At 48.5% G+C, this 57,671-nt stretch carries 54 protein-coding genes, 1 pseudogene and 1 other annotated feature (2 of these 56 running past the window's edge); of the genes and pseudogenes, 42 read left to right on the top strand and 13 right to left on the bottom strand.

From position 1 onward, the window contains the following. Nucleotides 1–1,261: the 5' portion of a carbohydrate binding domain-containing protein gene (locus tag KVT34_RS11235; protein WP_217558706.1), read on the bottom strand. 230 nt of this gene lie to the left of the window's left edge; the window shows 1,261 of its 1,491 coding nt (coding positions 1–1,261); it begins with the start codon at nucleotides 1,259–1,261; its stop codon lies off the left edge, out of view. Nucleotides 1,262–1,748: 487 nt separating this feature from the next. Between KVT34_RS11235 and KVT34_RS11230 the strand changes: the two genes are divergently transcribed. From KVT34_RS11230 to KVT34_RS11220, 3 genes are all read left to right on the top strand, one after another. Next, nucleotides 1,749–2,402, top strand: a complete 654-nt coding sequence (locus tag KVT34_RS11230) for a M48 family metallopeptidase (RefSeq protein WP_217559278.1) — start codon at nucleotides 1,749–1,751, stop codon at nucleotides 2,400–2,402. A 245-nt stretch (nucleotides 2,403–2,647) separates the two neighbouring features. Beyond that, the gene (locus KVT34_RS11225) at nucleotides 2,648–3,130 is read left to right on the top strand and encodes a DUF2975 domain-containing protein (RefSeq protein ID WP_217558705.1); all 483 of its coding nucleotides are present in this window, start codon (nucleotides 2,648–2,650) and stop codon (nucleotides 3,128–3,130) included. Nucleotides 3,131–3,139: 9 nt separating this feature from the next. Beyond that, the gene (locus tag KVT34_RS11220; RefSeq protein WP_217558704.1) at nucleotides 3,140–3,361 is read left to right on the top strand and encodes a helix-turn-helix domain-containing protein; all 222 of its coding nucleotides are present in this window, start codon (nucleotides 3,140–3,142) and stop codon (nucleotides 3,359–3,361) included. 84 nt (nucleotides 3,362–3,445) lie between these two features. Here the strand turns inward: KVT34_RS11220 and KVT34_RS11215 are convergent, their stop codons facing one another. After that, nucleotides 3,446–4,888, bottom strand: a complete 1,443-nt coding sequence (locus KVT34_RS11215) for an aminotransferase-like domain-containing protein (protein ID WP_217558703.1) — start codon at nucleotides 4,886–4,888, stop codon at nucleotides 3,446–3,448. Between the two features lie 131 nt (nucleotides 4,889–5,019). Here KVT34_RS11215 and KVT34_RS11210 point away from each other — a divergent pair, with 131 nt between their 5' ends. The 3 genes from KVT34_RS11210 (at nucleotide 5,020) to KVT34_RS11200 (ending at nucleotide 7,088) form a co-directional block, all read left to right on the top strand. Then, nucleotides 5,020–5,883 (top strand): DMT family transporter, encoded by an 864-nt coding sequence (locus KVT34_RS11210; protein WP_217558702.1) that lies wholly within the window; start codon nucleotides 5,020–5,022, stop codon nucleotides 5,881–5,883. A gap of 138 nt (nucleotides 5,884–6,021) precedes the next feature. Continuing rightward, nucleotides 6,022–6,549, top strand: coding sequence for a GNAT family N-acetyltransferase (locus KVT34_RS11205; RefSeq protein ID WP_217558701.1), 528 nt, complete (start codon nucleotides 6,022–6,024; stop codon nucleotides 6,547–6,549). Nucleotides 6,550–6,611: 62 nt separating this feature from the next. Continuing rightward, complete coding sequence (locus KVT34_RS11200) at nucleotides 6,612–7,088, top strand: GNAT family N-acetyltransferase (RefSeq protein ID WP_217558700.1); 477 nt, start codon at nucleotides 6,612–6,614, stop codon at nucleotides 7,086–7,088. A gap of 256 nt (nucleotides 7,089–7,344) precedes the next feature. Here the strand turns inward: KVT34_RS11200 and KVT34_RS11195 are convergent, their stop codons facing one another. Continuing rightward, complete coding sequence (locus KVT34_RS11195) at nucleotides 7,345–7,791, bottom strand: chorismate pyruvate-lyase family protein (RefSeq protein WP_254634777.1); 447 nt, start codon at nucleotides 7,789–7,791, stop codon at nucleotides 7,345–7,347. A 343-nt stretch (nucleotides 7,792–8,134) separates the two neighbouring features. Here KVT34_RS11195 and KVT34_RS11190 point away from each other — a divergent pair, with 343 nt between their 5' ends. The 12 genes from KVT34_RS11190 to KVT34_RS11135 all read left to right on the top strand — a co-directional run bounded on the left by KVT34_RS11190 (nucleotide 8,135) and on the right by KVT34_RS11135 (nucleotide 19,466). After that, nucleotides 8,135–9,601, top strand: coding sequence for a glycosyltransferase family 2 protein (locus KVT34_RS11190; protein WP_217558699.1), 1,467 nt, complete (start codon nucleotides 8,135–8,137; stop codon nucleotides 9,599–9,601). Between the two features lie 12 nt (nucleotides 9,602–9,613). Next, a complete protein-coding gene (locus KVT34_RS11185) occupies nucleotides 9,614–9,877 on the top strand; it encodes an acyl carrier protein (protein ID WP_217558697.1) in 264 nt (87 codons plus the stop codon). Then, nucleotides 9,870–11,102 (top strand): beta-ketoacyl-[acyl-carrier-protein] synthase family protein, encoded by a 1,233-nt coding sequence (locus KVT34_RS11180; RefSeq protein ID WP_217558696.1) that lies wholly within the window; start codon nucleotides 9,870–9,872, stop codon nucleotides 11,100–11,102. The genes KVT34_RS11185 and KVT34_RS11180 overlap by 8 nt, the downstream gene beginning before the upstream one ends. A gap of 1 nt (nucleotide 11,103) precedes the next feature. Next, complete coding sequence (locus KVT34_RS11175) at nucleotides 11,104–11,802, top strand: beta-ketoacyl-[acyl-carrier-protein] synthase family protein (protein WP_217558695.1); 699 nt, start codon at nucleotides 11,104–11,106, stop codon at nucleotides 11,800–11,802. Beyond that, a complete protein-coding gene (locus KVT34_RS11170; RefSeq protein WP_217558694.1) occupies nucleotides 11,799–13,271 on the top strand; it encodes a class I adenylate-forming enzyme family protein in 1,473 nt (490 codons plus the stop codon). Before KVT34_RS11175 ends, KVT34_RS11170 begins: the two co-directional genes overlap by 4 nt. After that, complete coding sequence (locus tag KVT34_RS11165; RefSeq protein WP_217558693.1) at nucleotides 13,255–13,500, top strand: hypothetical protein; 246 nt, start codon at nucleotides 13,255–13,257, stop codon at nucleotides 13,498–13,500. The genes KVT34_RS11170 and KVT34_RS11165 overlap by 17 nt, the downstream gene beginning before the upstream one ends. A gap of 81 nt (nucleotides 13,501–13,581) precedes the next feature. Next, nucleotides 13,582–14,013, top strand: coding sequence for a 3-hydroxyacyl-ACP dehydratase FabZ (fabZ, locus tag KVT34_RS11160; protein ID WP_217558692.1), 432 nt, complete (start codon nucleotides 13,582–13,584; stop codon nucleotides 14,011–14,013). Continuing rightward, nucleotides 14,010–15,236, top strand: coding sequence for a glycosyltransferase (locus tag KVT34_RS11155; RefSeq protein WP_217558691.1), 1,227 nt, complete (start codon nucleotides 14,010–14,012; stop codon nucleotides 15,234–15,236). Before fabZ ends, KVT34_RS11155 begins: the two co-directional genes overlap by 4 nt. Further along, nucleotides 15,233–16,246, top strand: a complete 1,014-nt coding sequence (locus KVT34_RS11150) for a hypothetical protein (protein ID WP_217558690.1) — start codon at nucleotides 15,233–15,235, stop codon at nucleotides 16,244–16,246. The genes KVT34_RS11155 and KVT34_RS11150 overlap by 4 nt, the downstream gene beginning before the upstream one ends. Beyond that, complete coding sequence (locus KVT34_RS11145) at nucleotides 16,227–17,219, top strand: ABC transporter ATP-binding protein (RefSeq protein WP_217558689.1); 993 nt, start codon at nucleotides 16,227–16,229, stop codon at nucleotides 17,217–17,219. Before KVT34_RS11150 ends, KVT34_RS11145 begins: the two co-directional genes overlap by 20 nt. Further along, nucleotides 17,191–17,988: an ABC transporter permease gene (locus KVT34_RS11140; protein WP_217558687.1), complete on the top strand. Its 798-nt coding sequence runs from the start codon at nucleotides 17,191–17,193 to the stop codon at nucleotides 17,986–17,988. Before KVT34_RS11145 ends, KVT34_RS11140 begins: the two co-directional genes overlap by 29 nt. Before the next feature lie 14 nt (nucleotides 17,989–18,002). After that, nucleotides 18,003–19,466: a glycosyltransferase family 2 protein gene (locus tag KVT34_RS11135; RefSeq protein WP_217558686.1), complete on the top strand. Its 1,464-nt coding sequence runs from the start codon at nucleotides 18,003–18,005 to the stop codon at nucleotides 19,464–19,466. A 206-nt stretch (nucleotides 19,467–19,672) separates the two neighbouring features. On the opposite strand, the gene KVT34_RS11130 is transcribed toward KVT34_RS11135, so the two are convergent. Next, a complete protein-coding gene (locus tag KVT34_RS11130; RefSeq protein WP_217559277.1) occupies nucleotides 19,673–20,251 on the bottom strand; it encodes a TetR/AcrR family transcriptional regulator in 579 nt (192 codons plus the stop codon). A 196-nt stretch (nucleotides 20,252–20,447) separates the two neighbouring features. Between KVT34_RS11130 and lpdA the strand changes: the two genes are divergently transcribed. Together lpdA and KVT34_RS11120 are read left to right on the top strand one after the other, a co-directional pair. Beyond that, the gene (gene lpdA, locus KVT34_RS11125; RefSeq protein ID WP_217558685.1) at nucleotides 20,448–21,833 is read left to right on the top strand and encodes a dihydrolipoyl dehydrogenase; all 1,386 of its coding nucleotides are present in this window, start codon (nucleotides 20,448–20,450) and stop codon (nucleotides 21,831–21,833) included. A 413-nt stretch (nucleotides 21,834–22,246) separates the two neighbouring features. After that, entirely contained in the window at nucleotides 22,247–24,241 is a 1,995-nt protein-coding gene (locus KVT34_RS11120) for an endonuclease MutS2 (protein WP_217558684.1), read from the top strand. A gap of 283 nt (nucleotides 24,242–24,524) precedes the next feature. Here the strand turns inward: KVT34_RS11120 and KVT34_RS32725 are convergent, their stop codons facing one another. Then, nucleotides 24,525–24,671, bottom strand: coding sequence for an SMI1/KNR4 family protein (locus tag KVT34_RS32725; RefSeq protein ID WP_369016288.1), 147 nt, complete (start codon nucleotides 24,669–24,671; stop codon nucleotides 24,525–24,527). A gap of 298 nt (nucleotides 24,672–24,969) precedes the next feature. After that, nucleotides 24,970–25,223 (top strand) — a binding site (T-box leader). A 65-nt stretch (nucleotides 25,224–25,288) separates the two neighbouring features. On the opposite strand from KVT34_RS32725, the gene KVT34_RS11110 reads away from it, so the two are divergent. Then, complete coding sequence (locus KVT34_RS11110) at nucleotides 25,289–26,968, top strand: glutamine--tRNA ligase/YqeY domain fusion protein (protein ID WP_217558682.1); 1,680 nt, start codon at nucleotides 25,289–25,291, stop codon at nucleotides 26,966–26,968. An 87-nt stretch (nucleotides 26,969–27,055) separates the two neighbouring features. On the opposite strand, the gene KVT34_RS11105 is transcribed toward KVT34_RS11110, so the two are convergent. Next, nucleotides 27,056–27,469, bottom strand: coding sequence for a RidA family protein (locus KVT34_RS11105; protein WP_217558681.1), 414 nt, complete (start codon nucleotides 27,467–27,469; stop codon nucleotides 27,056–27,058). Nucleotides 27,470–27,574: 105 nt separating this feature from the next. Here KVT34_RS11105 and KVT34_RS11100 point away from each other — a divergent pair, with 105 nt between their 5' ends. The 4 genes from KVT34_RS11100 to KVT34_RS11085 all read left to right on the top strand — a co-directional run bounded on the left by KVT34_RS11100 (nucleotide 27,575) and on the right by KVT34_RS11085 (nucleotide 31,412). Next, a complete protein-coding gene (locus tag KVT34_RS11100; protein WP_217558680.1) occupies nucleotides 27,575–27,916 on the top strand; it encodes a winged helix-turn-helix transcriptional regulator in 342 nt (113 codons plus the stop codon). 154 nt (nucleotides 27,917–28,070) lie between these two features. After that, nucleotides 28,071–28,424, top strand: coding sequence for an ArsR/SmtB family transcription factor (locus KVT34_RS11095; RefSeq protein ID WP_254634818.1), 354 nt, complete (start codon nucleotides 28,071–28,073; stop codon nucleotides 28,422–28,424). Next, nucleotides 28,421–28,840 carry an SRPBCC family protein gene (locus KVT34_RS11090; RefSeq protein WP_217558677.1) on the top strand — a complete coding sequence of 140 codons (420 nt, stop codon included), beginning with the start codon at nucleotides 28,421–28,423 and terminating at the stop codon, nucleotides 28,838–28,840. Before KVT34_RS11095 ends, KVT34_RS11090 begins: the two co-directional genes overlap by 4 nt. Before the next feature lie 316 nt (nucleotides 28,841–29,156). After that, a complete protein-coding gene (locus tag KVT34_RS11085; RefSeq protein WP_217558676.1) occupies nucleotides 29,157–31,412 on the top strand; it encodes an ATP-binding cassette domain-containing protein in 2,256 nt (751 codons plus the stop codon). Between the two features lie 161 nt (nucleotides 31,413–31,573). Here KVT34_RS11085 and KVT34_RS11080 read toward each other — a convergent pair whose 3' ends face one another. Next, nucleotides 31,574–32,449, bottom strand: a complete 876-nt coding sequence (locus KVT34_RS11080; RefSeq protein ID WP_217558675.1) for a CPBP family intramembrane glutamic endopeptidase — start codon at nucleotides 32,447–32,449, stop codon at nucleotides 31,574–31,576. A 353-nt stretch (nucleotides 32,450–32,802) separates the two neighbouring features. On the opposite strand from KVT34_RS11080, the gene KVT34_RS11075 reads away from it, so the two are divergent. Together KVT34_RS11075 and KVT34_RS11070 are read left to right on the top strand one after the other, a co-directional pair. Next, on the top strand, nucleotides 32,803–34,125 hold the full coding sequence (locus tag KVT34_RS11075; RefSeq protein ID WP_217559276.1) for an erythromycin esterase family protein: 1,323 nt from the start codon (nucleotides 32,803–32,805) through the stop codon (nucleotides 34,123–34,125). Nucleotides 34,126–34,398: 273 nt separating this feature from the next. Beyond that, nucleotides 34,399–34,935 (top strand): pyridoxamine 5'-phosphate oxidase family protein, encoded by a 537-nt coding sequence (locus KVT34_RS11070; RefSeq protein ID WP_217558674.1) that lies wholly within the window; start codon nucleotides 34,399–34,401, stop codon nucleotides 34,933–34,935. An 82-nt stretch (nucleotides 34,936–35,017) separates the two neighbouring features. Here KVT34_RS11070 and pdxR read toward each other — a convergent pair whose 3' ends face one another. Then, complete coding sequence (gene pdxR / locus KVT34_RS11065) at nucleotides 35,018–36,469, bottom strand: MocR-like pyridoxine biosynthesis transcription factor PdxR (RefSeq protein ID WP_217558673.1); 1,452 nt, start codon at nucleotides 36,467–36,469, stop codon at nucleotides 35,018–35,020. Between the two features lie 284 nt (nucleotides 36,470–36,753). Between pdxR and KVT34_RS11060 the strand changes: the two genes are divergently transcribed. From KVT34_RS11060 to KVT34_RS11045, 4 genes are all read left to right on the top strand, one after another. After that, on the top strand, nucleotides 36,754–38,244 hold the full coding sequence (locus KVT34_RS11060; protein ID WP_217558672.1) for an aminotransferase-like domain-containing protein: 1,491 nt from the start codon (nucleotides 36,754–36,756) through the stop codon (nucleotides 38,242–38,244). A gap of 34 nt (nucleotides 38,245–38,278) precedes the next feature. Next, nucleotides 38,279–39,463 carry an aminotransferase class I/II-fold pyridoxal phosphate-dependent enzyme gene (locus KVT34_RS11055; RefSeq protein WP_217558671.1) on the top strand — a complete coding sequence of 395 codons (1,185 nt, stop codon included), beginning with the start codon at nucleotides 38,279–38,281 and terminating at the stop codon, nucleotides 39,461–39,463. Nucleotides 39,464–39,531: 68 nt separating this feature from the next. Further along, nucleotides 39,532–39,744, top strand: a complete 213-nt coding sequence (locus KVT34_RS32720) for an ROK family protein (protein ID WP_369016289.1) — start codon at nucleotides 39,532–39,534, stop codon at nucleotides 39,742–39,744. A gap of 284 nt (nucleotides 39,745–40,028) precedes the next feature. Then, nucleotides 40,029–40,496 (top strand): SMI1/KNR4 family protein, encoded by a 468-nt coding sequence (locus tag KVT34_RS11045; protein WP_309244084.1) that lies wholly within the window; start codon nucleotides 40,029–40,031, stop codon nucleotides 40,494–40,496. A 231-nt stretch (nucleotides 40,497–40,727) separates the two neighbouring features. Here KVT34_RS11045 and KVT34_RS11040 read toward each other — a convergent pair whose 3' ends face one another. Beyond that, on the bottom strand, nucleotides 40,728–41,222 hold the full coding sequence (locus tag KVT34_RS11040) for a MarR family winged helix-turn-helix transcriptional regulator (protein ID WP_217558669.1): 495 nt from the start codon (nucleotides 41,220–41,222) through the stop codon (nucleotides 40,728–40,730). Nucleotides 41,223–41,376: 154 nt separating this feature from the next. On the opposite strand from KVT34_RS11040, the gene KVT34_RS11035 reads away from it, so the two are divergent. After that, nucleotides 41,377–41,811 carry an SgcJ/EcaC family oxidoreductase gene (locus KVT34_RS11035; RefSeq protein ID WP_217558668.1) on the top strand — a complete coding sequence of 145 codons (435 nt, stop codon included), beginning with the start codon at nucleotides 41,377–41,379 and terminating at the stop codon, nucleotides 41,809–41,811. A 291-nt stretch (nucleotides 41,812–42,102) separates the two neighbouring features. Next, nucleotides 42,103–44,697, top strand: coding sequence for a phosphoenolpyruvate synthase (gene ppsA, locus KVT34_RS11030; protein WP_217558667.1), 2,595 nt, complete (start codon nucleotides 42,103–42,105; stop codon nucleotides 44,695–44,697). 109 nt (nucleotides 44,698–44,806) lie between these two features. Here ppsA and KVT34_RS11025 read toward each other — a convergent pair whose 3' ends face one another. Both KVT34_RS11025 and KVT34_RS11020 read right to left on the bottom strand, forming a co-directional pair. Continuing rightward, nucleotides 44,807–47,134, bottom strand: coding sequence for an ABC transporter permease (locus tag KVT34_RS11025; protein WP_217559273.1), 2,328 nt, complete (start codon nucleotides 47,132–47,134; stop codon nucleotides 44,807–44,809). Beyond that, nucleotides 47,134–47,838 (bottom strand): ABC transporter ATP-binding protein, encoded by a 705-nt coding sequence (locus KVT34_RS11020; RefSeq protein ID WP_217558666.1) that lies wholly within the window; start codon nucleotides 47,836–47,838, stop codon nucleotides 47,134–47,136. Before KVT34_RS11020 ends, KVT34_RS11025 begins: the two co-directional genes overlap by 1 nt. Nucleotides 47,839–48,093: 255 nt before the next feature. Here KVT34_RS11020 and KVT34_RS11015 point away from each other — a divergent pair, with 255 nt between their 5' ends. From KVT34_RS11015 to KVT34_RS11005, 3 genes are read left to right on the top strand one after another with little or no spacing between them, the layout of a single operon-like run. Next, nucleotides 48,094–48,462, top strand: coding sequence for a GntR family transcriptional regulator (locus tag KVT34_RS11015; RefSeq protein ID WP_254634776.1), 369 nt, complete (start codon nucleotides 48,094–48,096; stop codon nucleotides 48,460–48,462). 6 nt (nucleotides 48,463–48,468) lie between these two features. Continuing rightward, nucleotides 48,469–49,338, top strand: coding sequence for an ATP-binding cassette domain-containing protein (locus KVT34_RS11010; RefSeq protein WP_217558663.1), 870 nt, complete (start codon nucleotides 48,469–48,471; stop codon nucleotides 49,336–49,338). Nucleotide 49,339: 1 nt separating this feature from the next. Continuing rightward, a complete protein-coding gene (locus tag KVT34_RS11005) occupies nucleotides 49,340–50,023 on the top strand; it encodes a hypothetical protein (protein ID WP_217558662.1) in 684 nt (227 codons plus the stop codon). Nucleotides 50,024–50,167: 144 nt separating this feature from the next. Here the strand turns inward: KVT34_RS11005 and KVT34_RS11000 are convergent, their stop codons facing one another. Then, nucleotides 50,168–50,821 carry a glycosyltransferase gene (locus tag KVT34_RS11000; protein WP_217558661.1) on the bottom strand — a complete coding sequence of 218 codons (654 nt, stop codon included), beginning with the start codon at nucleotides 50,819–50,821 and terminating at the stop codon, nucleotides 50,168–50,170. Between the two features lie 290 nt (nucleotides 50,822–51,111). On the opposite strand from KVT34_RS11000, the gene KVT34_RS10995 reads away from it, so the two are divergent. Then, nucleotides 51,112–51,528, top strand: coding sequence for a fibronectin type III domain-containing protein (locus tag KVT34_RS10995; RefSeq protein ID WP_217558660.1), 417 nt, complete (start codon nucleotides 51,112–51,114; stop codon nucleotides 51,526–51,528). A 207-nt stretch (nucleotides 51,529–51,735) separates the two neighbouring features. After that, nucleotides 51,736–51,972, top strand: a pseudogene (locus tag KVT34_RS31780) (short-chain dehydrogenase); the annotation flags it as partial. Nucleotides 51,973–52,111: 139 nt separating this feature from the next. Here the strand turns inward: KVT34_RS31780 and KVT34_RS10990 are convergent. After that, complete coding sequence (locus KVT34_RS10990; RefSeq protein WP_217558659.1) at nucleotides 52,112–53,119, bottom strand: alpha/beta fold hydrolase; 1,008 nt, start codon at nucleotides 53,117–53,119, stop codon at nucleotides 52,112–52,114. Nucleotides 53,120–53,298: 179 nt separating this feature from the next. On the opposite strand from KVT34_RS10990, the gene KVT34_RS10985 reads away from it, so the two are divergent. From KVT34_RS10985 to KVT34_RS10970, 4 genes are all read left to right on the top strand, one after another. Beyond that, a complete protein-coding gene (locus KVT34_RS10985) occupies nucleotides 53,299–54,186 on the top strand; it encodes a LysR family transcriptional regulator (RefSeq protein WP_217558658.1) in 888 nt (295 codons plus the stop codon). A gap of 202 nt (nucleotides 54,187–54,388) precedes the next feature. Further along, complete coding sequence (locus KVT34_RS10980; protein WP_217558656.1) at nucleotides 54,389–55,288, top strand: EamA family transporter; 900 nt, start codon at nucleotides 54,389–54,391, stop codon at nucleotides 55,286–55,288. A gap of 479 nt (nucleotides 55,289–55,767) precedes the next feature. Further along, nucleotides 55,768–57,144: an MFS transporter gene (locus KVT34_RS10975; RefSeq protein ID WP_483311437.1), complete on the top strand. Its 1,377-nt coding sequence runs from the start codon at nucleotides 55,768–55,770 to the stop codon at nucleotides 57,142–57,144. 72 nt (nucleotides 57,145–57,216) lie between these two features. After that, nucleotides 57,217–57,671 carry the beginning of a macrolide family glycosyltransferase gene (locus KVT34_RS10970; RefSeq protein WP_217558654.1) on the top strand. 757 nt of this gene lie beyond the right edge of the window, so 455 of the gene's 1,212 nt are visible here — the first part of the coding sequence; the start codon lies at nucleotides 57,217–57,219; the stop codon falls past the right edge of the window.

Raw genomic sequence — 57,671 nt, 5'->3', positions numbered from 1 at the left:
CTTGTGCCGCATAGTCGATTTCGCTCTGGGCGTCCCGGACGGCTTGCCACTGACCATCGGAATACCGGTCGGTATAATCCATAAGTCCAACCCAATCCAGCCGGTCGATCAAATGTTTATAGAACCCTTTGTCGACGCTGTTGTACGTCACCGTGTATTCCGGACCGTCATACCATCTAGGAATATCTTGGGCGTATGTCATACCGGTTCCGCTCATAAGTGCCGTGGCTTTATCAATATAGGCAAGAGCTTGCTGCATCACATCGGCTTTGTTACATTCCCATTTTTCTTTATTACGATAAACTTCGATATCTTGATGGATCCCGTCAAATTTTTCGTTGGATGCCGCACCTCCGTTGAAGGTAATGACATCGGTTATTCTTTCCAGTCCTATCGAATGCTTATCTGTCAATCCCCAATCTATCTCCCCGTTTAACGCTTCCACCCTTATCCCTTTGGCATGCGCTTGAGAGATAAATTGCTTAAGCTGCGCGTTATTTGTGGTCAAATGGGTTTTGTTGATGTAAAGAAGAAGAACATTAACCCCTTTGTCCTGAGCGAATTGGAACAGGGTCGAACGTTCCGCTGAATCCTGCAGCACGGAAGTCGTTTCCTGCCAGACCCACATCGCCTTGACATCCTTATTTATCGCTTGGACCCCGCCGCTTCTGGCTTTAAGACTTAGATCGTCCAAAAAGGCGTTTGCCCCGCTGTCGGCATTTTTATATATGTATACCTGAAGTTTGGCGGTGCCGGGAACGGTCGTAAAAGCGGTCGATTTAAATTCATACAGCGTTTGATTAAATCTCAACGTATTCTTGGCGAGTACATTGTTATTTGCATCTAAACAATCGACCCCGACAATGGCCGTATCCGTACTTGCGCTTACGCTGCCGTGTCCCGACAAGACATAGGTCGTTCCCGATGGAATGCCGGAAATGATCTGCCCCGCGCCCCCTTCACCGGAAGCGATACGTGCCGCTTTGGCTCCCGCAAATGACGGAGAAGTGACGGTAGAGGTATTTCCCCAGTTGGTCCAGCTTGCCAAGTTGTCTTCGAATCCCGGGTTGGCGATCAGATTATCTCCCAAATTCAAAACAGCCGAGCCCGAATCGGTACGATCTGTCGATCCGCTAATGATCTCAGGATTCAGCAATAAATCGTTGCCCGCCGCATGTCCATTAGAAGGCAATCCCGAGAGGCCAAACAAGAGGGAAAATGCCACCCCTAGCGACAAAGGTGCGTGCATAAACTTTTTCATCAGCATGTCTCCTTTTTATCATAGAATGGTTTAAATACATATTAATGGTACCATGGCTTGATTTAATAGTATATATAAGCCGTTTTTTAGACTGTTAATAGACATAGAAAGTGAAAAATGAACACTTAAAACGATTTGTATCCTTTTTATGGTAATTCAATTGCTTTATATAGCAACCTGATGACGAACGTTTGTAACGGGACTACATGGTACATTAAGGGAATTACTTCCGAGCACTTTTACCCGATTTACTCCTAACTGAAAACGGCATGGAATCGCAAAGCGATTTTCAGCACAACAGAGTGAAGCATAGCTGCACAAAGTTAAAATCACCGTGTGATCGATCATAAAAGGGTAGCCATAAACGAAAAGCTGAGCTACCATTTGGAGAGGAGTGTCCAAAGCATGCGGATTCCGAAGCTGTCCGGGGTTAGTAAAGATTTGGTGACCGATGCTCTTAATAAAACGAACAGAAAAGATGTTGATGATGAAAATTGTACTCGGCGAACAACAAATAGAAGTTCACGTGGAATACGGTCCGCGCAAAAAACTCTCGCTCCACATCGATCCTTCGGGACTTGTCACGGTGAAGGCGCCAAATCATACGGCTGATGATGTGGTTATGAACGCCGTAAAGCTGCACGAGAGTAAAATTCTGAAGCAGCTGCAAACGATTGAGGCTGCCCGCACGCCTATGAAGATCAGGGAATACGAAGAGAAGGGGAAGTTTCTTCATCTTGGCCGATATTATCTCCTTCATGAGTTGATCGAGACAAACGGGCGTACGGAACAACAGCTTCAAGATGACCTGAAGAAGTTTTACTTCGCGAGCTGTAAGAAGGTGATCGGGGAGCGCTTAAAAATTTATCAGAAGCAGTTGAAAGTCACGCCCAAATCCTTCGTCATCGAAGAATCCCGAACGAAGTGGGGCAGCTGCAGCTCGGCTAAGCATCTTACTTTCAACTATCGTTTGGCAATGGCGCCCATTGATGTGATTGATTACGTGGTCATACACGAGCTTTGTCATCTCTTGCATATGAATCACGATCGGTCCTTCTGGCGGCGCGTCGGAAGCGTGATGAAGGATTACAAAGAGAAGGAAGCGTTCCTCGCGAAGTATGGACACGCCATGACATTGTAATGAGAAGATAGATGCTATTATGACGCTGTCATTGATTTAAAGCCCCTCTTAACGGATCCGGTCATAAATTGAATCGTGCTTAGTTATAAAGCATTTCTTAGCCAAGAGAAATGCTTTTTATTTTTTGCGCAAAATTAAGGGTGTTGTACAACAATCAAAACATATTCCTATTCAATGTAAATATATTGTTTTGCGATAAATTTTGTGTTAAATTCAATACGGACAATAACTAAGCGAGGTGCGTTATGGAACGTGGAACAACACTCTTTTTAAAAATAGCTCTTCTTATTATCGGAATTCCGGTTCTTGCTATGTGTATTTTTTTGGTACCCCGAATTGCGAATTTTGCAGCGGAATTGTATCCGGAACATACTTACTTGAAATATCTTCTATGGATCGACTTGTATGCAACGGCGTTGCCTTTTTACTTTGCCCTGTATCAGTCTTTCAAACTTTTGAGCTACATTGACAAGAATAGAGCTTTCTCGGAGTTATCCGTACAGGCATTGAAGATTATAAAAATCTGTGCCGTCATTTTCGGCGGTTTGTATGTCGCAGGCATGCCGCTCTTCTATCTTATGGCGGAGAAAGACGACGCTCCGGGTTTCATCGTTATCGGAATGGTCCTTATTTTTGCCTCCATGGTCATTGCCGTTTTTGCGGCTGTCCTTCAAAAGCTTTTAAAAGAGGCGATTGATATAAAATCAGAACATGATTTGACGGTCTGAGGTGATAACATGGCGATTATAATCAATATTGACGTGATGCTGGCTAAAAGAAAAATGAGCGTAACGGAACTTTCGGAGAGGGTTGGAATCACGATGGCTAACCTTTCCATATTGAAGAACGGGAAGGCAAAAGCAGTTCGATTGTCAACTTTAGAGGCAATTTGCAGGGCTCTGGATTGTCAGCCTGGAGATATTTTGGAATACAAAATGGACGACAACGCTCAAGAATAAAATGAATAATGGACCGTACAAATGATTAAAAACCTGTCGAAACGACAGGTTTTTTTGCGGAGAAATACCCTGTGCATGTTCTGCTCATAACCGGAAGAAAGGTTTAGGAGATCGGCTTGTAAGCGGAGCACGCTCCAATTCTTCTGAAATGATGCGAATCCCTTCTTCAATCTGCTGCTCATCGGTCCGGATAATACTAAGGCGCAGTAAGTTAGGTTTGGGGAAAGAAGGAAGGAAATGCCTGTCGCCCGACAGTACGTCCACGCCCCGATTTTCTAAACGGTTGACCATATCATCCTGATCAATGGTGTCCGGAAGTTGAATGGAAAAGAAAAGCCCTCCGCATGACGGAATGGTATATAAGCACTCTTGGGGCAATAATCGCTGTGAAACTTCCCTGAGATGTTTGATGCGGCGGTTGTACAAGGACTGCATTTGCTTCGCATGATGGGCATACATTCCGGACTTCATATAAATCTCCAGGACACCTTGAGAAAGTACGGAAGTGCTCAAATCCGCCGAATGCTTGTGCCACTGGAGGATAGGAATAAACGAATCGGGTACTGCGGCAGCGGCGATTCTTAATCCGGGCAGCATCACTTTGGAAAAACTTCTAAGATAAATGACATGACTGGCCCCGTTATAAGCGCGAATGGGGTCTGCTTTGCTGTCTGTATCCAAATCCGCAAGATAGTCATCTTCCACAATGTAAACGTCATAGATTTTGGCGAGTTCTGCCAGCCGCTGTTTGTCTTCGCCTGTATAAGAAGTGCCGAGCGGATTATGGAAACGCGGGATCGTATAAAAAAACTTGATCTGGTTGCTTTGAAAATGGCGTTCCAAAGCTGCCCAATCAATCCCGTCCGGCGTTCGTTCGATCCCGATTACGGTTTGTCTTTGTGTCTTAAGTGCGGCAAGCATTCCCCAAAACGTGGGCTGCTCGACCAGAATGTTCGTTTTTCCGTTGGGAAAAGGCATCCCGGCCAGAATATGAAGAGCTTGCTGAGTGCCTGAAAATATAAAAACCTGCTGTGCCGAAGGGAAAACTTGCTGCCGCCGGAAAAGCTTCACGATCTCATGGCGAAGAGAAAGCAAACCTTGCGGATCGGGATAAGTGAATATCGACGTCTCAAATAATTCCATCGCTTTATTCAAACATTGACGAAAATCTGTTTGCGGGATCGACGAGGGGTCGGGAGCCGCTGACGCAAAATCGATTCGTTTTGTTTGCAGCAGGGGAAGCAGGACTTCTTTGGCTACGACGAAATAACCGCTCTTCGGACGTGAATAAATAAGAAATTGATCCTCGAGTTCCCGATAAACACTAATAATGGTGTTAAGACTACAGCCGAATCTCTGGCTCTGCATACGGATAGAGGGCAGCTTCTCGCCGGGTTTAACGAGACCGTTGACTATGTCCGCACGGATAATTTGCAGAATGGTATTCTTTTTATTGGCCATAAAAATTCTCCCAACTCGAATGATTTGGTGTGAGATCTGTACCCATACAGATGAATAAACAATCAATATACAGCTCATTTTGCAACTATTATAATACAAATATTCATACAGAGTGTGTGATGTTGTTATTTTATTACTTTGTTTGTTCGACGTATCGGGTGCATTTTGGTACAGCAAACATTTAAGGAGAGATTGTCATGAACCAAACGACAAGCGGCTGGATCCATGGTTTCGCAGGCGTGCTGATCTTCAGCGGCTCTCTACCCGCAACACGGCTGGCTGTAGCGGATTTTGATCCGATATTCCTTACCGTAATCCGTGCCGCAATTGCAGGGTTGCTGGCTGGAGCCCTTCTCCTTGTTTTCCGTCAGCAGCGGCCTGTCCGAAGCGATATCGTTCCGCTAATGTTAGTGGCAGTCTGCGTGGTCGTAGGATTCCCGCTGCTGACAGCTTTGGCGCTTCAGTATGTCACATCTTCGCATGCCATTATTTACATTGGACTTTTGCCCCTGTCGACAGCGATCTTCGGCGTACTCCGGGGCGGCGAGCGTCCAAGGCCCGCCTTCTGGATCTTATCGGCTCTAGGCAGCTCCCTCGTAGCAGGATTTGCCTTGACACAAGGAGCAGCAGCTTCACCGGTCGGTGACGCGTTAATGCTGGCTTCTATCGTCGTATGCGGTTACGGTTATGCGGAAGGGGGACGGCTTTCACGGAGGCTCGGGGGCTGGCAGGTGATCTCCTGGGCGCTTGTTCTTTCGCTTCCCGTTATGTCGCTGCTCTCGTTTTTTTACATGCCCGTTTCATGGGCGGGGATAAGTACTTCCGCAATGGTAAGCCTTGCTTACGTGTCCCTGTTCAGCATGCTCATCGGTTTCGTATTCTGGTATCGGGGTCTTGCCCAGGGTGGGATAGCCGCAGTCGGGCAGCTGCAGCTTCTCCAGCCTTTCTTCGGCCTGCTGCTTTCGGCTGTCATTCTGCACGAGTCGATCGGCTGGCCGATCTTTGCCGTAAATATCGGTGTCGTACTCTGCGTGGCGATTGCACGGCGATTCGCGATTTGACAGCCCCAAGCTATTTTTAGTGAAAAGAATAGAGGTCAAAAGGAAAATACTTCAGCGAAACAACCGCTCATGGTTGCTTAGAGACCTGTTATTCACTACTATGGAGTAAAATGCAGTGCTGCACTAGGGGGAGAGAGTATGGTTTCAATCACTCAGATGAAACTCGAAGATTCGTTTAAAATACGCGATATAGATCGTTCCGAAACAATCGATCTCATCTATACGTGTAAAAATGAAGTCCTTGAGGAAATTAAAACAGGCCATGAATGCCCTAACTGGCAAGAAGACGATTATACGGCTATCATTTCGCGGTATGAGGATGAGCTCGCAAACGGCGGTACTGCTTTTGGAGCATATGACGGGGATAAGTTAGTCGGATTCGGTGTCTTGGCTAATAAGTTTCGAGGCAAAGAGAAGGACCGGCTTCAGATAGACCTGATGTATGTTACCCGGGATTACCGGAGACAAGGAATAGGCAGCCGGATCATGGAGGAGTTAAGTAAAGCGGCGATCGAAAAGGGCGCGAAGTACTTATACATCTCCTCTACAGAAACGGGATCCGCTGTAAATTTTTATACTAGCTGCGGCTCGGCCATTACGTCAGAAGTCGATGAGGAACTGTTTGAAAAAGAGCCGGACGATATTCATATGATTAAACGACTTTAATACCAACCAACCGGAGGTCTACAGATGAACAAAACAAAGAGCAAAGAAGGAAGAAGTTTTAGATGATTACTCTTAGAAAAATCACGCTGGAAAACCGACGTGCCCTATTTAACTTGGAGGTTTCAGAAGAACAACGCCGTTTCGTAGCGTCCAATCTGTCAAGCATGGCTTCCTGTTATGTCCTTGCAACCAATGGAGGACACCCGTTTCCTTTTGCTATTTATGCAGATGAGCAGCCTGTCGGTTTTGTTATGCTGACTTATGGAATCACCGGATATGAGCTACCGTCTATCGCAGACGATAGCTATTGTATCTTGCGGCTAATGATTGACAAGCAATACCAGAACCGAGGCTACGGCAGGGAAGCTATGAACAAAATCTTAGAATTTATCCGTACCTTTCCGGCCGGGCCGGCAAGCTACTGTTGGATTGCTTATAAACCAGATAACTTCACTGCCAAAAAACTTTATGAAAGCTTCGGCTTCCATGACAACGGTGAAATCTGTGAAAACGAGTCAATCACCGTATTGAAACTCTGATTTTTCATCCCATGATCGTAGTGAGATCAACCGGAGAACAGCTGCCTAAAAGTAATTCGGAATCAACTGCTTCAGACCGAACCTGCCTTTATTTCAAAAGGCGGGTTTTTCTATCTTCTGAAACCCTCCAAAGCGATTTGTGCGAATTTGGAACTATTGTCCGCCGGCGGGGATGTTGCGGGAAGCGGAACGGACAATGGCGTTCAGGTCAAAATACTCGATCAGGTAGAACCAGCACGAATCTCCCCCCATTATTTTATAATTTTTTCATAAGGTAAACGGAACTGGACAGGGAATAGGGGGCGAATACTTCCATGCTGCTTCTGTGTTCGATTCCGGTCTCCGTTATTTCCCTTCGTGTGGGATATTCGGCCAGCAGTTTGCCGAGCGGGAACTGCCGGTTATCGAGCTGCTTGGCCAAATCCGCCGGGAGTGTCGGCAGATTCGCATACACAATATTGTAAGATAACACACGGCCGGGCAATGTTAGGCTCGATAGGCGTCTGATGAACTGTCCGTTGGCCGGAAAAGCTTGCCGAACATCTTCCGGAACGGATTCGGGATCTGTACGTTCATGTTCGTAAACATGAATATTCACTTGATTACGGACGATAATCTCGATTGTTCGTGTTGTCGTTCCGTCCGTTTGCAGCAGAAGATCGGATAGGAGCTCATCGTGTTCGTTGTCCGTGAAAATTATCATCCTACCTCCTTTAATCTTTATTTCTTACTCTTGATTATATATAAAATGGTTAATATTTCAATTAATTAGCAGTAAGATAGAATTATTAGGAATAACAAGGAGGTTAGCTGTGTTTCACCCTACCATATTCGACAGGTTTGAAAACAGGATTTACAAATTTATTGACCCCCGTAAGATTATGGAAGTCGAATTATGTACTTAAAAAATATCATATTTGCTTGAAAATAACATTTTTTTCACTATACTTGTAGGTAATAAGGAAGGAGGAGGGATAAAAGAACAAACATCCGCAGGGCTGAATCAATTTCAAGGCGTTCATTTATTGCTGCGATAGGAGATGAAAATGACATATAAGGTTTCATTTGTTATTCCGACGTACAACTCGGGGAGTTTTATGGCGGAAGGGCTGCGGTATCTTGCGGCCCAGCGTAACGAGAGCCGGACCGAGTTCGAGGTCATCGTCGTAGACGACGGGTCTACGGACAATACTGCGGAACTGGTTGAAGCGGCGCGGGAAAGTCTGGATCATCTGACTTATGTGTATATCCCCCGCGATGAACATTCCAGCCGCTCCCGTGCCCGCAATCGAGGGATTGATGCGGCGACCGGCGATCTCTTATGTTTTCTGGATGCCGGAATAGTAGTACCGCCTGACTATTTGGATATGGTTATCGCCCGCTTCCGGGAGCGGCCGGATCAGGTGCTTTTGCACATGGTACTTGGGCTTAATGCGGACCCCGAGCGTGACGATACAACCGTTGTCCGCAAGCTGTCACCGTCCAATCTGCGAGAGGAAGCTTCGAAACTATCCGTGTCGCCGGTATGGCAGGACAGCCGGTATCAGGCGCTCCGGATGCTCCGTGACAATCTGGATCTGCTAGCCGCACCTTGGGAAATGGGACTGGGGGGCGCCATGAGCGTGTCTGCTTCGCGTGTTCGTGAGGCAGGAGGGTATGACGAGAATTTTAAAGGCTGGGGCTCGGAGGATATCGATTTCGCTTACCGGCTTTACAGAGCGGGATGTTCTTTCCGTTCGGAGAGGCACGCCTTTGTGCTGCATCTGCCGCATCCCATCGTCAGATCCGAAGACAGAATGGAAAACGATTTTCGCAACAAACGCTGTATTCACCGCAAACTGTGGCAGTTGGAAACGGAAGCTTATCCCCACTATCAAGGGATGTTTTACTCCGCTTTTCTTGAGAAGCTGCTGTACATCGACTTATCCCTGTTAATGAATAAATTTACGACCCCCTTTATTCAACACCTGTATAACGAGCACATTCGAGGATCGTCCGCTTCCTTATTGCTTGGAGTAAGCGAACAGAACATGGCCAGGCAGTTGAACTCCACTCATATCTACCTTTGGAATCGCCGATTGGAGAATATATTCCAATCTTCTCTCTCACAAGAAATCCGCTGCCGGCTCGGCTGTGATACCCCTTATGAAAACAGTTTTTTCGACGTAGCGCTCATAACCGATTTTATACTTTTGTTTTCGCCATATATGTTGGAACAAATGATAACGGAACTTCTGAGAACCGCCCGTAAAATCGTGTATGTGTATGATCCTGATTTCGAGAACGAATATCCCTTCCAACAGGACGGCCATATGTCGGTAAGCATGCCGGTCGTTTCGCCGCATCTTACCCCGCGCTTTCGAACGGAGCTTGCATTGAGCCCGCGTAAGTTAATGATGGAACGCATCCAGGTGAGTGCTAGGAGTGACCTGATCACGCTGCTTAACAGAGGCGAGAGGCAGATTGTGCTGGAACCTCTGTGTACACCCGGTCATCCGATTACAACCGACTAAGGAGGAAAACATATGAAAGCGATTACTGAACTGAAAGCTCTCATTGCCCGCATTTGTGAGGAGAAAATGAATATCGAGGTCAAGCCGGACGTAAATCCGAATGAGCCGATTGCCCAGGAATTCAACCTTGATTCCATTTCTCTATTCGAACTGATTGTCAATCTGGAGGAGGAATTCCAGTTCAAAGTGGCCGATGACGATATCGACAAGGTCGGGAAGATGAACCTCGAGGAGCTTCATGAATTTATCCAAAGGATGCAGTTGATTCATGGATAAACGTGTCGTTATAACCGGATACGGGGTTGTGACCCCTTTCGGGTTAGGGGAGGCTCCCATTCTCGACCAAGTATTTGAGGGCAAGCATTGTTTCCGGCCACTACAGAGTATCGATACTTCCAGAAGCTATACGAAAGTAGGCGGAGAGGCGCCTGTCGAAGAACGTTCCTACAAATTTTTCACAGAGTACTGCACAGAGCGGGCTATAGCGATGGCCGGGCTCAACCCGGACAATCACCGGAACAGTCTGGAGAAAGCCGCAGTGGCTGTCGGAAATCTGGGAGACGGCACTCATCTTCTGAACTATTACGAGCAGTTCTCGCCTGACTGGGAGGCAGAGAAATTCGCAAGCAGAACATCCGAATTCATGCGATCGGAGGGCGACCGGCCGGTATCCATTCATGATTCCAATCCATACGAGCAGGCGGCGGCGGTTGCCGGCATAATCGGTTCCACCGGCGAACGACTTGCTTTTACTAATGCGTGTGTGGCCTCGGCCAATGCGATCGGTTATGGCTTCGATCAGGTTCGCAAAGGTAGAACTCCGGTCGCAGTGGCAGGCGGGATCAATGTTCTCTACCCGATCGTTTTTTATAATTTCGATTCGAGTCGGGCTATGGCGGAAGAAGTCGTACGTCCGTTCAGCAAGCATCGCAGCGGTCTTCTTATCGGCGACGGAGCGGCTATCCTCGTTTTGGAGGAACTTGAGCATGCCCTTGCAAGAGGAGCCGAGCCTTTGGCGGAAATGATCGGCTGGGGTTTAAGCTCGGACGGTTTCCATATCACGCAGCCCGATCCGGAAGGAGACGGATTGGCGAGATCGATGAAGACCGCTCTGCGCCAAGCGAACTGCAAACCGGAAGAAGTGGACTATATCAATGCGCACGGAACCGGGACACCGCTGAATGACAGCAGCGAGACGATTGCGCTCAAGCAAGTTTTCGGAGAGTACGCCCGCAATATTCCCGTCAGTTCCACGAAATCGACAACGGGTCATATGCTGGAAGCTACCGGTGCTGTAGAAGCGGTTATCTCCGTTCTTTCTTTGACTCATGGGAGGATTCCTCCGACCGCGAATTTTGTTGAACCCGACGAAGGGCTCGATTTGGACTATGTGACGGAGGGCTCACGGCAGAAGAGTCTGAACGTGGTGATGTCCAACTCAAGGGCATTCGGCGGGAATAACTGCACACTTCTTTTCCGCAGATGGAATGGAGGGGAGTAAGATGAAGGAAATCACAGAGCAGTTGCACGGACTGAATACACGGAAGCTACAGGTTGTAGTCACCGGTTACCACGAACAGAGCGAGAACGATCCCATTCCGCCTCTACGGGGATTTGTCCGATCCTCGTATAATCCGCTGATTTACCATGCGGCGATGAAAGCGGCAGAACAAACGAGATCAGTGGATATCGAGCCGGCTCGCAAGGCGCTCCTGCTAGGAAGCTTGTTCACAGACATGATGACGCTCCAGGAGACGAGCAAAGATTTGCTGCAGGGCAGAAAAGTCAGCCCGATCATGTTCCCTCCCTCTGTGCCGAGTTCCGTCATGGGATACATCGCCAAAGAACTCGCTGTGCACGGGCCGCTAAGCTGTATCAGCGTTACGACGGCAGGTGCGTGCGCACTGATCCGGCAGGCGGTGGACTATATCGAGGACGGCGAAGCGGATCTCGTGCTGCTCACCCTGTGCGATACCCGGTCCCTCCGGTCTTCGCACTGGATTTCGGATCACGCGGGAGAGGGAGGAGACCCCAACGCATCAGGGGGTGTTATTTCGCTTGCCGTCGAATCGGCGGAACAGGCCAAGAACCGAGACTTGCAGCCCGTCATCGCTCTGGAGCCGTGGCTCGAAAAGTATGAGCGGAATGCGGCTCGGGGTTACGGTCTTTATGTGCCTACCGAAGGGGTGGAGCGATTATGATCTCTTTCATGCCTCTTCCTAAAACAGCCCTCTTGTCGTCAGAGCTAAGCCTGTCCTACGACGAACTAAACGGCAGAATCGGGGACAAAAAGAAGTGGCTGGACGACCGGGGCTGGAAGAACTGCCGGGTAGCCATTGACCTGCCGGATTCGTATACGCTGCTTGAATGGACAGCGGCGAACTGGCAGCACCGCAATCACGTTCTTCTGCTGGATCAGCGGATGAAAGACGACGAAAAGCAGGCTCGTCTTCGTCTGTTTTCACCAGATCTGATCCTAAGTGCCGGGCCCGGAAAGTCGCGGCCGGTCGTGTCGTTTTTTCAAGCGGAAGTTCCTTTCTTCCTGTCGGCGGGAGACGGGGAAGATATTAACCGCGTCGCAATCGATAGCAAAAATACGGGGGATGAGCAGCCGCCTTCGAACTGTTGGCAAGCGCTTACATTATTCAGTTCAGGTTCGACTGGGACACCGAAGTCCATTACTCGTACCTATCAGTCGTTACTGGATGAATGGTCCGCCTATGCGGGCGAAGAGGGAAGCCCCTCTGAAAACAGCCGGGTGCTGTGTCTGGTTCCGTTAAGTCACGCGCTGGGTCTGATGTCCGCTGCCATGCACACGCTCCTGCAAGGAGGAACCGTCGTATTCCCCGACTTCATAAACGGAGAGGAAATCGTTTCGTCCATCGAGCGTTACGAAGCATCGCATGTGTACGGCGTGGCTTTTCATTACAAGCTGATGGAAGCCCGGATGGAGGAGTTTGTCATTCAATCAGGTTATGTCGGGAGCGGCAAGACCCTGTTTCTGATCTCTTCCGGCGGGCCGCTTCCGGCGGATTTGGCCGGCAGATATCGTGAACGGATCGGCCTGCCGATCGGACAGCAGTACGGAATGAGCGAGATCGGCTATATCTCGGTCGACTTTACCGACAGCCATCCGCCTTCCCTCGGTAAAATCGCGCAGCATATCCGCTACGAATGGAGCGAAGAGCAGCCTCAATTGGCGATCCGTCTGGATACCAGTCCTTATACAGGAGAGCAGGACAATTGGATACCCGATCCCGATGGAGACGGGACCGGCGGGATTCTATATACGCAGGATCTTGTTCACATCGATGAGCACGGTTATCTTACGGTGACCGGCCGCAGCAACGACCAAATCAGTATCGGAGGCCTCAAAGTCACGCTCCAAGAAATCGAAGCGGCTTTGAGAGAACATCCCTTGATCAGAGAGGCCGCAGTCGTGCACTACGAGCATCCGGTTCTCGAGCGCGTCATCGAAGCCTTCATCGTGTGGGATAAGCCTGCGGTGACCGAGCCGCTTGACGGCATCTTGCATTGGCTTCGGAACTATCTTTCGGATTATAAAATGCCTAAGAAGCTTCACGTAATCGAACAGCTTCCCTTGTCGGCAGCCGGTAAATTGCTGCGGGGAGAATTGTTAAAGGAGCTTTCTCATGATACCCATCGCTGAAATCAAATCCGTTGTCATTGAATCGGGTCTTTTTCAAACCCTGGACGAACAAGTGGAATCGGATATGCCCCTGCAGCTTGATTCCTTCTCGCTGATATGGCTCATCGAACAGTTGGAACGCCGGTACCGGATCAGCATTGATTACCGGACACTCGATTTAGAACACTTCAGTACGATCCGTAAGATTCATCAGCTTGTTCTGGATAAACTGGGGGCCGGACAGCCATGAAAACGGAGAAAACCTCCGGCATCCTTCCTAATTTTTCGTCGCAGCAGCTATTTATCCAACCGCCAGTCAGGAGGTCGTCTGATGGAAATTCCGGTTACTTCCGTATTGCCGCACCGTTATCCGTTTCTGCTGATTGACAGAGTAACGGAAGTGGAGCCCAGGGTATGGGCGAGGGGGTACAAAAATGTGTCGATCAACGAATGGTTTTTCCAGGGCCATTTCCCGGATGAACCGATCATGCCCGGCGTCCTGATTACAGAAGCGATGGGGCAGCTTGGGGCATTTGCGATTCATAAGCCAGGCCAGGCGCCTTTTGTCGGAATGATCGCCTCCATGAAAGAAATCAAATTCAATAAGCCTGTACTACCCGGCGACAGACTCGATCTTTTCTATGAAGTCATAAATCATAAAGGTCCGTTTGTAAAAGGAAACGCTCAGGCTACCGTCAATGGGGAAACAGTTGCGAAAGTAGCCGAAATGATCGTTTTCTTGAAGGGAGCCGAAGTCAAATGAAGGTGCTGCTGGTAACAAGCAACTGGGCGGAAACATACGGACACGCGGTGAGAAGCATGGCGGCGGCCGAACAGTTAACGGCGGCGGGACACGAGGTTGCTGTGTTGGCTCCGGCATCCTTTCGTCATTTGTTTCCGGACGGGGTCCGTTTCTACGAGTCTGTGCCCAAACCCGCATACATTGAGAACAAGCTTCCGTTCTTCGGTTATCACACCTATGAAGATTTAATTTTCGTCTCCGGTCATGCGGATGACTTTCATCTGATCGACACGATTGAGCGGGAACGGGCAACGATCCGGGACTTTCAGGCGGATCTGGTCTTTGCCGACATGCAGTTCACGATCGCCGTCTCGGCTTATACCGAAGGCGTCCGGCTCGCTTCAATCGTCAATTGGCCCCTTCATCCGGCCCACAATATTGAGTTGGAAGATCTTCATCCCGGGCGCAAGCTTATTCTCAGAAGAGTCCGCAACATCTGGAACCGCGTGCTCCAAAAATATGGCATGCCGCCCGTGGAGCATGTCTGCCGCACGTTATTCGATCACTGTCAGCTTCTGCTTGTGCCCAGCTGCAAAGAACTGGAGCCCGAGCTGCTTCGGTACGAGCCGGAAGCCGAATTTGTCGGACAGTTGGTTCCAAGCGTATTCAAAGAGGAACCGGCGTGGTTTAAACAATGGGAGCAAACCTGCAAAGAACCGCTTGTATTTGTGTACCTCTCGTCGCTCCCGTTCGGTATCAATTCGCGCAGCACGTTCGAAATGATGTACGGCGTGTTTGAGAAGAATCCGGTTCGCGCCGTATTTGCCATCGGCAAGTACAATTCCGCTTTCCTGGACCATCCTCTGAAGTCTCGGGAAGAGCGGATTCGCTTCGAGCCTTTCGTACCGTCCGAAACCATCATGGCGCATTCCAGCCTCTGCATTACGCCCGGTTCCAATTCCATGATGGTATCGGCGATGAGGCATCATGTTCCGGGACTGCTTTATCCCGATACGTATGAACGCAATTTCAACGCCTTCTGCATGGAGCGCGCCGGTCTCGGAATCGTATGCGGAGAGGATGATCTCGGGCGCGAACGCTTCGAATCCCTGCTGCACGAAGGATTAGCGGGGAAAAGTACGGAAATCTCCTTGCGGATTCAGAATCAACTGACCGATCTGGAGAAGACGCCGAGGCTTGTCAGGCTGCTCGAATCAGCCGCCAGAGGCGGTGTGACGTCTTGACGCTTCAACCCGCCTTCAATTGTTTGCTGGGCTGTTTTTACAACGAGCTGACGATCCGGCACGGGCTCCGGTTTCCGCTGGAGAAATGGCTGCTCCGACCGGATTATTTCCAGGTTATTCACTGTGTGGTTCACGGATATTCCAAGCTTTCGGGGCCTCATCCCGGAGACCTGATCGAACAATTTCTGCACGAATTCCCGGTGATCCGCACAGTCGTTCCCGAATTCCGGGATGTAAATCAGGCCGTGAGTTATGCCAGGGATTTTATAGGAAAGCATGGATTTATTGCGGCCGCACACAACCTGAAACACGCCCCTTTCGAAACGACTACTTATGACAGCGATTCCTGGAACTATCTGCTGCTGACGGAATTTACGGAGAAGGGCGAATGCCGCGTCTATAGTCCTTACAATAACGAATATGCAGAGGTTTCAGCAGGACAGCTTGAATTTATGCTGGATACGGCCTTTAATTACCGGCATGCGGGAAAATTTACGCCATACATGTACTGGGAATGCGAGGATACACAAAGCATCCAGAACGCGATGGATCGCTTGGACGAATTGGAACTGTACCGGCGTGCCGTACAAAATTATCCTTTGGAGTTTAACCTGCACGAAGGCCGCATTTATACCGATTCCTTAAAAGTGATGCGTGAGCACATTCCTCCGGAGCAAATAAGGATGCAAGTGAACGAAATCCATGCCTTTCACCGTATTCTTCTCAGAAGCCGTCAGGATTTGTCCGGTTTCCTGCGTAGGTTAGGTATAGAAGCGGGCAAGGAAATTGATGATCTCGTAATTAAGTGGACGAGATTTAATCATCTTGTGGCTCTGGCTATTCTGAGAAATAGGGGCGAGGAGTATGAGCGCCTCTATCCTCAATTTGAAGAGTTGATTCGCGAAGAAGAACGCTTGCTGAAAAGGTTGCCGGATCCATTTGCGGCTGCATCGCCACAGAGCAATTTCGGCAAAAGCGGGGGAGATAACGATGTCCATCATAGAAGTTGAGCATGTGACCAAGGTATATGACAAGGGAAACGTCAGAGCGGTAAACGATGTTACATTCGACGTTAACGAAGGTGAAGTTTTTGGACTGCTTGGTCCTAACGGTGCCGGTAAGAGCACGACGTTCAAAATGCTCACCACCCTAATACGGCCCACGGACGGGGTGATCCGCATGTTCGGTGAATCGATTGCAATGCAGCCGCGCGAAATCAGGAGCAGGATCGGCTATGTTTCCCAGCAGGGCGGGTTGGATGAAAGCTTAACCGCGTATGAAAACCTGAGATGGGTCGGCAAGCTTTATCATATAAGCTCGTCCGGTATGGAGCGCGCAATCTCGGATGCGCTGGAGACGGTGGATTTGCTCGCGGTCAAGGACCGGCTGCTCTACACCTATTCGGGAGGCATGAAACGCAGATTGTTCATCGCCTCGGCTCTGCTGCACCGTCCCAAGATCCTGTTCCTCGACGAGCCGACAGTCGGGCTTGATCTGGAGCACCGGCAGCAGTTGTGGGAGGCGCTTAAAGTTCTTCATGACCGGGGAACAACCGTATTCATCACCACGCACTATCTGGAAGAAGCGGATAAGCTGTGCGACCGTATCATGATTATGGATTCCGGTCACAGCGTCTGCATCGGAGAGCCGCAGGTTCTCAAAGACCAAGTGGGTGGGGACCAGATTTTCCTGTCGTTCTCATCTTCGATTACCACGGTCGACGAATCGCTGCTTCAGCGGCAAATTCAAGAAGCGCTCCCGCTTATGAGTTTGCAGCAAATCTCCGTCGGTCAGAACGGGGAAGAGCTTCGACTCTGGGTCGATTATGCTCATAAGCATATCAGCCAGTTGATTGACTGGTTCGCATCGAGAAATTTACACGTGACTTCCGTACGCATATCGCAGCCGACTCTGGACGATGTCATGATTCAGTATACGAAAAGGAGCTTGGCTGATGATAAAAATGCAGCAGTTTTGGTATGACTTCAGCTCCATGTTTTACCGCAATTATATTTATGCGGTCAAAAAGCCGCTGTATATCTTGTTTAATTTGTCCACTCCGCTGATCTGGCTGCTGCTGTTCGGGCAAATTCTGGCACCGATTTCAAGCATCCCGGACTTCGGACAGAGCGAGGCCGACTATTTGCTGTTTTTTGCGCCGGGCGTTGTCGTCATGACAACCTTGTATGCGTCGGGATGGTCCGGCATGGCCCTGCTTGAAGATATCCAGTCCGGCGTCATCGAAAAAATCATTTCGACCCCGTCCAGCCGTTCCGCTGTTATCCTGGGGAATTTGTCCTACTCGGCCGCGATGAGCGTCGTTCAGGCGCTTGTGATTGTGCTGATCTCCGTTGTGATCGGCGCAAGCGGCAATTTGACAGCCGTATCCGTTCTTGCGATTATCCTGTTCGGTTATCTGATTTCGGTCGCTATTTCTTCGTTCTCGTACATTCTGGCCCTTCTTACCCGCAAAACGGTTTCTTTCGTCACTGTACTGAATTTGACTCTGCTGCCGTTAATTATGCTGTCGAGCGCTATGATGCCGATCCGGCTTTTGCCGAAATGGATTCAGTTTATCGCTGCGGTCAATCCTATGGAATGGTACGTCCGGGTCGTACGCCAGGTATGGCTGACGGGCTCGGGAATAGCTGAGCTGTACGTGCCGATGGGGCTGATTGCGCTGCTGGCTGTCGGCGGCGTCTTACTTTGCGCGTATATGTTCAACCGGACACTGAACAACGATTGGCGTTAGGAGGCGGGTAGAGGTTGAAACTCTCGATCGTAATACCGGCATACAACTGCGGTCCTCTCCTGCATAAGGGATTGCAGTATTTAGCCCGTCAGGATGCGGAATGGTTTCAAACGGAACAAGCGGAGCTGATCGTCGTAGATGACGGTTCCAGTGACGATACTTCTCTCTATATCGAGCGGATTCGTTCTGTTTTACCCAAGCTCCGGTATATGTATCGTCCACGCGATGAAAATTCCGGACGATCCTGCGCCAGAAACACGGGACTCCGGGAGGCGGCCGGGGAATATGTTTGTTTTCTGGATGCGGGGATGCTGGTACCTCCAAATTTCGTGAGCCGGATCTTCACGCTATACGAGAAATCTCCGGCATTCGTTACCCTTCACAGTATGTACGGGATTGATCTGGACCCGGCAGTAACGGACACCTCTGTAGTGGAGGGGATTACGCCGGACAATATCGAAGAAATCGCTGTGAAGCTCAACAAGCTTCCGATATGGAAAGACCGCAGAGAGTCGTTCTTCCTTTATATGCGGGACGACATTCAGCAGCTTGCGCTTCCGTGGGAATTGGGTTATTCGGGAGCCATTACCGTGCCCGCCCGAACGGCTCTGGACATAGGAGGATTCGACGAATCCTACAAGGGCTGGGGGGTGGAGGATATCGACTTCGCTTACCGTTTGCACCGGGAGGGAGTGAACTTTCGCTCGGACCGCCAAGCATACGCGATCCATTATCCGCACGAGTCCGCATCTTCCGGCGACCGTCAGGCCTTTTCGGACTATCAAAACCGTATACAGATGCACATAAAGTTCAAGGAACTCGAAACAGAGCTGTTTCCCGAGTATCAAGGGCATTTCTACGGTGCATTCATTGAAAAAATGAATACGCTGCAGCTCCCCAAGCTTGCGGACTATACAACCGAAGAGCTCGATAAGGTTTCCGCCTGCGCAGCCCTATCATCCCGTACGCTGTTGATCGGTACCGATGATCCGGAACTGGTGAGACACCTGAATGTCACGCATCTCTATGTGCATAACCGGCCTACGCTTGAACTTTTCCGCGCAGAGTTTCCTTCCCGGGTAGTCGAATGCTCGCTGGGTCTGCGCACTTTCCTGCCGGAAAATTCGTTCGGGCTATGTGTCGTGACGGATATAATCCGTGTGCTTCATCCCAGGATCCGGGTCAAGCTGCTGAGAGAACTAACCAGAATATCCAGGGAAGTTATTCTTCTTTTGACAGCGGGAACATGGGCGCCGGAAACGGCTCTTTTGGCCCCGAATGAGACAGGCCAGCCCGCGAAAGAGGAGGAAACTGCTCACGAGCAGACTCAAACTGCGCCTGCGTTTCTGCAATTCGATTTAATTAGAAGCCCCAGGATCCGGCATGTTATGGAGCCGCTTTTCTGGTGCGAGGAGGATGATTTGCACGATTTGCTGGGCCGGATCAAACGGGACAAAGTGAGCGATCCAACATCGTAAGAATTTACCGGAGTTTTAACTTATCCATCCCCAAATCTGAGAGCCTGCATGCAGCTTGCGGGCTTTTTAACTTGGAAAAATACTAGCCCATGCTATTGTCACGAAAACTAGCTATTGGATACCAAGGTTCGTTAAAGCCGAATGAGGAGATCATAACGGAGCTGTTTGGAGATTATTTATAGAATGGACAATAGGTGCAGCGGTTCCTAGCAAGTATATGAAGCCCTGACCAGTTCTTTGGCATACTGCTTGCCCGCCGAGAGAAGGTTGTCGCTCAGTTCAGGGTCATTCACAGTTCGTGCAAGAACAAGAGAGCCCACCAGGGTACTGAACAGTGCGCTGCCTTTGGACGTGTCAATTTCCGCTAGATTGGAGATAAACGAAATCATCCGCTCCACTTCGTGGGTGAATATTTGCCGGACGTCTTCTGAAGAACGGGAGACTTCGGCAGAAAGGGCGGGAATGATGCAGCCCATCTCGGCTTTGTCGCGGTGATACGAACTTAAATAATAATCAATGACCGTATTGATTTTGGGGTTCTGCTTTTCCTGATCGGCGGCTTTCTGCAGAAGTGCGATGGTATCGCTGATGGCATACCGGCAGGCTTCGCCAATTAGCTGTTCTTTGTTGTCAAAGTGTGCGTAAAACCCTCCATGGGTCAATCCGGCCCCCTTCATAATGAACGGAACACTTACATCGTGGATCCCATGGGTGCGAAAAGCCTGGGCAGCACTTTCAACGATTTTATTCCGGACTTTTATCTTATGGCCTTTGGGATACGGTATGGTAATCACTCCACAACTTCATAATTTCACTTCTAAAATATTATAAGCGTCATAATAAAGCCTGTCAATTTAGAGGTTGGGGAACTGCCCGTTCATGAAAGGCTAATGACGGTAGTTGACGGTTTTAAAATATGATGACTATAATATATTATGATCATCATAATATGAATCGACTTCAACTTGGAGGTATCGGGATATGAGTAAACTTGAATCCGTAGAAACGTTAGTCATTGGATCAGGTCCGGGAGGATATGTGGCGGCGCTGCGATCTTCCCAGCTTGGTATGAAGACGGCGATTGTCGAACGCAGTCAGCTTGGCGGAGTCTGCACGAACGTGGGCTGCATTCCATCCAAAGCATTAATTGCAGATTCGCATCGCTATGATAGGCTCCGCTCGTTCAATCTTGCAGATGCGGCTTCGTCATTTAAGAATGCTCAGGATTTCAAGCAAGGGATTGTGAGTAAGCAGGCCGGTGGAGTCCGTTATTTATTAAATCATGCAGGTGTGAGCATTCTGGAAGGAGAGGCTAGATTCGTCGATGAACATACAGCAGTTATCGAACAAGCCGGACAGGAGCAAACCATTTCGTTTAAGTACGCCATACTGGCAACAGGATCTCGTCCGATTGAGCTGCAAGCGTTCCCGGTTGGAGGGCGTGTTTTGTCTTCAACGGAAGCTCTGTCGCTCCCTGAGCTCCCGGCTAGCCTGGTCGTTATAGGCGGTGGGTATATCGGTGTCGAACTGGGACAAATGGTTGCCAAGTTTGGAACAAAGGTAACGATTCTGGAGGGAGGAGAACAAGTGCTGCCCGGATTCGAGGCGGACCTTGTGGTCCCCGTTGTCCGTCAGTTGAAAGCCGATGGTATTAACCTGATTACCGGGGCGACTGCTGAGAACGTAGTACAGGAGGAGGATTCAATCACCCTGCATTATTCAAAAAATCGGGAGCATCACCATGTTACAGCGGACTATGTGTTAGTCACTATCGGCAGAAAACCAAATACGGACGGCAAGTTAGGACTGGAACGCATAGGTCTGCCCGTGACGGGCAGGGGATTGATCGAGACGGACGAACAGTGCAGAACGGCTATCCCGCATATTTTTGCAATTGGAGATATTACGGCTGGCCCGGCTCTCGCTCACAAGGCGTCTTATGAAGCCAAGGTAGCGGCAGAAGTTATTGCAGGCCTTCCGTCCGCGGTTGATTACAGAGCCATGCCGCTCGTAGTCTTTTCTGATCCGGAGCTGTCCAGCGTTGGTTTAAGTGAAACGGAAGCAAAAGCAAACGCCATCCCGGCTGTGATCGGCAAAGCATCTTTCGGGATTAACGGAAGAGCACTGGCATTGCGTGAATCCGAAGGATTTGTCAAGATTGTGGCGGACCCGGCTTCCGGAATCGTGATGGGTGCACAAATCGTTGGCGTGGAGGCATCGACACTCATATCGGAGCTTGCGCTGGCTATCGAGATGGGGGCAACCGTGGAAGACTTGGCTATGACGATTCATCCCCATCCTACACTGGGTGAAGTGATTATGGAGGCTGGCGAAAACGCGGTCAAAAAAATGGGACTGAATAGGTAAAAAGCACAAATGTGACGAGATGAATCGTAAGATTTTACAGGACTTGACATCCGTCGGGGGAGTAGGGTATTGTTAAAATAATTATTGCCTAAGGGAGAGATCTTGATGTCGGTGAACGTTCTTAACTAATCAAATTCCATATGGAGTGTTCTGGAGATTCATGGGTAAATTTTGCTGTTAAGCAAGGTTTATTTAGCCATGGGTTTACGGACGACTCGGAATTAGTTAAGAACAACGGATATCATACAATGCCATAGGTATATGCCTATCATTGCGCCTATCGTCCGTGCTGAGTTCAGCACGGATTTTCTGTTTTATCAGGCGCTCTTATTTAGGCATAACATTAAAAGGCAGAGAATGACGCACGTTCATTCTCTGCCTTTTTTTTATTTTCGTACAAGGAGAGATCACTCATGAATGAAAAAGCATTGCAGCGTTTGGAATTCGGCAAAATCAAGGAAGCTCTGGCGGAATATGCCGTATCGTATCTAGGAAAGCGGCAGATTACCGAGCTGCTTCCTTTAACGGCGATGTCCGTCGTGCGGGCGAGGCTGGACGAGACGGCGGAAGCGAAGTCCCTGCTTGAGCATGGCGCCAGCGTCCCGATTCCTTCGCTTGAAGGAATGGAAAATATGTTGGACCTGCTGGGAACGGGCTACGTGTTCAGTGAAAAGGATTTTATGCACATTCACCAATTTCTGACCAGCTGCGCGCAGCTCATGAGGTATATGGCCTCGAAAAGCGGAGCAGCGCCTCAGATTAGCTCTTATGCGGCTTCCATGTATACGATGGACGCGCTGAAATCGGAGATCGAACGGTGCATCCGTCACGGGCAAGTGGTCGACACCGCGAGCAAGGAACTCATGAAAGTCCGCAAGCGGCTGGCCGTATTCGAGGAACGTCTGAAGAGTAAGCTAGACTCCTTGATGAGCCGCCACCGCTCTATTTTGCAGGAGCATGTCCTCAGCTCGCGCGGCGGACGCTATGTGCTGCCGGTCAAGAAAGAGCACCGCAAGCTGGTGAAGGGGACAGTGCTCGACGAGTCGGCAAGCGGCCAAACGGTATATATCGAACCGGCCGAGGTCATGACAATTCAATTCGAGCTGTCGGGGCTGAGAGCGGAGGAAGCCCGGGAGGAGCTGAAAGTACTCAGCGATTTGACCGCGCTGGCGGAAAGCTGCGATCAACAGTTTCTGACGAACATCGAAACGGTAGGCACTTACGATTTCATATTTGCCAAGGCCAAATATGCGCTGGCCATCGGCGGCTCTAATGTGGAGCTGAACGATCAAGGGATCATCGACCTGCGCGAGGCGAAGCATCCGCTGTTGAACCGGCCGATGGTTCCCTTGAACTTCGTCATCGGACGAAGATATAAGTCGCTAATTGTTACGGGACCGAATACCGGAGGTAAAACCCTTTCGCTGAAAACGATCGGACTGCTGACTGTCATGGCGCAGTCGGGCTTATTGATTCCGGTACGGGAAGGAAGCCTGCTCTCCGTATTCAACCATCTCGCCGTTGATATCGGGGACGGCCAAAGTATCGAGCATGCGCTCAGCACCTTCTCCGCGCATATCCGGAATGTCAATGAAATGCTGCAGTTTGCCGATCGTTCGACGCTCATTCTGATCGATGAGATGGCCTCCGGAACCGATCCGGGGGAAGGTGTCGGCTTATCGGTGGCCATTCTGGAAGAGCTGCACCGGAGGGGAGCGACCGTCGTGGCGACGACTCATTTTACGGAAATCAAAAACTTCGCCGACGTGACGCCGGGGTTCGAAAATGCCCGTATGGAGTTTGATACGGACACGCTGCGGCCGCTGTACCGGCTGAGGATTGGAGAAGCGGGGCAGAGCTACGCGTTTCTGATCGCGCTGAAGCTGGGTCTGCCTGCCGGTCTTATTGAGCGGTCCCGCGAAATTACCGTGCGCGGCCTACCGGAAAGCTTGCCGCAAGGGACACAGACCGCCGGAACTGAGGCGGAGCCGGAAGAAGCCTCCGCGGCGGCGGATACGGACGGTCCGCAGGAAGAAATGCCCGTGACGAATGTGACTCTGCCTCCATCGGAGGAGGAGAGGGAACCGGAAGACGGCACCGGTAAGACGGTTCCGGTAGCTCCCGGAAGCTTCCAGCTCGGCGATTGCGTGTATATCGCTTATTTGGGCCGCACCGGTATTGTGTTTGAAACCGAGGATGCCCGGGGCAACGTCGGGGTGATGATCCAGAAACAGAAGTTCAAAATCAACCGGAAGCGGCTGAAGCTGCACATCGAGGGCAAGGAGCTGTACCCGGACGATTACGATCTGGACATCGTGTTCGAGACGAAAGCAAACCGCAAAAAACGCAAGCTGATGGGCCGCAAGCACGCACCGGGCGTTACCATTGAGACCAAACCGGAGGAATGAGATGGTTTTCAAAGTAATGGGCTAACGATCGTGCAGAGCGAGCAAGCTAGGCACGTGAAGCTTCTGAAATGAAAAATGGAAGAGCCGACGTCTTTTAGGGACGGTCGGCTCTTTTGCGCGGCTGCATATGTATGCCAGAAGACAAGATCATGAGGCCTTTAAACAACGTACAGATCATCAAACGCAATGACATCGTCAACAAACGAATATTGGTTGGCTTGCAATTGCTTTAACATTTCATTGGAAAACTCTTCAAAAGAATTCGCAATCACGTCTTCGTAACTCATATCGGGCGTATATTTAAAGATTTGTCCGGAATCTCATCGTGCTGCCCGTTCATGATAGACAAATAATCACGAAAAGCGGTCGGCAAGGTGACTTGCAACATACGTTCCAAGCGCTGAATTTCTTCCTCGGCTGCCGGCTGCAAAAATCGGGTCTGAAATCGTTTGAACCTGATTTAAAATGGTTGTCCATACGTCCTTTGTCATTCCAATTCCACCGCCATGTTTAAGTCGTCATTTGAAGCAAGATGCGAAACCTGTATCCTGAGGACCTTTTAGGTGAAGTCTACCACACCCATTGCAAAAACAAGAGCGAATTACAAGCACAGGCGGCAGCTGTTAGCCGAAGGATGGGGTCGGTTAAACATTCGGGTGAAGCGAGCTCGGTCCTACCGATCAGGAGTTTGCAAAAAAAGGAAGGCTCTGATAATATGGTCTCAATAATTAAACGCGATGACGAGAAGAGTAAGGGAACATGTTCTTGTACAGAGAGCTCCGGCAGGTGAAAAGGAGTCAAGAAGTTTTCCCTGAAGCAAGCCTCTGAGCAGTATGTCGGAACCATAGTCGGGGATGGCATAACGGGAGCTCCCGTTACAGAGCTAGAGTATAAGCATGGTCTGCAATGCCGTACTTGAAGAGGTTAATATGGCGACATATTAATGAATCTGGGGTGGTACCACGAAAATTTCGTCCCCAAGACTTAGGGTCTTGGAGGTGAGATTTTTTTTGTTTTCCCATATCCAGTTTATTAGGAGGAGCCGACATGGTTAACGAAAAGGAACATTTAGCCGAAAATTTTATGTTCAGATTGATTAAAGAAGAGCTTGAACACAACCCTTTGGATAGGAAAATGTGCACACGGTTTCCTCCCGAGCCTAATGGATACCTTCATATCGGGAGCGCCTATGCCATTCACACGAATTATTCGGTAGCTCAATATTTTAACGGGACATTTCATCTACGCTTTGATGATACGAATCCGCTTAAAGAGGACAGCGAGTACGTTAATGCGATCATCGAGGATATAAAGTGGCTTGGATACGATCCGGGTAACCATATCTACTTTGGTTCCGATTACTCTAGCGAAATTTATAACGCTGCAGTTAAACTGATCAAACAGGGAAAAGCCTATGTCTGTGATTTGACACCAAACGAAGTAGCGGAGTATCGAGGGACTTTGACGGAGCCTGGTTTAGACAGCCCTTATAGAAACCGTTCAGTGGGGGAAAACCTGGAACTTTTTGAAAAAATGAAAAATGGCACTTTCCCGGCGGCTTCTAAGGTGGTTCGTGCCAAAATTGATATGGCATCCCCGAATTTAAATATGCGTGATCCTGTTATTTATCGAATCATTTATGCGGAGCATTACAGAACGGGAAGCGACTGGTGCATTTATCCGATGTACGATTTTGCTCACCCTATTCAAGACGCAATCGAAGGGATCACCTATTCTTTATGCTCCATTGAATTTAAAGACCACCGTCCTTTGTACGAATGGGTCTTAAAAGAACTTGGTTACCATGAGCCGCCGCGGCAAAGGGAGTTTGGCAGGCTGAATTTAACAGGTGTGATGACAAGCAAACGCTTTTTAAGACCGATGGTAGAAGGAGGCCACGTTGACGGATGGGATGATCCAAGGCTTCCAACCATCCAAGGGCTTAGAAGAAGAGGTTTCACGCCGGAAAGCATCCGCAGCTTCATCGAAACAATTGGCAACATTCGAACGGAAAGTACGGTAGATATTTCCCTCTTAGATCACAGTCTTAGACAAGATTTAAAAGAAAAAACGGTTAGTGTCATGGCAGTATTGAACCCTCTAAAAGTCGTCATTACCAACTATCCTCAAGATAAGGTGGAATTGTTAGCGATAGAAAATAACAGTGAAAACGAATCTCTGGGGAAAAGAGAAGCCCCTTTTTCCAACACAATTTATATCGAGCGTGACGATTTTATGGAGCAGCCGCTCAAAGGTTTTCACAGGCTTAGTCCCAATGCCGAGGTAAGGCTGAAGGGGGCTTATTTCATCAAGTGTGAAGAAGTGATCAAGGACCTGGAAACAGGTGAAATAACGGAACTTCACTGCACTTACGACCCGCTTACGAAGAGCGGAACGGGGTTTACAGGGCGCAAGGTGAAGGGGACAATTCATTGGGTATCAGCGGACCACGCCGTTAAGGTTGATGTTAATCTTTATGATAAACTTCTGCTCGACCCTGATAATTCGAAGGAGGATAATAGGAATTGGACTGAAAGGATAAACCCTGACTCGCTTGTCACAATAAAGGATGTTCTAATTGAAGCTTTCATCAATCAGGCCTCTTCGGAACAGAAATTCCAATTCTTTCGACATGGCTATTTTTGTGCAGATAGGAAGTATAGTACCGAGGATCGGCTTGTATTTAACCGGATCGTCTCATTAAAGGATTCTTGGAACAGAAAATGAAGCTTCCTACGTCAAGGACACTCATCAACGAGTGTCCTTCTTTCGGATTTGTTGTTGATTGAGACTCGCTTGCGTACAGTGGGACACTCAAAGTTTCCTATGGCCCGGTTTGCCGGTGTGTGCGACGGCGCGGATTTCAATCAGCTGGTGGGGGAACGCCAAACCCGACACGCCAACGAGGGTACCGGCCGGCCGATGGTCGCCTACATACTCCTTATACAAAACGACGCACTTTTCAAAATGCTCTTGCGGGTTTGTCAGAAAAATTTCCATCTCGGCGATCTGCGACCGCGTGACACCGAATCCCGCCAGCACGCGATCAAGGTTCTCCAGTGTCTGCCGGGCCTGTGCCTCGAAATCGCCTTCGCCAACGAACGCACCCTGCATATCGTGTGAAAATTGTCCCGAAATGTAGATCGTGCCGTTGACACTGTAGCCTTGGGAAAGGCCGAAAGCTTCTTCCCACGCGACACCGTGGTTATATGTTTTAGTCGTAGTCATTTTATTCTCTCCTTTACTTCAAAGTAAGGCTAGTATAAACTGAGCACAAATAAATAAGTAGTACGCACTATTTTGATAGGTACTACCCGAAAGGATAGTGTAAACATGAGCATGGCTGAATATAAAGGTAAAGTTAAACACATTCAAGATACACCATTTGGTTATACAATGTCCGTCATTTCCGGCAAATGGAAAATGGTACTTATTTATCTGTTGGCAGAAAACCAGCCGGTTCGTTTCAATGATCTGAAAAGACAAGTAGGAGCAATTACTTATAAAACATTGAGTTCACAATTAAAAGAATTGGAAGCGGACGGCCTGGTTAAACGGGTAGAGTATCCCCAAATTCCGCCTAAAGTCGAGTACAGTCTCACCGATAAAGCGAAAACCTTATTGCCCATCTTGGAAGATTTATGTGAGTGGGGAGTAAAAAACCAACCCAGTTGAATCCGGTTGTATTTGTTAAGTTCCACGCATTGCGCGGTTTTTTTATGCATGTTCTTACAAACTATAAAAGGGAGCGGCCATTATTCCGCTTGACGAGACACCAAATGGTGTCATATAATCAAAGTGTCACCGAATGGTGTCCAATAAGAATTCAATGAACGACTTAGGAGAGGGTGTTGTGAGCGAAGACCATCAGTTGCGGGATGTGTTTGACGCGATTGCAGATCCGACTAGGCGTCGGCTCATTCATTTGTTAGCTCAGGCAGAAGAGATACCTCTTCATGAATTAACGGCACAGTTTCAAATGGGACGTACAGCGGTATCCAAGCATTTGACAATCCTGAAAGAAGCCGGACTGGTACATGACCGAAAAGTCGGCAGAGAAACGCGATTTAGGCTAAACGCCTCCCCGCTCAGAGAAATTCAAGATTGGGTGGCTTTCTACAGCAAGTTTTGGAGTACGAATTTATTGCGATTAAACCAACTATTAGAGGAGGAAGAAGAATGAGTTTAACATTATCCCTTGATTTTCAGTATAAAACTACGCTTGCGAAGCTTTGGTCTGCTTTAACCGATTCCAGCAAGCTTGCCAAGTGGGTAGCCGACATCCATTCCGGTCAGGCCATGGAGAATGATTTTAAGCCTGTCGTAGGACACCGTTTTCAGTTCCGCGCGCAGCCGACCCAATGGTGGAACGGAATTATTGAAGGCGAAGTGCTTGTCGTGGATGAGCCCAACCGCTTGTCCTATACGTGGGCCAGTGGAGAAAAACACACGGTTACCTGGACACTGGAGGATCTGGGGGACGGAAAGGTGAACCTTCATCTCGAACAAACCGGGATCTCCAATGAACAAGCACTTAACGGAGCTAAGTTTGGCTGGACTAAATGGTGCGACGGGCTTGAAAAGGTGTTGGAACAATAACCTTAGCGCTAACTATTTCTTTTCTAAACGCTATACCTAAGGAACGATAGTGAACCGGGCTTGACCCGAATCAACCTAAACCGGCTGCATATCCTTTGCAGCCGGTTTATTATCTTTTCCGGATAATCTGAGTCAAATAAGTTCGTGTCGTTCCGGGATATGTTTACACCAGATGCGTATGGCTAAAGCTAGTAGGTAATCAAACCATGGCCAAGAGCCGCATTCCCATTCTTATTTAAGCAAACTTTCTAGGCACGACGATGGTACAATGAATATGAATTTAAGTGGAGATTAAACTGCCGGAAGGATGTTAATCATGAGCGAATCTAATCAGGAATATATCGTCATCTCGGCTGCGCGGGAAAACAATCTCAAGAACGTATCCCTGCGCATACCTAAGCGGAAAATCACGATATTCACGGGGGTATCCGGATCCGGCAAGTCATCGATCGTTTTCGATACGATTGCCGCGGAATCCACGCGGTTGCTGAATGAGAACTTCAGCATGTTCGTGCGTACTTTCCTGCCTCGCTATCCGCAGCCGGATGCGGACGCGATCGAAAACCTGAGCATGGCGGTTATCGTCGATCAGAAGCGGTTGGGCGGAGGCTCCCATTCCACGATGGGCACGATTACCGATATTTCTCCCATTCTCCGTCTTCTGTTCTCACGAGTGGGGCAGCCTTATGTCGGACAAGCCAACATGTTCTCTTTTAACGATCCGCAAGGCATGTGTCCCGAATGTAACGGAATCGGCCGCAGCTTGAACGTCGACATGAGCAAGGCGCTGGACAAGTCGAAGTCGCTCCAAGAAGGGGCAATTCTGCTGCCCGGCTATTCGGTGGACAGCATGGATTGGACGATAATCGTACAGTCGGGGCCCTTCGATCCCGACAAGAAACTGAGCGATTATTCGGAGGAGGAGCTGGAGCAACTCTTGTACGGTAAGGCGAGAAAAGTGGCGACGCTTTTCGGAGGGAAGACAATTAACATTACAGTGGAAGGCGTCATTGAGAAGTTCACCAACAAATACATCAAGCAGGATGTGAAAACGAAGTCCGAGCGCACCCAAAAAACGGTTGCGCCTTACATCTCCGAGGGCCCCTGTTCCAGCTGCCACGGCGCAAGACTCAGTCAGGCCGCGCTCGGCTGCAAAATCAATGGACTCAACATTGCGGAGATGTCCTCCATGGAGGTCGGCCAGCTCATTCGCGTCATTCGGGAGATTGACGATTCCGTCGCCGCGCCGATCGTTAAGTCTCTGACAGAGCGATTGCAGCATCTGGTGGACATCGGACTTGACTACTTGACGCTGGACCGCGAGACGGATACATTGTCCGGCGGCGAGTCGCAGCGGGTGAAGATGGTGAAGCATCTAAGCGGCAGTCTCGTGGATGTCACGTACATCTTTGACGAGCCCAGCATCGGCTTGCATCCCCGTGATGTACACCGGTTAAATGAATTGCTTCAGAAACTGCGCGACAAGGGCAATACCGTGCTCGTCGTCGAGCATGATCCCGATGTGATCAAAGTGGCGGATCATATCGTCGACGTTGGTCCTCACGCCGGCAGCCGCGGCGGTACCATCGTGTATGAAGGAAGTTTCCAAGGCTTGCTGGAGGCCGATACATTGACCGGCACCCACATGAAGCGGCAGCTCCGGATCAAGCATGATTGCAGGCAGCCATCCGGCAAACTGTCCATCAAGGATGCCTCGCTGCACAATCTGCGCAACGTCCATGTAGATATCCCGACCGGAGTGCTGACCGTCGTTACGGGCGTGGCCGGCTCGGGCAAGAGCACGCTGATTAACGAAGTATTCCTCAGCCGGCATCCGGATGCGATCGTCATCGACCAGTCGGCGGTAGGCGTGTCGACACGTTCGAATCCCGCAACCTACACAGGCATTATGGATGATGTGCGCAAGGCGTTTGCCGCCGCAAACAAGGTGAGTCAAAGCTTGTTCAGCTTCAACTCCAAGGGAGCTTGCGAGAACTGCCAAGGACTGGGTGTAGTGTATACTGACCTTGCATTCCTCGACAGTGTGAAGCTGCCGTGCGATGTATGCGGAGGTAGACGGTTCAAGGAAGAAGTGCTTGCGTACAAGCTGAACGGAAAGTCAATTGCGGAAGTGCTGGAGATGACGGTGGAGCAGGCATTGGATTTTTTCCAGCTAAAAGAGGTTGTGCGCAAGCTCCAAGCGATGAGTGATGTGGGGCTGAACTACATTACACTCGGCCAGCCGCTCAGTACGCTTTCGGGCGGGGAATGCCAGCGTATCAAACTGGCAAGCGAGCTGCATAAGAAAGGCAGCATCTACGTGATGGACGAGCCGACGACCGGGCTCCATATGTCGGATATCGGTCACCTTCTGGAGATTATGAACCGCCTCGTGGATGCCGGCAATACGGTGATCGTCATCGAGCACAACCTCGACGTGATCAGCCAAGCGGATTGGATCATCGATATGGGACCGGACGGAGGCAGCAAGGGCGGGCAGGTGGTGTTCGAGGGCACGCCGCCGCAGATCATCCATGCGGAGCAGTCGATCACGGGAAGATACTTGATGTAATCATCAAATTCCACAAGAAGAACGTATTTAAAAGAAGCTGCCGGAAAAATCGGCAGCTTCTTTTTTATGTGAAGTTGAACAAAAAACAGCCTTCATCAGGTGTACGCCACGCCCGACGAAAGCTATTTTTTTAATTAGCCATACTCTGCAAGCTTTCAAGCTTACTTAATGAGTTTTCTTCGGGATACAAGGATCGCGGCAATCAAGATAATAAACCCGGTGATCATACCGGATTCTCCGATCCAAATTTCAGTATGATTTCCGGTAGTTGCGCGTGTGAACGGTCCTTGAATAACGGCATTCCAGGCGGCATGGAGGATAACCGCAGGCCAGACGCTGCCTGTGGCAAGCCGCAAATGGGCAATGATATAGCCGAACGGAACGATACATAAGTAGAGGCCGGCTACCGTGAGAATCATGGACGGCCCTTCCACGTATAAACCGGCAATGACAATCGGAACATGCCAGGTTGCCCAGATCAAACCGCTGACGAGGACGGGACGCGGAACTTTGGCATCGACCAGCCTTGTCAGCATGTACCCCCTCCAGCCGACTTCTTCCCCCATAACCGGAATCAGGTTGATCAAGCTTCCCAGAATTCCGGTTATGCCAACTATCAGAATGAAATTCAGCGGGGTTGGCAGATGCTGCAGTCCGAGCATATGGAAGATCGGTTCCAACGTGCCGCCCACAGGAAGTTGAAAGATAGCCAGTCCGCTGAACCAGGCGATGGAGTAGGTGATAAAACAGATGATGATAGGTATCAGTACAGCCAATCCGATGCCTTTCCATATTTTCCCGCTGCCGATATTGAACGATACGTCTTTAAACCCTTCACGTAAGAGGAGCCGTGCTAGAATGGAAGAGAGCGCGGGCGTAAACATGTATACGACAATGAGCGGGATGCTCTTCATCATGATTACGACTGTATTGATGACAATAGAAAAAACGAGCAGGATGCTAAAAAAGAGCCGAAGTCCTTTTCTGGCACGTTGGAATTGCTCCTCGGTAGAGAGCGTTGTCGCATTAAATAGCATAGGTACCCTTTACTTCCTAATTCATTAGTTTGATTATCCGGTCGAATTATTTACCTACAGGCGTCTGACGGATTTTCCATCTGGATCACATCCTTTTTCAGGAATCATTTAGTTGCGTTTTGATGAGCTCATTATCACCGGGGGATTGTCATCATCGCCAGTGATAGAAAGTCATTTCTCCCTGCGTGATGTTTTGTCAAACCGTTTTATGACGGTTCGTCACTAGGAAAAATGACGGTAAATGAGTGACAATCGGATCAAAGCGATGGACGCATTGTATTCACTTGCGGATTAATTTGCTTAACTAGTTGAATGAGGTGGAGACGATGAAAAAGAAAATGATGTACGGCGGAATGGTAGCGATGGTCAGTGCCGCGCTGCTGGTTGGAGGATGCGCAAAAGAAGGGGAGACTAAAACGGTGGTAGTTACCGAATCGACTAAGCCTGTTCAAAACGATGTAATCTCATCCATTAAATCGCAGGCGAAGCCTTTGAAGACGGTTGACCCGACACAACCAATGGATGATTTACAGCCGCTTAAGAGCATGATCGGGGATGCCCGTTATGTGGGATTGGGAGAGAATACTCACGGAAGCTCCGAAATATTTACGATGAAGTTTCGGCTTGTGAAGTATCTGGTCACCGAGCTCGGTTTTACGAATTTTGGGATGGAAGAAGATTGGGGAAGCGGTTTAAAGCTGAACGAATATATCCAAACGGGAAAAGGGAATCCGAGAGAGTTTTTGAATCTGTTGTATCCGACGGATGAAATTGTAGCGATGATAGATTGGATGAAAGAATATAACGCCGATCCTTCGAACAAGAAAAAAATTCAATTTATCGGACTTGACATAAAATCACTGGATCAAGGCGTCTATCAACAAGTGACAGATTATGTTAAACGGCATTATCCCGATATGCTGGCTGAAGTGGAGCTTAACTACAAAGAGCTTCGGTTATCAACCGGAAGCTTGCAGGATTATATGAAGCTGTCTCCCGAGGAAAGGGAGCGGTTTAAGGGTAACGCGGAGAAAGTCGTCCGATTGCTTGAAGAGAAGAGCAAACAGGCAGACAAAAAAGCAGAAACAACCGAGCTTATCTGGGCGAAAGGAACCGCGACGGCTATACGGAATTTCACGGCCATGATGATTTCTGACGATTATCCAAGCATGATAAAGCTGCACGAGCAATATATGGCGGACCATGCGGTATGGGCCGGAGAGGCGTTGGACGGAAAAACGATGGTATGGGGTCACAACATCCACGTAGCCAAGGGAATTATCGACAAAGAATTATATCCGGATGGTTCCGGTAATTTTTTGAAAAAGCGTCTTGGCGACAAATATATCGTCATGGGAAGCACCACTTCGGAGGGCGATTTCACCTTATTCAGTGAATACAAACCTGACGGCAACAGTAAGGTCGCAACGGAAAAAATTCCACAGGATGAGAAAAGCTCCAATTACATGCTTGGAAAAGTTTCTACAGACATGTTTCTGCTTGATGCCCGTCATCTGGAAGGACCGGCCAAGCAATGGATTGGTGAAAAACGTCCTTTGCTGAGCCTAGGGGGACAACTCCTCCCGAACGCGCCGGTATACTTCGATGCGTCTTTGCAGGAACAATTTGATATTCTTTTTCACATCCGGAAAACAAGTCCGTCCCATATGAAGTAACCGCCGGGGAGCTGCGCAAGACCGGTCCGTGAATATAACAGGATCGCGACTTACTGATTCCGTGGTCTACGTGCATCTCCTCAAAAATACTCATCCGTCATGGATGAGTATTTTTTATTTCCGAATCCGCATGCGCTGGGTATAAGCTCCGATTTTAGGAGAGCATTGCGTTAAATATGGATTGCAATAACTCTTTACTTATGGACATTCAACTCCATTCCAATTGCTGATAAACTTACCTCACAATACTTCACAACAATAGGAGTGATCACAATGGATAGAGTACGTTACAAGATCAGAGAAGTTTTGGACAAGAGAAAGATTGATACCTTTCTGCAGCGAGCTCGAATCGGACAGCTTGGTATGGTCGATGGTCATCTGCCGTATGTCGTTCCGCTCAATTTCGTTTGGACAAATGGGAAGCTTTATTTCCACGGAGCCACAGGCGGGAGAAGAAATCAGGTGATGGATGCTAACCCGGAGGTTTGTTTTACGGTTTGTGAAGAATATGGAACGATTACGGATCCGGTGCCGGCCAAAACGGACACGGCCTATATGAGTGTGATGATTTTTGGCAAGGCACAGCCTATCGCCGATCTGGATGAAGCTACACACATGCTGCAAGAAATGATGCATAAGTACGTGCCTGGTTACTATAATCGGCCGTTACCCCGGCAGCACGTAGATAAATACCGGTCAGCGGTATTCGGCGGTCCTGTTCAGGTGTACAGAATTGATCCACACCATATCACCGCGAAAGAAAATGCAGTAGAAGAAGAAAAAATGTTCAAACCCGGAAAAACCGTGTGAGATTTTTGTATTTATACGCAAGTACCTTTAGACGTTACTTGCCGGATAGCTATCACTGGAATGACAACGCGTACCGGGACAATTAGGAATGGAGAATCTTGTAGGATAAAAGCAACTCCGCCAGACGAGAAATGCCTTTTTCAATGGCCGCTTCATCAACTTTAGCGAAACCGAGTACCCATCCTTTACGGTCGCTTTCCAAACAATACATGCTAAGCGGATAAACACGTATTCCTTTTTCGAGTGCCAGGTTCGTCACGGTTTCTTCGTCAAATGATTGAACAGCTTCAAGAAGCATATGCAATCCCGTTTCTACGCCGCTTAGTGTGAAGTGTTCACTCAGACCTGTCGTGATGATGGCCTTCGCCATAGCTTCGTGCCTGCGCCGGTATATATTTCGGACTCGCCTCATATGACGCATGAAATGACCATGTTCGATAAAATGAGTAAGCGTTAATTGCTCCATAATCGGAAGATGACGATAGGTTAATTCATGGACCCGGGCAAGCTGACGGATCGCCTCTTTGGGACCGATGATTGCCGAGATCCGAATACCGGGAGCAACCATTTTGGAAAAACTCATCATATACAACGTGTTCTGAGGCCGCTGACTGAACAAGGTTGGAAGCGGGTCGCCGCGATATCGAAATTCGCTGTCGTAATCGTCCTCAACAATCCAAAACCGCTGCTCGGCAGCCATGTGCAGTAATTGTTGTCTACGAGGCTCCGACATAATAACTCCAACCGCACACTGGTGCGATGGCGTAACAAAGACAAGTTTGGACCTGGGATGAATGCGGTTCACGCGTAGCCCGTACTCGTCGACCGGAACGGGTACCACTTGCATGCGCCGATACTTCATCGCCATCCAGGCGGCAGGGAAGCCGGGATCTTCTACCGAAACCGTTTCTCCTTCATGTAAAAGGGCTTGTGCGATCAAATCGATGCTATGTTGTGCGCCTGAGGTTAACAGGATTTGATCGATATTCACATGAACGCCCCGTTCAAGGGACAAATAACGTTGAATCTGCTCTCGCAGCGGCAGGAATCCGTAGGAGTCGACGTAAGCCCAGCTGTCCAGGTCTGTTTCAGTGGAGGCATGTAAAAAGGATTGCCTCCAATTCTTTTGAAAATGTTCGTCTATATAAGGCTCATGGGGACTAAAATCGATCTCAACTCTTCGATTTTCTTTGTCTCCGAACCAGCTGTGCAAATGGCCGATTGCCGAGTTTAATACAGGCAATTCGGGAGGGACGGGTCCTTGTGTCGCCGCAGCCTCCGCAGGACGAGTCGCATACGTCCATTTGCTGACCCTTGTCCCGCCGCGACGCGAGGTTACGGTGTACCCGCGGCTGAATAACTCCTCGTAAACGATCTGTATGGTTGAGCGGGAAACGCCAATCAATGGAGCGAGTTCGCGGGATGGGAGCAGCAATTCGCCCGGCGGCCATTTTCCGGTTGTGATATTATGGATCGCTTGGTCTAGAAGCTGCTGCCAGATGGGACGTTCGTCATCTCGGTTTACTTTTAGCATTCATTCACCTCTAGTGTTTTTTCGGAATTATGGATTGTTCTAAAAGACTGTCAGCGAATAATTATCAACACTCCATTGACTGATACATTATCATAATGATAATTGCACTTGCAAATGATCCAGTCATCGAGTTTTAAACCTGACCATCGGCAAGATTCATTTTGAAATAATCGCTTAAACCTGTACATGTATGGAGGAACCACCGAAGGATTAAAAATCCAGTGCGGTGGTTCTTTTTTTCTCTCGTTTCCTATGCCATCATAAATAAATGGGGGCGATGAACGATGTTCCAGGATTTCAAGCTCGTCGGTGGCCGTCCGGTCGCATTGCAAGTGAAAGAATACATCAAACGGTTAATTATAAAAGGGGTGCTTCAGGCGGATCAGAAGCTGCCCTCCACGCGAGAAATGAGCGGTCTGCTAAAGGTGAGCCGCAATACAGTCATTGCAGCCTATGAGGGGCTGGAAGATGACGGATTTAGGTACGTGATTCCCGGCAAAGGCAGCTATGTGGCCGCTACGGAGGGGCATTTCACCGCAGACACCGGCGGATCTGACGGCTCTGCCTCCTGGCAGATCGACTGGAAGGCCAGAATGAACGAGTATGCCGTATCGGCTGTTGAGCTGGATAGGATGAAGCAGGGCATTCGCGCTCATAAAGGGGTCATTTCTTTCACAAGCATCGCTCCGGATGAGGGGCTGTTTGATTTGGGGGACGTAAGGCGGGCCTTTTTGGATCGGATGGCAATCGAAGGGCAGGTGCTGCTCAACTACGGCTATGCCAAGGGCTATAAACCGCTGATCGATTACCTGATGCGTTATATGGAGAATAAGGGCATCGATATTAGCGGCAAAGATATGCTGATTACAAGCGGGTTTACGGAAGGCTTTGACATTGTGCTGTCGGCACTGCGCCCTTCGGCGCGACGCGGAGCGGCAATTTGTGAAAATCCGACCCATCATACCGCGATCAAAAATTTGAACCTGCAAGGATTTGAAATTACCGGTATTCCGATGGAGCGTGACGGTATTGATGTGAACCGGCTCGAGAAGGTGTTGCAGAAACAGACAATCAGCTTTGATCTGGCCTATTTGACTCCTTCCTATCACAATCCTACAGGCATCGTCATGTCGCCGGCGAAGCGCAGCGCCGTCATAAAATTAATGACCCGCTATCAGATTCCCGTGATCGAGGATGGATTCAACGAAGAGCTGCGCTACTCGGGAGCGCATGTTGCCCCGTTAATAGCGACAGCAGGGCAAGGGAACGGAGTCATCTATATCGGCAGCCTCTCCAAGGTGCTGTTCCCAGGCTTGCGAGTGGGGTGGGTGCTTGGAGACCGGGCGCTGATCAACCATCTGGAAAGCATTAAGCGTGCACGCACCATTCATACATCCACAATCGATCAATCGATTTTATATCAATACTTGCTCAACGGAAATTTCGATAAATATATAAAAAAAGCGCGTATGGAATATAAGCGCAAATATGAATTGACGAAGGCGTGCTGTGAAGCACATCTCCCTGAGGCACAACTGTCCGGCGACGGGGGCTTGCATTTGTTTCTTACCTTCCCCTCAAGCGTGGATACACGCCAACTGCTGGAGGCTTGCACAGAACAGGGTGTTATTTTTACGCCGGGAGACAAGTTTTTTATTCAAGAAGGCGAAGGGACGAATACATTGCGGCTTGGTTTTTCACGAGTGACGGATGAAAATATCGAGCGGGGTATTCAGATCATCGGCCGAGAGGCGCGCAGCTTTCTTCAGGCATAACGATTTTGGAGACAGGAGTGGGGGATGGTGCAAGATGTTTAGTGAAGAGGGCACAGGGCGGTTTTTATCCTCGCGTGTACGGGATATTCGGCCTTCGGGTATTCGCGCTTTTTTTGATCTCAATGCGGCTGGGGGAGATACAATCGCCCTGGGAGTCGGAGAGCCGGATTTCGTTACACCGGAAAAGGTGCGTGAAGCCTGCATTCAAGCATTGCGTGAAGGGCAGACGCAATATACCTCAAATGCCGGCTCGATGGAGCTGAGGGAGGAGCTTTCGGCTTATCTTGCAGACAGCTTCACGCTTTCCTACGATCCCGAGCAGGAAATCATCGTGACAGTGGGGAGCAGTGAAGCCGTCGATTTGGCTCTGCGAGCCGTGATTAATCGGGGTGATGAGGTGCTTATTCCGGCGCCAAGCTATGTTGCCTATGAACCGATTACCCACCTGCATGGCGGTAAAATCATGGAGGTGGCGGCTGCGGCACAGGAACAGTTCAAGCTGACACCCCAAGCACTTCAAGCGGCGATTACGCCGCAATCGAAGGCTCTGATGATCAATTATCCGTGTAATCCGACCGGAACAATTATGACGGAGCAGGATTGGTTGCCCATTGTAGAGCTAATCATCAAACATAATTTGGTTGTCATTTCGGATGAAGTTTATGCCGAGCTGACTTATGGGAGCAAACATGTCAGTATCGCTTCCTTTCCAGGCATGAAGGAGCGTACGATTGTCATCAGCGGTTTTTCTAAAGCGTTCGCAATGACGGGCTGGCGGGTGGGCTATGCTTGCGGCCCGCGCGAGTTGATAGCCGGCATGCTTAAAATTCACCAGTACACGGCCATGTGCGCGCCTACCCTTGCACAGATCGCCGCAATCGAATCATTGCGTCATGGCCTGGCTGCCAAGGATGAGATGATGGCGAGCTACAATGAACGCCGCAAGTTGTTTGTAGCAGGCTTGAATGCTATCGGGTTGACCTGTCACGAGCCTGAGGGAGCTTTCTATGCCTTCCCTTCAATTGCTTCTACCGGCATGTCATCTCAGCAGTTCGCTCTCCGGCTGCTGGAGGAAGCGAAGGTGGCGGTCGTGCCCGGACATGTGTTCGGATCTGGCGGAGAAGGTTTTATCCGCTGCTCTTATGCAGCCTCACTCATCAATTTGGAGAAGGGGCTGGAGCGGATGGGAAGGTTTATCCGGACGACGCAGCCGATTTGACGAAACTATCACCATTCACCGAAGTTATCTTCATCGAACACAGATCGAGAAGATCCTTCGGAAGCGTTATGGACTGCCAACCTTGCCTATGCGGAAACAAGGGCTGTCCGGAGTTATATGCATCGGGAACCGGCATCGCCCGACAAATGAATGATCTGTTGGCTGCAACGGGCAGTGTCGTTCTTGAACCCATCCATGAAACAATTGATGGGATTTATTTTTTCAATCGTTCCAAAGACGGCGGAAACACGTTCTCGGACCCGGCACCACGATTACATTAAATGGAATTCTCATCCCGGGATGGATTACCCAGCCTCCTCCCATAAGCGAATTTAATATCCGTACTTCACAAGATGGCGGAAACACAACTTGCCTTTGCCCTAATAGGCAGGTGCGTTAGTTGTTGCGAGCCGCGGTGGATTATCGCCGATCGATCCGTCAAGCCGGCAAGGATTCTTAGCGAAATCGAAGAGCCGGAATGCCGGGCACCGATGCCGGTGAATTTTATGTGCTATAATGAAGGAGCAGAATTTGGAAATTATATAGGTGCAGGGAGAGAGGATGGATGCAACTCATGTATGAGCGTTTGGCAGACAAACTGAAGACGACTACTGCTTTAAAGTGGTTTCCCTGTCACGGGGCGGAAGAGGGCTGGATAGCCGAAGCGGAAGAGGAATTAGGCTTCAGCCTTCCTCCGTCTTACCGCTGGTGGCTGATTCATTACGGAAATGCCTCGTTGAACGGCGGGAATATTCTGACGATCACTTCTCCGGAGCATAGAGAGTATGCCGACAGTGACCTTCTCTACATACATAGGCTGAATAAAGAAGAAGAATGGCTCGTAAGCCGGTTTCCCCACAGAGTCGACTTGTTCGTTCCGGATGACGACGAGCTTTATTATTTTGATACGTCTTCAAGCAATGAACAAGGTGAATTTCCGATTATGCGTTATGATCTCATGAATGACTTGATCGAAACGTATGCTTTGACGTTCGCGGAGTTTTTGGAACAGTTGATCGACGAGCGCTCTTAATTCAAAACTTTAAAACTCATGACTTACCGAAAGTGGAAGAGAAGGTGAATTTCGTAAAGGCCGTTCCTGTTTGATAGCATTGCGTATACATTTGGTTGTGACATAGCTGCCAAATAAAGAACCGTTCCCTGAAAAGAGGAACGGTTCTTTCATTTTTATCGGTATGCAGTCGGGATCTTCATCATGAGATACAACCCGCACACGCGATGGCATGTTCTTCATTTCCTCCCGTTAAGACTCGTTTGCAAGTTTCAATTTGTTCATTTCCTCCAGCGTCATTTCATTGCACTTCCTGATAAAGCCAAGAATCAACTCCATTTCCTGTTCGTTATATTGCGAAAGAAGCTGGAGCGTCGACTGTATAACCGAATGGAAGAGGGGGGAAATCTGAATCGTGCCCTCTGGGGCAGGCTTGACGACAACACGTCTTCGATCGTTCGGATCTTTGTCCCTGACGACATAGCCCGCTTTCTCCAACCGATCGATGACGCTGGTCACCGCTCCTGTAGTCAGTCCTGTCAGCTGTGCCAACTGGCCTGCGGTTACCGGACCCGTGCGGTTTAGAAAATCGAGGCACTTGTGATCCGTGGCATTTAGTCCTAATTTTTCCGAGATCAGCTGATGAAACATAACGGCTCGCGCGCTGTTTTGGCGCAGTTCGTAAAGCAAAGCCTGTTGGGTGGATGTCGGCACGGGTATAGCGGAAGGAAAATTGTCCCTTGACATAAGGAAACCTCCAAGCATATGATATATTTATCTTGATTTATTAAGATATCATATTTGTTAAGATAGTTTGTGGATTAAGATTCTTATACTCGTTAGTGTATCACACACCTTATTAACCGCCAAACACATTCATTATGGAGAGGAAGATGTTAAAATGACAAACCAGCAGGATCATATGAAAGCTATCGGCGCATTGTTTGCAAAACTAAGCGATGCCTGGAACGCGGGCAACGGTGAGCTTTTCGGCAGCTGCTTTATGGAAGATGCCGATTATGTAACGTTCATGGGACAGCATCTGAAGGGACGGAAACAAATTTCCGATGTACATCAAATGCTGTTCGCGGGTCCGTTGAAGGGCTCCGCTATGGTATCTAGCGCCACTGTCGACTTGCAGCCGCGCTTCATCACGCCCGATGTTGCCGTAGTACACGCGATTGGTGAAGTACAACTCGCCGCGTCTGAGCACGCCGCCCCTGACAACAGAGGATCGATCAATACGAATGTAGTCGTCAAGCAGAATGGAGAATGGAAGCTGACCGCATTCCATAATTGTCGCATTCAAGAGATGCCGAGAGGGGCGCAGGAATAGCAGGATAGACTTCATCAATCCGTGACTTGGAGAAAAGCGCGATCGCAGCGGGGAGAAAACCGGAAGCTAAATGTCTGCCGACATTTTCCGCGTACAGGGGAAATCAAAAAAGAACCTGAGTAGATTATCAGGTTCTTTAGTCTTGCATATAAACAGACACGATGATATAATCAGATCGCGACTCTTTTTAAATGTTTGGACATGAGTTATGCATCTTATACTTTAAGTATACCGTGCCGGTGAATTCTTGTCAACTGTTTTTCTCAATTTAATGGTTAGGGGAGATATCGAATGAGTTCTTTGGTACTCGGTTTTCAGGAAATGGAAAAAACGCAGCTTTCGCTCGTTGGCGGAAAAGGGTTGAATTTAGGGGAACTATCCAAATTGGAAGGAATCCAAGTACCGGAAGGATTTTGCGTTACAACAGCGGGATATCGGAAAGCCATCGAACAAAACGAAACGTATCAAGCTTTGCTCCATCGACTAACCTTGCTAAAAGCAGATGATCGGGATCAAATCGGGGAAATCAGCGGGAAGATCAGGCAACTCATTAGGGAAGCGGAAATTCCTTCCGATGTTGTGAGAGCAGTTACTCACTATCTCTCCCGGTTTGGTGAAGAACATGCTTACGCAGTGCGTTCCAGTGCGACTGCTGAAGATTTGCCGCATGCCTCTTTTGCGGGTCAACAAGACACCTACTTAAACATCATCGGCGCCGATGCCATCTTACAGCATATCAGCAAATGCTGGGCGTCCCTATTTACGGATCGAGCGGTCATCTATCGTATGCAAAACGGATTTGACCACAGTCAAGTTTACTTATCCGTTATCGTTCAAAGGATGATTTTCCCGCAGGCTTCGGGGATTTTATTTACCGCTGATCCGATTACTTCTAACCGAAAGCGGCTATCCATCGATGCCGGTTTTGGACTCGGAGAAGCTCTGGTCTCCGGCCTGGTATCCGCCGATTGTTATCAAGTGCAGGAAGGAGAAGTCGTCGAGAAGAGGATCGCAACCAAAAAATTAGCTATCTATGGGCGAAAAGAAGGCGGAACAGAGGCCGTGCAGCTCAATCCCGATCAGCAAAAAGCTCAAACCCTTACCGAACAACAAATTTTGCAGCTGGCACGCATCGGAAGACAGATCGAAGCTTATTTTGGCTGTCCGCAGGATATCGAATGGTGTTTGGCACACGATACCTTTTATGTGGTCCAGAGTCGGCCGATCACGACTTTATACCCGATCCCTGAAGCGAATGATCAAGAAAATCACGTCTATCTATCTGTCGGGCATCAACAAATGATGACGGATCCCATTAAACCGTTGGGATTGTCTTTTTACCTGTTAATTACGCCTGCACGTATGCGTAAAGCCGGCGGAAGGCTGTTTGTCGATGTTGCACCTATGCTCGCTACACCTGCCAGCCGGGAAACTTTTTTAAATAACATGAGTTCCGATCCGCTCATCCTAGGTGCAATCAAAACGATACTAGAGCGAGATTTTATAAAATTGGTACCCGATGATCAAAAGGCGCCAAGTCCTGGCAGAAGCAATTCAGATATGCGGGCACCAATCGAAAACGATCCGACAATCGTCTCCAAGTTGATTCAGCGTAGTCAAGCTTCAATAGAAGAGTTAAAACAAAACATCCGAACGAAATCGGGGCCGGATTTGTTCGATTTTATTCTGGAAGATATCCAGCAATTAAAGAAGATCTTATTTGACCCTCAAAGTACGGCCGTGTTTATGGCTGCTATAAATGCTTCATCATGGATCAATGAGAACATGAAGGAGTGGTTAGGCGAAAAAAACGCGGCGGATACTCTTTCTCAATCTGTACCGGGTAATATTACTTCGGAAATGGGTCTGGCGCTAATGGATGTCGCGGATGTGATTCGTCCTTATCCGGAAGTGATTGATTATTTGCAGCATGCAAAAGAGGATCACTTTCTGGAGGAACTGGTTAAGTTCGATGGAGGAAGGGAAAGCCGAGACGCTATCTATGATTTTCTCAGCAAATACGGAATGCGATGTGCCGGAGAAATCGATATTACGAGGACCCGTTGGAGTGAAAAACCACTTACACTGGTCCCCCTGATTCTTAGTAACATCAAGAACTTTGAGCCTAATGCCGGCAAGCGAAAATTTGAACAAGGGCGCCTGGAAGCTTTGGAAAAAGAACAAGAGCTGCTCGATCGATTGAAACAGCTACCGGATGGTGACCAAAAAGCCAAAGAAACAAAAGAAAGGATCGACCTCATCCGGAATTTCATCGGCTACCGGGAATATCCCAAATACGGGTATATTAGCCGCTACTTCGTCTATAAGCAGGCTTTGCTGAAAGAAGCCGAACGACTCGTTCAAGCCGGCGTTATCCGTGACAAAGAAGATATATACTATCTCACTTTTGAAGAACTTCACGAAGTCGTACGCACGAATAAACGGGATGATTCCATCATCGGCAAACGAAAAGACGAGTATACAATATATGCAAAACTAACCCCGCCGCGTGTCATCACGTCTGATGGTGAAATTATTACAGGTGAGTACGATCGAGAAAATCTACCGGCCGGAGCTATCGTGGGTTTGCCGGTTTCATCCGGAGTCATAGAAGGGCGAGCGCGTGTCATTTTAAACATGGAAAATGCGAATCTGGAAGACGGGGATATATTAGTCACCTCCTTTACCGACCCCGGCTGGACGCCCTTATTTGTATCCATAAAAGGTCTAGTCACCGAAGTTGGCGGACTGATGACCCATGGAGCCGTTATCGCGCGTGAATATGGCTTGCCGGCAGTTGTCGGAGTGGATAATGCTACCAAACTGATTAAAGACGGGCAGCGAATTCGCGTGCATGGAACAGAAGGGTACATTGAAATCTTGTAATCATTGCAACCCTCAATACGCGTGTACGCAGATAGCCTTGGCCGACTCATGGCCAAGGCTATTTTTTGCTGATGGTGTCAAGCCCTTACCCGGACTTAGGCGGCCCCATCTATTCTACGCTTTTCAAAGATTCGATCATATTAATCCGGGTTATTTTCCGCCGAAGCAGTAAGTTAGAGAGCACGGTGAGTAAGTAAGCAGCGATAATGGCAAGCGACATGACGAACGGATTCAATTGATCCGGGATTTGCTGATGGGTGCTGGACAGTGCCTTTACAACAAGTGAATACACATAGCCGCTGATCGGTAACGCTGCAAGAACCGCAAAGGTGGTGAGGATGATGTTTTCAAAAAAGATGAGACGGTTTATTTTACTTTTTTGGTAGCCTAGTACCTTCAGGGTTGCAAGCTCGCGGTTTCTTTCGTAAATGTTGATGGAAGTGATCGTAAAGATGGCGCCAAAAGAAAGCAGGACCGCACAAATGATAAACATAATAAAAACAAAGCTGTTTTGCTTCAAAATATATTGAGCGGATTTCTTTAGATCACTCTTATCTGTAAGGGTATCTACCCGCGGATCTTGTTCGAAGAAGTGACGAATGCTTGCAAGATCCGCAGGGCCGGCAGCTTCAATTAAAAGCGAGGCCGGTCTGTAATCCAGGTCAAAGCTTTTTAGATAAGCCGGTGTGATATAAAACGACGGATTCGAGTACTGGGTGGATATGTGCGATACTTTCATGTCAACGGATTTGTTTTTTAGCTCAGGATCCGCAAACTTTAATTGGATGGTATCCCCTTTTGCAATGTGGTATTTGTCGGCGTAGGATTTGGGTACCAGCACACCGCCTTCTTCCAATGAAATCCTGTCGTCCTGATCGTCAAAGAAATGAAGGAGAGAGTTATCTTTTTCGGTAACGACCAGAGTGGCATTCTCACGCCCGTCCTCTTTGATAAATTCTATAGGAAAGGTGGCTAATCCAACCCTGTTTTTAATACCGGAGGGCAGATCTGCCGGATCGGGAACCAGTCCCGCCGAATAATCCACTCTTAAATCATAAGTATGGACATCTTCAGTTTGGCCGGCTACTTTTTGCAAAGCGGTCTGAGTGCCAAAAGCCGTGATTAATAAAACCGTGCTTACCACAACGCCGACTGAGCTTGCCAAAGCTTTTTGCTTATTTAAAAACAGATTTCGGAAAATAAGCTTGTAGCTGTAGGGAATACGATTCCAGATCCCCGGAATTTTTTCGATGATCGATTTTTTCATCTTCTTAGGGGGTTTAGGACGCATGGCTTGAGCCGCACGTTCTTTTAATACGTTTCTTCCGCTTAAATAACAGGCTAAACTTCCGAAAGCACCGGAGAAAAGGATAGGAGGAATAAGCGTCAATAAGGAAAGCGAGAAGGTAATGTCAGGCAGCGAGTAGGCCCGTGCGCTCGACCCTCTTACCATGGGAATGAATACAAGAGCGGCAATGGCACAGCCCAGGATGGAGCCTACAATGCTTACCAGCACAGGGTAGCCCATGTAATGAAGCAGGATGCTTCTGCTTTTGACGCCCAAAGCCTTCATGATGCCCACTTGATTTCTTTGAGAATCTATCAGTCTCGACATAATCAGAAAGACGATAATCGCCTCGATCAAAAAGAGGACCAAAGGGATAACCTTACTCATCATGGTGTTATTGTAGATGGTTTGGGTGATTTGGGAATAGTTGAAGGTCCGCTCCTTATTTACTTGGTTCAGATAGGCAAGCGGGGAGGACTGCGCTTCAATGGATTTACCGATTTGATCCACGTCGTACCCCTCTTCGGCATCGATCATGATTTCATTATAGGTGAATCCGCCACCCAGCATGTCAGGAACGGTCTCTTCCGAGATGTATGCGAATCCTTGAGCTTTGTGGTCTTGGGTCCGGTTTTTCTTGACATATTCCACATTTTCACATAAACCGCTAATCGTAAACGTAAACTCTTTACCGTCCGTATAGATACGAATGGTATCGCCTGCACGATACTGATGTTCTGCGGCATAATGGGAATCCAATACGAGTTCTCCCTTTTTTGACGGGATACTGCCCTCGACTATCGTAAGCGTATTGATTTCATTGTTCACGGGAATCGAATGAACGGTTAACGACGTTTTCACGTTATCAAAGACTTGCTTGGCCTTGAGCGTATAACGTCCTTCTAATTTATGTATCCCTTCAATTTCGCTTAAACGAGCCGCTTCCTCTTTAGATAGTTGCTTGTAATAGACATATAAATCGCTTAAATGATGGTTTTTAAAATAATCTGTCGTATAAGTACGGAGAGTATCGCTATAGCTGACCAGGCCCCCGTAGAAAAAAGCCCCCACAGCCACAACCAAGACCAGCGCTATAAATTGCCCTGAAGATTGTCTGATATCCCTTATTAATTTGGAAAGCAGTTTCATCACCACTCGATCCCTTCCACATTTTGTTTTTCTTTATTCAGCGTAACGCTTTCGATCTTTCCGCTTTTAACCTTAATGATTTTGTCGGCCATCGGAGCAATAGCGGAATTATGGGTGACGAGAACGACGCACGTTTTCGTCTCCTTGTTCAACTCCTGCAGAAGCTTCAAGACAGACTTGCCTGTCACATAATCCAAAGCTCCGGTCGGTTCATCGCAGAGCAGAAGCAGAGGGTTTTTGGCAACCGCCCTGGCTATGGCAACTCTTTGCTGTTCGCCTCCGGAGAGCTGGGAAGGGAAATTTTTGATCCGGTCCTGCAGTCCGACTTTATATAAAATTTGTTTCGCATCGAGATAGTTTTTGCATACTTCCGTGGCGAACTCCACATTCTCCAGAGCGTTTAAATTCGGTATTAAGTTATAAAATTGGAACACAAAACCCACTTTCTCAGCGCGATATTGCGTTAACTTTTTTTCGCCCAGGCTAGTGATTTCCTGATCGCCGACAAACACCTGACCTGACGTAGCCGTATCCATACCGCCAAGTATGTTCAAAATCGTGCTTTTACCGGCACCGCTTGCACCCAAAATAACGACGAATTCTCCCTCCCTTATGGAAAAATCAACGCCATCGAGCGCTTTGATCTGCACTTCGCCTACTTTGTATTCTTTCGCCACGTTCTTGAATTCGATTAACTTGTTCACTTAGGACCTCTCCTTGTACGGGTTTATTGAAATTCAAATTTCGGAAGCTATTTTGTACTCAGTTACTTCAATTTGTATGTTGGTATGTTACTAATGTAGCATACTATAATACGCTTGTGGATTATTGTCAATCACTGGATGTATGTGTTTATTGCCGCGGCGGTGCAAGCTGCTTGAGCCTTGATTGACAATTTTTGGCCCATAATTTATAGTGTGCTGGATAGGTAACATACTAATATGCTGAATGGTGAGGGAATGAGTGTAACTTTCGACGATAAGCAGCCGATTTTTCAACAGGTAGCCGACATCATTGAGGACGATATTCTGAACGGCACTTTCCGTGTGGATGAACAAATTCTTTCCGTGGCCCAGTTTTCCCAGCTGTTTCAGATCAATCCCGCGACGGTCGTGAAGGGAATCGGGCTGCTCGTAAATGAAGGGATTCTGTACAAAAAAAGAGGGCTTGGCATGTATGTCGCGGCCGAAGCGAAGCAGAAGATTCAAATTAAACGGAGAGAACGTTTCCACAAGGAACTGTTATCCGGTCTGCTGGATGAAGCCGACAAACTCGGACTGACAACCAAGGACATTATGAACATGATCAAACAGTTGAGAGAGGAATAGCGAATCGTGAGCATAGTATTGACTTGCGGCAATTTAACCAAAAAATACGGCCGGACTTACGCCTTGTGCAATTTGGATTTGCAGTTGGAGGAAAATGTTATCTATGGTTTGCTCGGGCGGAACGGTGCCGGCAAAACGACGCTGCTTAACACGATCGCCGGCGGCATTTTCCCGGATAGCGGCTCAATCGAGGTAAGAGGGAAGAAGCTGGGGAGGGGAGAACTTCCGGACGATTTCTGTTTCGTGCGCGAGAATAACAAGCACTTCAGAGGAGGGCGGATTATCGACGTGTTGAAATTCGCCGCAAATTTTCATCCGAACTGGGACTGGACCTTTGCTCATGAGCTGCTCAAAACGTTCCGGCTCGATCCGGACAAAAAAATCAGACAGCTTTCAAGAGGCACGGAATCGCTCGTAGGCAACATCATCGGTCTAGCCAGCCGGGCGCCGCTGACGTTATTTGACGAGCCGGTGCTTGGACTCGATGTTTTGATGCGGGAAAAGTTCTACAAAGCGCTGTTGGAAGACTGCGCCAATCACCCCCGCACGATCTTACTGTCTACGCATTTAATTGACGAAATCGCCCCGGTTGCGGAAAAAGTTTATGTGATTGAAGCCGGGGCGATCCTGCTTCATGATGACATGGACGAGATACGCATGGCAGCTCATCTGATCCGGGGCAATTCAGAGGCCGTTGCTTCCTTTACGGCCGGAAAGCGAGTCTTACATAAGGAGACTTATGGCTATGGCACGCTTGCCGCTATTTACGAAAAGTTGAATGACGGGGACAGACGGCTGGCGCGTGAGATGGATATTTCGATCGAAAGTTTGACGCTTCAAACGTTCTTCTCGTATTTAATCCAAGGAGGTCATTGAAGTGGGGGCATTGACCGTTCATTTAAAGGCAACCTATTTGCAAATGAGGATTTACATCTGGTGCGTCATTCTTCTGCTCCTGCTTGGGAAAACGGCGGAATTCATCGTCGGTCTCTTTATAGACGGCAGCCAAAGCAGGGGCTTTTCGGGCGGCAACATACTGATTCTCATTTTGCCTCTTATCGCTATCGTGCTGCCGCTCATTTATTACAAACGCATCGTACATTTAGGCGCAAGCAGAGAGCAATATTTTAAGGGACTTCTATTCGTCTTTGCCGTCTACGCGGGAGTCATCGCTCTGATTAATAGTTTCTGGTCGGCACTTGAATCAAATGGCGCCGGAAATTATCCGATTCCTGTTAATATGATTACGGCTTTTCACTGGAACGACTTTGGCTTGGCCGGTTGTTTCCTTTACCAAACCGCTTTTTATTTGATGGCGATGACGCTGCTCAGCATGCTGATCTCCGGTTACTACCACCCTGTGGGGTGGCTGCTGTGGGCACTGCTCATTGCGGCGATCCCCGTCGGAACGGCGATTCCTTCGCTGCGTGTTCATGTCGTCTCTTTTTTCAAAACTCTGTTATTTAACGGCTCCTTGTTTGCGGGCATAGGATTCAATCTGATTCTTTCTTTGGTTTTTGTGGCAGGCGGCTGGCTTTTTACCAGAGGAAGAACGCACTGAATAAACTCCTTTCTTTGAAACGTCGCGTTTTCAAGGGGAAACGAATTAATTTACAAAAAAACACGAGAGCAAAGAGAGGGCCATCCTGCAATAGGATGGCCCTAAATCTTGCAAACTAATATCATTAAGGTCGATCGCGCTGGCTTAGAACTTTCCGGGAAACTGTTTGACAATGCCATCTGTCAGAAAATCGGCCATATGTATCATATGGATCTCGTTTTTGTCGGTTGCCGCAATATCCGCTTTCCAATCTCCTTTGAGACAAGCAAGAACGATTTCCGTAATCAACTGAAGATGTGTATACAGTTTATCTTGCAGCGTTTTAAACGGCCAGTTCGGATTCGCCGCGCTTAAAAATTTGGCGATATCGTCGGCATTTCTATGCCAATCCGCTTCAAGTTTTTTGACTTCTGCCTGATTGCCCGCTTTGGCCGCCTCTACAATTTTCCCTGCGATCAGAATATGCTCTCTCAGAAGATCCGCCAGCTTATTACCGGCCGCTTCTCCATAATAAGGCTTGATCACATTGCCTATATCCTGTTGGTTCCGCAAAAGCCGGTCCAATACGTCTTTCTGATCCGGACGATTAGATATGGCGCTGACAATGTAACTTCTTGTCCATATCGTGTGGTCGATCCAAACCTTCTGCATATCACTTTTCAACTGTACCATTTTGGGACTTAGGCAAGTTGAATCTTTCTTCTCGACCGCCTTCGCTTCCGCGGAACCTACTGCCGGCGTCATGCTAAAAACGAGCACCGAGATGGATAATATTGTCACTAACCATTTGTTTTTCAATTCATCTGCTCCTCTGTACGCTTTTAAGTCAAATAGGCTGTTTTATTATGGGTTAAAACATCTGATTTATGCAGAGGATGATGGAAGGCGTTCCGCCAAGATTGATATCGGACTCAGGACCCGATACTCGTTTTTTTCATGGTCGGAGAAGGGGACGTAATCATGTGAGAAAATGAGTTATAAATAACATTTTAACTTCCCATATTTGGTAATATATGATATATTTGGATTACAAAAGGTTTTTTGACACCAGGTTAATTAATTTTATTCTTATTATGAGGAGGATTTCTATGAAAAAGCAATTGATTGTCTTATCTGCATTAGCTTCGGTTTTAACGTTTGGCCAAGCCGCATTAGCAGCGGAGAATGTTCAAGGTGAAAACAACAGCCAGAAAATTGCTAGCCTAATTGAACCCGCGGCGGTTGTGGAATATCAAGTCTCGTGGTATGCGGTTAGTGGAGCTACAAATTACAAGATCAAAATGGTGAGAGTAGATAAGCCGCTAGATCCTCCGGTTGTGCCAGAGATTAGTTTGGGAAATGTGACACTCTTTAAAGCTCCTTATCTTAAATCCAACACTCAATACCGGGTTTGGGTTGCCGCATATGATAGTAACGGAAAATTGTTAGCTCAGAAAACAGAGGAAAAGAAGACCGTAGGTGAGATTGGCGGCATCATAGTATGGCAATTCGGGGCATTAAAATAAGTAAGAGCTTCAGACGGTAAACAGTTTGTAAGCTATTAGAGCTTAAGATAGGGTACGACGAAGCCGCGTTCTTTCCATGCCGGGAAGGACGTGGTTTTTTTATACCTCGCTTCCGATGTATGAATGAGATTGCCGGCCGCGGCATTAGAGTGTGCGGGCATAGAATGAATGCAGTGGGGGAGAAAGGGGCGACAGTCTAGTGGGCTCGGCCTCGAGGTCATTGAAGTCGTCCCGCCGGCAGTAGATACGGGGTTAGGCGGAACATGGCTGCGTACGCATGTAGAACCTTTAGATGCTTTCGCAGACGGTATTTTCAGAGGATTGGAAGAAGGCAGTGCGGAAATTGGATACAGCACTTCGGCAGACCGCTTGCGGATGTCACGAGATCAAGTTGACGAATACGCAAAAAAAATGTACAACGCCATGAAAGCTTCGATTGAATAATTGCCGCTCGATTTCACTTTCTTTCAGATTAAGCATGCCCCGAATCCGTTCGGGCATTCTATCTTCTTGCAGAAGATGACCGTAAGGAGCTCAGTCAAACTGAGTTCCTTACGGTCATTAAATTTTTGCAAGTCATGATTCACCGTAAAAATTGTTTCAGACGGTTGTCGATTACGACCGAATCCGGTTCGTTTGCTCCGATTCCGAAGCAGTGGCCCCACTTAGATTCAACAGGCCGGAAAACAGCATTCGGCATATGCTCCACTTCATACGCGTTGTCCCCGGGAGGAAAGAAGAGATCGGTCGTGCCCGGCATAACAAGGGCAGGGGCGGTGATCCGGTTCAACGCCTGTTCAAAATTTCCGTTGTCTGCTGGAGTCGCGCTAATATCCCCGTGTATCCCCGTGCGGAGCATGGCAATCAAGTCGTTCGCATCAAAGGACAAGAAAACTTTATCCCAGTAGTTTTCCAGATAAGATTTGAGCGTCGGGTACCCCTCCGCCTGATAAAGCTGTTCCAAATAATAAGCCTGAGAGAACCCCCAAGGAGCATAAGCGCGTCCCATTGCGGCAAGTCCTGCTGCAGGCTGGCGGGTATAGAATCCATCCTTCCAATTGGAGTCGGCTTGTAATGCGGCGATCAGCGACCCGAAAACCACTTGAGCATGCGCTCTGGTTTTTGCTGTTCCGCCGAATGGCGCAATTCGCTCTACCATCTCCGGATAGCTTGTGCCCCATTGAAAAGTTTGCAGCGCCCCGAGCGACCAGCCTACGACTAAAGCAAGCTTCGTAATGCCGAACTTCTCGGTTACAAGCCGGTGCTGCAGGCGGACATTATCGTAAATCGTAACGAGCGGGAAATTCCCTTTGTCAAAAGGGGCGGGAGTATTGCTTGGAGAAGATGACAGACCGTTTCCCAACATATTAGGTACAATAATAAAATAGTTGTCGGGATCGAGCGCTTTGCCCGGCCCAATCAACCACTCGTTATCGTTATGCAAGCCCGCGAACCAGGTCGGATAAATAATCGCATTGCTTTTGGCGGCGTTTAAAGTTCCATAGGTTTTATAGGCAAGAAAGGCTTGAGGCAGCGTGGTGCCCGATTGCAGTTCGACATCTCCGAGCGGAACTATTTCGTAATCTCTCATGATCCGATTCTCCCCGTATCGTATTTTTTGTGTATCTGACTAGCGTGCCATCCGGCTGCGGATCAGCACGTTCCAAGCGGCGAAGCTTGATTTTTACTCTACGATAGGATTACTATCAAATCAATGAAACGTTTTTGATTCGAATGTTCATTTATTTTGAATGAAGAGGTGCTTTCCACATGGAAATCCGCCAGCTGAAAACATTTTGGACGCTTGCTTCCACCCGCAGTTTTAGCCGCACTGCCGAATCACTGAACTATGTTCCGTCTACGGTAACGATGCAAATCAAAGCTTTGGAGGAAGAATTGGGAGTCAAGTTGTTGGATCGCCTGGGCAAGACAGTTGTGCTAACAGACGCAGGCTACCAGTTCTTGCCCTACGCCAACAAAATCTTAAATGATATTGAAGAGGCGCGGCATGTCTCAAGTCAGAACGGGGAGTTGGCCGGTACTGTTATAATCGGTGCAGACGAAGTGCTCTGTACGTATCGGTTACCCGCGTTACTCCGGCTTTTTCGCGAGCGCTATCCGCGCGTTCGTCTTTTGTTCCGGCCCTTGTCCAGCCACAATTTGAAACAGAGTCTGCGAGAGGGACATGCGGATGTGGTTTTTATGCTGGACGAACCTGCCGTATCGGTGGACCTTCATACGGAGCTATTGCTGGACGAACCGTTTCATATGGTCGTTTCCCCCGATCATCCGTTAGCTTCGCGTTCCACGTTAAGCATAGAGGACTTTCACGGTGAGCATGTTCTATTGAGCGAAAAAGGCTGCTCTTACCGGAACTATTTCTATCGCACCTTGTTGAAAAAAGGGGCAGACAGCTTGACCGAGCTGGAGTTTAACAGTGCGGAAGCCATTAAACAGTGCGCCATGACGGGGCTAGGCATTGCCCTGCTGCCTGAAATGGTGATTAAAGGAGAAGTGGAGCGAGGGGAACTGATCGTCTTGCCTTGGGATTTATCTGAAATACGATTTGCTACTCAAATGTTATGGCATCAAGAGAAATGGATATCACCCTCGTTTAGGGGCTTTATCGAATTGGCTAGAAATGTGTTGTCCCATTGAAGTCTGTCGATTGAATTCTTCGTAAACCCTCATGGCAAATGGACATTGACAATCTTTAGAGCTGCTTTTATACTGGGTAAGAATTTGAATACTAAAACCTGTTTCATCCAGGACGTGGATTTTTACAGAGGAAACTCTATTTTCGCCACACGGTTGTCTTTCGACAACCGTGTGGTTTTTTATTTGAATAAGGAGGAAAACAATGAAAACTTGGCACTACGCATGTATTGTTTTTTTGGGGGGATGCTGCTACGGATTGTTATCGACCTTTGTGAAGCTTGCATACTCGGCAGGTTTTTCGGTTTCGGCAGTGTCGGGCGGCCAGTATTTATTCGGGGCTTTGCTTTCCTGGTTATTAGTGGCGGTTACCAAAAAACGGAAGCTGCCGTTTAAACGGATCGTTCAACTGCTTGCATCCGGAATTCCGTTTGGCCTGACAGGCGTATTTTATTACAATTCCCTGTTAACGTTAAACGCTTCGCTCGCCATTATTTTTTTATTTCAGTTTGTATGGATCGGGACCCTTTTGGAATGGATTCTTTATAAAAAAAAAACGAGCGCAGTGAAGATAATCTCGATAGCCGTCCTGCTGATCGGCTCCGTTCTAGCCGCCAATCTCGTTTCCAAAAGCGGAATCGTGCTTTCTTGGAAGGGAATGGTTTGGGCTTCTCTCTCGGCTTTGACCTTCACTGCATTCATTTTTCTCAGCGGCTCCGTCGGAAAAGATGTTGCGCCCGTTCAGAAAAGCGCCTTGCTCTCCACCGGTGGTCTAATCGTAGTATTTGTATTACTTCCGCCGACGTTCCTGCTGGATATGTCCGTCTTGTTGGGGATTGCGCCATATGGGCTGCTGCTCGGTTTTTTTGGAGTCGTTCTTCCGCCGCTGTTGTTTTCGATCGGAATGCCGCGTATCGGTCCGGGTCTTGGCACGATCCTGACAGCCTCCGAGCTCCCGGTAGCCGTGTCCATGTCTTCTCTCATTTTGTCCGAGCATGTAAACTTTTTGCAATGGGTCGGGGTAGTCCTCATCTTGGGAGGCATAGCGGCAGGGAACGTAACGTCCTCTAAAAAAGCCGTCGTCCAGCAAAGTTCCGCAACATGAGCTCGGCAGCGCCAGTAAAAAAGTCGCATATTTGCGGCTTTTTTTACGTTATAGGTCTATGTATAAGGTTCGGAGTGACATCACACGAAATAATGCAGCTAAATATTAACTACGTTAATAAAAATTAAGTTTCTCGCTATTTTTCTGTCAGAGGACCATACCGGCCGATCGGCAGCTGCTCATGCTGAATGTACCGTCTTTCGTCACCCGCATGCCGATATAGGCATGCGGGTGTTCGATTTGTCGTGAAAGAAAGGGATCGATCAAAACCGGAGTAAATCGCGTGGACAATTCGAATAAATTTCCTATAAATGATACTTTGTAAAGTTTTTCCTTTACAAAGTATTGTAGGTATTGTATATTTGCAGTGCCAAATATGGTTTATTTTTACATTAAAAATCATGGGGGTGGGGGAGCCAAAAAACTCCAAACAGATTGGGATTTTCGATACTCCGTACAGAGCGTTGACGATTGGGATTATGCTGGTTCTGACAACCGTAGCTTTTGAGGGGCTGGCCATTACGACAATAGCCCCGAAACTGGCACAAAGCTTGCAGGGCATACCTTTATACGGTTGGATCTTCAGCGCATTTTTGTTATCTCAGCTTGTAGGGACCTTGTTCATGGGGCAGCAGGTTGACAAGCGCGGCGTTTTTACATCCATGCTTGTGTCGTTTGGTATTTTTGTACTAGGTATCGTGGTTGCGGCTGTTTCCTTCGATATGCATATGCTTATTGCCGGAAGAATCCTTCAAGGTTTTGGGGCGGGAGCCCTGATCACATGTGTGTATGCCAGTGTAACGTTGCGTTATCCGGATGCTCTCCGCACTCAAATCTTAGCGGCATTTTCCATGGCATTTGTCCTGCCTTCCTTAATCGGACCTTATGTGGCAGGGCTTATTGCTTCCTATAGCTCGTGGCGGTTGGTTTTCTGGATTGTTTTGCCCTTACTTGTATTGGCATTAAGCCTAACATTCCGCTCTTTCCGTGATTTGCAGCTCCGGCAAGCTCTGATCGGTCAAGCCAAAACGGGTTCAGCACCAGCCGGTCCGAAGGTTATCCGTGCGGTTCTACTTGCCGTTGGAACGGGGCTGTTACTCACCGGGCTCGGTATGATAACCGATTGGAAAGGAATTGTGCTCACTTTGGGCGGGTTATTCGTCATGATCCCGCTGCTGCGCAAGCTGCTGCCCACAGGTACTTTTTCGGTGAAAAAGGGGCTGCCCGCCACTCTGGTTTCCAGAGGGCTGTATGTCGCCTGTTATTTTGCGACGGAGAGTTTCGTGATCTTGGCGCTCACCGAAGTGAAGGGGGTCTCGGCAGAGTTTGCAGGCCTGCTTGTAGCCGCAGGCTCTTTGAGCTGGTCCGCCGCAGCGTGGCTGCAAGCCAAGCTAGATGCACGAGACCGAGGCCGCGGCCGAAAACGCAGAGTCATGCTGGGAATCGGGATTATGATCACCGGAACTGTACTTGTGATCCTGGGCCATATATTGTCGGGCGGTGGAATTATGCTCTTCTTGCTGTCGCAATTGATTACAGGATTCGGCGTCGGCTTAGCCAACCCTACAACCGGGACCATCGCTTTACAACATGCCGAGCCCGGGAATGAGGGAGAAGTGTCCGCGACTCTCCAATTTGTGGATTCTTTCTGTATGGGAGTGAGCATTGGAGTAAGCGGCGCTTTAATCGCGTTGGCCCAAACTTTACAGTGGGGCCTATCTGCAGGGGTTTTGATCGTGCTGACGCTCCAATTGGTTTTTGTCTTGTTAAGTTTTCTGGCATCCTTAAGAATTACAGAACTCGGTCATCAAGAACATCATCCGATGGGGCATGAGCAGAACAAGCTTCCCATGTAACGGATAACGGATATGTCGCAGCAACCACAACATGAAGAGCGGGGGAATTTATTGAATTCGGAGGTGGGCGAGATGGCACGTGTGTTAGTTGTAATTACTCCGGCTGAAGGCCATGTGAATCCGTCGTTGGGCTTAGTCACTCAGTTGACGGACAAGGGCGAGGAAGTTGTCTATGTGTGCACGGAAGAGTACCGTTCCCGAATTGAACAAACCGGAGCCGAGTTACTTACCTATCCATTTCCGCAAGATGCTTTCTCTCATGATCCGGTGATGAAACCGCAGGAATACACGCATCCGTATCAGTTCATCTATATGATGGTAGGCGGTATCATTCGGCGGATGATCCCCGAGGTGCTTCGAGTGATAGGAAATCAAAAGTTCGATTATTTGATCTTTGATTCCCTGATGGGCTGGGGCGGGACTATTCTAGCAGAGAAGCTGGGAATTCCCGCGGTGTGTTCGATTGCCTCCTTTGCTTTCGTGGAGCCTTTGGGGGCTGATCAAGGCCTGAACGAGAACGAAACCGA

Source organism: Paenibacillus sp. GbtcB18 (assembly GCF_019091125.1).
GTDB classification, from domain to species: Bacteria; Bacillota; Bacilli; order Paenibacillales; family NBRC-103111; genus Paenibacillus_F; species Paenibacillus_F chitinolyticus.
Note: the sequence above shows the minus strand (reverse complement) of the source record. Positions and strands in the feature narration are given on the sequence as shown.

Bases quoted from the DNA above. Each gene is read 5' to 3' on its own strand.
- KVT34_RS11230 (WP_217559278.1), top strand. From the start codon at position 1,749: ATGAAAATTGTACTCGGCGAACAACAAATAGAAGTTCACGTGGAATAC.
- KVT34_RS11225 (WP_217558705.1), top strand. From the start codon at position 2,648: ATGGAACGTGGAACAACACTCTTTTTAAAAATAGCTCTTCTTATTATC.
- KVT34_RS11220 (WP_217558704.1), top strand. From the start codon at position 3,140: ATGGCGATTATAATCAATATTGACGTGATGCTGGCTAAAAGAAAAATG.
- KVT34_RS11210 (WP_217558702.1), top strand. From the start codon at position 5,020: ATGAACCAAACGACAAGCGGCTGGATCCATGGTTTCGCAGGCGTGCTG.
- KVT34_RS11205 (WP_217558701.1), top strand. From the start codon at position 6,022: ATGGTTTCAATCACTCAGATGAAACTCGAAGATTCGTTTAAAATACGC.
- KVT34_RS11200 (WP_217558700.1), top strand. From the start codon at position 6,612: ATGATTACTCTTAGAAAAATCACGCTGGAAAACCGACGTGCCCTATTT.
- KVT34_RS11195 (WP_254634777.1), bottom strand. From the start codon at position 7,791: ATGATAATTTTCACGGACAACGAACACGATGAGCTCCTATCCGATCTT.
- KVT34_RS11190 (WP_217558699.1), top strand. From the start codon at position 8,135: ATGACATATAAGGTTTCATTTGTTATTCCGACGTACAACTCGGGGAGT.
- KVT34_RS11185 (WP_217558697.1), top strand. From the start codon at position 9,614: ATGAAAGCGATTACTGAACTGAAAGCTCTCATTGCCCGCATTTGTGAG.
- KVT34_RS11180 (WP_217558696.1), top strand. From the start codon at position 9,870: ATGGATAAACGTGTCGTTATAACCGGATACGGGGTTGTGACCCCTTTC.
- KVT34_RS11175 (WP_217558695.1), top strand. From the start codon at position 11,104: ATGAAGGAAATCACAGAGCAGTTGCACGGACTGAATACACGGAAGCTA.
- KVT34_RS11170 (WP_217558694.1), top strand. From the start codon at position 11,799: ATGATCTCTTTCATGCCTCTTCCTAAAACAGCCCTCTTGTCGTCAGAG.
- KVT34_RS11165 (WP_217558693.1), top strand. From the start codon at position 13,255: ATGATACCCATCGCTGAAATCAAATCCGTTGTCATTGAATCGGGTCTT.
- fabZ (WP_217558692.1), top strand. From the start codon at position 13,582: ATGGAAATTCCGGTTACTTCCGTATTGCCGCACCGTTATCCGTTTCTG.
- KVT34_RS11155 (WP_217558691.1), top strand. From the start codon at position 14,010: ATGAAGGTGCTGCTGGTAACAAGCAACTGGGCGGAAACATACGGACAC.
- KVT34_RS11145 (WP_217558689.1), top strand. From the start codon at position 16,227: ATGTCCATCATAGAAGTTGAGCATGTGACCAAGGTATATGACAAGGGA.
- KVT34_RS11140 (WP_217558687.1), top strand. From the start codon at position 17,191: ATGATAAAAATGCAGCAGTTTTGGTATGACTTCAGCTCCATGTTTTAC.
- lpdA (WP_217558685.1), top strand. From the start codon at position 20,448: ATGAGTAAACTTGAATCCGTAGAAACGTTAGTCATTGGATCAGGTCCG.
- KVT34_RS11120 (WP_217558684.1), top strand. From the start codon at position 22,247: ATGAATGAAAAAGCATTGCAGCGTTTGGAATTCGGCAAAATCAAGGAA.
- KVT34_RS11110 (WP_217558682.1), top strand. From the start codon at position 25,289: ATGGTTAACGAAAAGGAACATTTAGCCGAAAATTTTATGTTCAGATTG.
- KVT34_RS11105 (WP_217558681.1), bottom strand. From the start codon at position 27,469: ATGACTACGACTAAAACATATAACCACGGTGTCGCGTGGGAAGAAGCT.
- KVT34_RS11100 (WP_217558680.1), top strand. From the start codon at position 27,575: ATGAGCATGGCTGAATATAAAGGTAAAGTTAAACACATTCAAGATACA.
- KVT34_RS11095 (WP_254634818.1), top strand. From the start codon at position 28,071: ATGAACGACTTAGGAGAGGGTGTTGTGAGCGAAGACCATCAGTTGCGG.
- KVT34_RS11090 (WP_217558677.1), top strand. From the start codon at position 28,421: ATGAGTTTAACATTATCCCTTGATTTTCAGTATAAAACTACGCTTGCG.
- KVT34_RS11085 (WP_217558676.1), top strand. From the start codon at position 29,157: ATGAGCGAATCTAATCAGGAATATATCGTCATCTCGGCTGCGCGGGAA.
- KVT34_RS11080 (WP_217558675.1), bottom strand. From the start codon at position 32,449: ATGCTATTTAATGCGACAACGCTCTCTACCGAGGAGCAATTCCAACGT.
- KVT34_RS11075 (WP_217559276.1), top strand. From the start codon at position 32,803: ATGGTAGCGATGGTCAGTGCCGCGCTGCTGGTTGGAGGATGCGCAAAA.
- KVT34_RS11070 (WP_217558674.1), top strand. From the start codon at position 34,399: ATGGATAGAGTACGTTACAAGATCAGAGAAGTTTTGGACAAGAGAAAG.
- pdxR (WP_217558673.1), bottom strand. From the start codon at position 36,469: ATGCTAAAAGTAAACCGAGATGACGAACGTCCCATCTGGCAGCAGCTT.
- KVT34_RS11060 (WP_217558672.1), top strand. From the start codon at position 36,754: ATGTTCCAGGATTTCAAGCTCGTCGGTGGCCGTCCGGTCGCATTGCAA.
- KVT34_RS11055 (WP_217558671.1), top strand. From the start codon at position 38,279: ATGTTTAGTGAAGAGGGCACAGGGCGGTTTTTATCCTCGCGTGTACGG.
- KVT34_RS32720 (WP_369016289.1), top strand. From the start codon at position 39,532: ATGGACTGCCAACCTTGCCTATGCGGAAACAAGGGCTGTCCGGAGTTA.
- KVT34_RS11045 (WP_309244084.1), top strand. From the start codon at position 40,029: ATGCAACTCATGTATGAGCGTTTGGCAGACAAACTGAAGACGACTACT.
- KVT34_RS11040 (WP_217558669.1), bottom strand. From the start codon at position 41,222: ATGTCAAGGGACAATTTTCCTTCCGCTATACCCGTGCCGACATCCACC.
- KVT34_RS11035 (WP_217558668.1), top strand. From the start codon at position 41,377: ATGACAAACCAGCAGGATCATATGAAAGCTATCGGCGCATTGTTTGCA.
- ppsA (WP_217558667.1), top strand. From the start codon at position 42,103: ATGAGTTCTTTGGTACTCGGTTTTCAGGAAATGGAAAAAACGCAGCTT.
- KVT34_RS11025 (WP_217559273.1), bottom strand. From the start codon at position 47,134: ATGAAACTGCTTTCCAAATTAATAAGGGATATCAGACAATCTTCAGGG.
- KVT34_RS11015 (WP_254634776.1), top strand. From the start codon at position 48,094: ATGAGTGTAACTTTCGACGATAAGCAGCCGATTTTTCAACAGGTAGCC.
- KVT34_RS10995 (WP_217558660.1), top strand. From the start codon at position 51,112: ATGAAAAAGCAATTGATTGTCTTATCTGCATTAGCTTCGGTTTTAACG.
- KVT34_RS10990 (WP_217558659.1), bottom strand. From the start codon at position 53,119: ATGAGAGATTACGAAATAGTTCCGCTCGGAGATGTCGAACTGCAATCG.
- KVT34_RS10985 (WP_217558658.1), top strand. From the start codon at position 53,299: ATGGAAATCCGCCAGCTGAAAACATTTTGGACGCTTGCTTCCACCCGC.
- KVT34_RS10980 (WP_217558656.1), top strand. From the start codon at position 54,389: ATGAAAACTTGGCACTACGCATGTATTGTTTTTTTGGGGGGATGCTGC.
- KVT34_RS10975 (WP_483311437.1), top strand. From the start codon at position 55,768: ATGCTGGTTCTGACAACCGTAGCTTTTGAGGGGCTGGCCATTACGACA.